This window comes from Paenibacillus sp. YIM B09110, assembly GCF_037167145.1.
Classification (GTDB): Bacteria; Bacillota; Bacilli; order Paenibacillales; family Paenibacillaceae; genus Pristimantibacillus.
The window spans coordinates 57,672-115,342 of the sequence record NZ_JBANSP010000011.1 but is presented as its reverse complement, the minus strand read 5'-3'; the positions used below and the strand labels follow the sequence as shown (position 1 = coordinate 115,342).

General features: G+C 50.9%; 53 protein-coding genes and 1 other RNA gene (2 of these 54 cut by a window edge). 7 read left to right on the top strand and 47 right to left on the bottom strand.

The features are described from left to right. Positions 1-852, top strand: partial view of a S8 family peptidase gene (locus V8F51_RS17565; protein ID WP_337101628.1) — the 3' end only. It extends 1,005 nt beyond the left edge of the window; only the last 852 of its 1,857 coding nucleotides appear in the window; its start codon lies beyond the left edge, outside the window; its stop codon occupies positions 850-852. A 76-nt stretch (positions 853-928) separates the two neighbouring features. Here V8F51_RS17565 and rnpB read toward each other — a convergent pair. The 31 genes from rnpB to V8F51_RS17410 form a co-directional block, all read right to left on the bottom strand. Next, an RNA gene (gene rnpB / locus V8F51_RS17560) (RNase P RNA component class A) lies at positions 929-1,334 on the bottom strand. A gap of 99 nt (positions 1,335-1,433) precedes the next feature. Further along, positions 1,434-2,555 carry a Nif3-like dinuclear metal center hexameric protein gene (locus tag V8F51_RS17555; RefSeq protein ID WP_337101627.1) on the bottom strand — a complete coding sequence of 374 codons (1,122 nt, stop codon included), beginning with the start codon at positions 2,553-2,555 and terminating at the stop codon, positions 1,434-1,436. After that, positions 2,522-3,304 carry a tRNA (adenine(22)-N(1))-methyltransferase gene (locus V8F51_RS17550; protein ID WP_337101626.1) on the bottom strand — a complete coding sequence of 261 codons (783 nt, stop codon included), beginning with the start codon at positions 3,302-3,304 and terminating at the stop codon, positions 2,522-2,524. Before V8F51_RS17550 ends, V8F51_RS17555 begins: the two co-directional genes overlap by 34 nt. Continuing rightward, a complete protein-coding gene (locus V8F51_RS17545; protein ID WP_337101625.1) occupies positions 3,304-4,149 on the bottom strand; it encodes a hypothetical protein in 846 nt (281 codons plus the stop codon). Before V8F51_RS17545 ends, V8F51_RS17550 begins: the two co-directional genes overlap by 1 nt. 166 nt (positions 4,150-4,315) lie before the next feature. Beyond that, positions 4,316-5,446, bottom strand: coding sequence for an RNA polymerase sigma factor RpoD (rpoD, locus tag V8F51_RS17540; protein WP_337101624.1), 1,131 nt, complete (start codon positions 5,444-5,446; stop codon positions 4,316-4,318). Positions 5,447-5,471: 25 nt separating this feature from the next. Then, positions 5,472-7,322, bottom strand: a complete 1,851-nt coding sequence (dnaG, locus tag V8F51_RS17535; protein WP_337101622.1) for a DNA primase — start codon at positions 7,320-7,322, stop codon at positions 5,472-5,474. Between the two features lie 42 nt (positions 7,323-7,364). After that, on the bottom strand, positions 7,365-7,838 hold the full coding sequence (locus tag V8F51_RS17530) for a YaiI/YqxD family protein (protein WP_337101621.1): 474 nt from the start codon (positions 7,836-7,838) through the stop codon (positions 7,365-7,367). Between the two features lie 97 nt (positions 7,839-7,935). Then, entirely contained in the window at positions 7,936-8,751 is an 816-nt protein-coding gene (locus V8F51_RS17525) for a pyruvate, water dikinase regulatory protein (protein WP_337101620.1), read from the bottom strand. A gap of 66 nt (positions 8,752-8,817) precedes the next feature. Continuing rightward, complete coding sequence (gene glyS, locus V8F51_RS17520; protein ID WP_337101619.1) at positions 8,818-10,899, bottom strand: glycine--tRNA ligase subunit beta; 2,082 nt, start codon at positions 10,897-10,899, stop codon at positions 8,818-8,820. After that, entirely contained in the window at positions 10,892-11,779 is an 888-nt protein-coding gene (gene glyQ, locus V8F51_RS17515) for a glycine--tRNA ligase subunit alpha (RefSeq protein WP_337101618.1), read from the bottom strand. The genes glyS and glyQ overlap by 8 nt, the downstream gene beginning before the upstream one ends. A gap of 362 nt (positions 11,780-12,141) precedes the next feature. Further along, a complete protein-coding gene (locus V8F51_RS17510; protein WP_337101616.1) occupies positions 12,142-13,704 on the bottom strand; it encodes an MDR family MFS transporter in 1,563 nt (520 codons plus the stop codon). Between the two features lie 118 nt (positions 13,705-13,822). After that, positions 13,823-14,575 carry a DNA repair protein RecO gene (gene recO, locus V8F51_RS17505; RefSeq protein WP_337101615.1) on the bottom strand — a complete coding sequence of 251 codons (753 nt, stop codon included), beginning with the start codon at positions 14,573-14,575 and terminating at the stop codon, positions 13,823-13,825. Between the two features lie 96 nt (positions 14,576-14,671). After that, positions 14,672-14,833, bottom strand: coding sequence for a YqzL family protein (locus V8F51_RS17500; protein WP_337101614.1), 162 nt, complete (start codon positions 14,831-14,833; stop codon positions 14,672-14,674). A gap of 99 nt (positions 14,834-14,932) precedes the next feature. Further along, on the bottom strand, positions 14,933-15,862 hold the full coding sequence (era, locus tag V8F51_RS17495) for a GTPase Era (RefSeq protein ID WP_337101613.1): 930 nt from the start codon (positions 15,860-15,862) through the stop codon (positions 14,933-14,935). Between the two features lie 8 nt (positions 15,863-15,870). Next, positions 15,871-16,305, bottom strand: a complete 435-nt coding sequence (gene cdd / locus V8F51_RS17490) for a cytidine deaminase (protein ID WP_337101611.1) — start codon at positions 16,303-16,305, stop codon at positions 15,871-15,873. Positions 16,306-16,453: 148 nt separating this feature from the next. Beyond that, the gene (locus tag V8F51_RS17485) at positions 16,454-16,819 is read right to left on the bottom strand and encodes a diacylglycerol kinase family protein (RefSeq protein WP_337101610.1); all 366 of its coding nucleotides are present in this window, start codon (positions 16,817-16,819) and stop codon (positions 16,454-16,456) included. Then, positions 16,819-17,316, bottom strand: coding sequence for an rRNA maturation RNase YbeY (ybeY, locus tag V8F51_RS17480; RefSeq protein ID WP_337101608.1), 498 nt, complete (start codon positions 17,314-17,316; stop codon positions 16,819-16,821). Before ybeY ends, V8F51_RS17485 begins: the two co-directional genes overlap by 1 nt. Next, positions 17,313-19,562: an HD family phosphohydrolase gene (locus V8F51_RS17475; RefSeq protein WP_337101606.1), complete on the bottom strand. Its 2,250-nt coding sequence runs from the start codon at positions 19,560-19,562 to the stop codon at positions 17,313-17,315. Before V8F51_RS17475 ends, ybeY begins: the two co-directional genes overlap by 4 nt. A gap of 15 nt (positions 19,563-19,577) precedes the next feature. Then, positions 19,578-20,543: a PhoH family protein gene (locus tag V8F51_RS17470; protein ID WP_442956452.1), complete on the bottom strand. Its 966-nt coding sequence runs from the start codon at positions 20,541-20,543 to the stop codon at positions 19,578-19,580. Positions 20,544-20,555: 12 nt separating this feature from the next. After that, positions 20,556-21,749, bottom strand: a complete 1,194-nt coding sequence (gene yqfD / locus V8F51_RS17465; RefSeq protein ID WP_337101605.1) for a sporulation protein YqfD — start codon at positions 21,747-21,749, stop codon at positions 20,556-20,558. A 73-nt stretch (positions 21,750-21,822) separates the two neighbouring features. Further along, complete coding sequence (gene yqfC / locus V8F51_RS17460) at positions 21,823-22,101, bottom strand: sporulation protein YqfC (protein WP_337101604.1); 279 nt, start codon at positions 22,099-22,101, stop codon at positions 21,823-21,825. Positions 22,102-22,297: 196 nt separating this feature from the next. Beyond that, complete coding sequence (locus tag V8F51_RS17455; protein ID WP_337101603.1) at positions 22,298-22,747, bottom strand: hypothetical protein; 450 nt, start codon at positions 22,745-22,747, stop codon at positions 22,298-22,300. Positions 22,748-22,750: 3 nt separating this feature from the next. After that, positions 22,751-23,746 (bottom strand): flotillin-like protein FloA, encoded by a 996-nt coding sequence (gene floA, locus V8F51_RS17450; protein WP_337101601.1) that lies wholly within the window; start codon positions 23,744-23,746, stop codon positions 22,751-22,753. 41 nt (positions 23,747-23,787) lie between these two features. Continuing rightward, complete coding sequence (locus V8F51_RS17445; protein ID WP_337101599.1) at positions 23,788-25,167, bottom strand: NfeD family protein; 1,380 nt, start codon at positions 25,165-25,167, stop codon at positions 23,788-23,790. A gap of 127 nt (positions 25,168-25,294) precedes the next feature. Then, positions 25,295-25,738, bottom strand: a complete 444-nt coding sequence (locus V8F51_RS17440; protein ID WP_307201876.1) for a GatB/YqeY domain-containing protein — start codon at positions 25,736-25,738, stop codon at positions 25,295-25,297. 15 nt (positions 25,739-25,753) lie between these two features. Continuing rightward, positions 25,754-25,927, bottom strand: a complete 174-nt coding sequence (gene rpsU, locus V8F51_RS17435; RefSeq protein WP_005547957.1) for a 30S ribosomal protein S21 — start codon at positions 25,925-25,927, stop codon at positions 25,754-25,756. 86 nt (positions 25,928-26,013) lie between these two features. Next, positions 26,014-26,367 (bottom strand): histidine triad nucleotide-binding protein, encoded by a 354-nt coding sequence (locus V8F51_RS17430; protein ID WP_337101598.1) that lies wholly within the window; start codon positions 26,365-26,367, stop codon positions 26,014-26,016. A gap of 106 nt (positions 26,368-26,473) precedes the next feature. Continuing rightward, complete coding sequence (locus V8F51_RS17425; protein ID WP_337101596.1) at positions 26,474-27,070, bottom strand: hypothetical protein; 597 nt, start codon at positions 27,068-27,070, stop codon at positions 26,474-26,476. A 37-nt stretch (positions 27,071-27,107) separates the two neighbouring features. Next, positions 27,108-31,019 (bottom strand): helicase-exonuclease AddAB subunit AddA, encoded by a 3,912-nt coding sequence (addA, locus tag V8F51_RS17420; RefSeq protein ID WP_337101594.1) that lies wholly within the window; start codon positions 31,017-31,019, stop codon positions 27,108-27,110. Between the two features lie 8 nt (positions 31,020-31,027). Then, complete coding sequence (gene addB / locus V8F51_RS17415; protein WP_337101592.1) at positions 31,028-34,537, bottom strand: helicase-exonuclease AddAB subunit AddB; 3,510 nt, start codon at positions 34,535-34,537, stop codon at positions 31,028-31,030. A gap of 50 nt (positions 34,538-34,587) precedes the next feature. Further along, on the bottom strand, positions 34,588-35,967 hold the full coding sequence (locus tag V8F51_RS17410) for a class I SAM-dependent rRNA methyltransferase (RefSeq protein WP_337101590.1): 1,380 nt from the start codon (positions 35,965-35,967) through the stop codon (positions 34,588-34,590). Positions 35,968-36,096: 129 nt separating this feature from the next. On the opposite strand from V8F51_RS17410, the gene V8F51_RS17405 reads away from it, so the two are divergent. Continuing rightward, on the top strand, positions 36,097-37,074 hold the full coding sequence (locus V8F51_RS17405; RefSeq protein WP_337101588.1) for a Na/Pi cotransporter family protein: 978 nt from the start codon (positions 36,097-36,099) through the stop codon (positions 37,072-37,074). A gap of 20 nt (positions 37,075-37,094) precedes the next feature. On the opposite strand, the gene V8F51_RS17400 is transcribed toward V8F51_RS17405, so the two are convergent. The 5 genes from V8F51_RS17400 to prmA all read right to left on the bottom strand — a co-directional run bounded on the left by V8F51_RS17400 (position 37,095) and on the right by prmA (position 41,646). Continuing rightward, positions 37,095-37,526, bottom strand: a complete 432-nt coding sequence (locus tag V8F51_RS17400) for an NUDIX hydrolase (protein ID WP_337101587.1) — start codon at positions 37,524-37,526, stop codon at positions 37,095-37,097. A gap of 193 nt (positions 37,527-37,719) precedes the next feature. Continuing rightward, positions 37,720-39,111: a tRNA (N(6)-L-threonylcarbamoyladenosine(37)-C(2))-methylthiotransferase MtaB gene (gene mtaB / locus V8F51_RS17395; protein ID WP_337101585.1), complete on the bottom strand. Its 1,392-nt coding sequence runs from the start codon at positions 39,109-39,111 to the stop codon at positions 37,720-37,722. 5 nt (positions 39,112-39,116) lie between these two features. After that, on the bottom strand, positions 39,117-39,905 hold the full coding sequence (locus tag V8F51_RS17390; RefSeq protein ID WP_337101584.1) for a 16S rRNA (uracil(1498)-N(3))-methyltransferase: 789 nt from the start codon (positions 39,903-39,905) through the stop codon (positions 39,117-39,119). Between the two features lie 35 nt (positions 39,906-39,940). Further along, complete coding sequence (locus V8F51_RS17385; RefSeq protein ID WP_337101583.1) at positions 39,941-40,636, bottom strand: site-2 protease family protein; 696 nt, start codon at positions 40,634-40,636, stop codon at positions 39,941-39,943. Between the two features lie 14 nt (positions 40,637-40,650). Continuing rightward, positions 40,651-41,646 (bottom strand): 50S ribosomal protein L11 methyltransferase, encoded by a 996-nt coding sequence (prmA, locus tag V8F51_RS17380; RefSeq protein WP_337101581.1) that lies wholly within the window; start codon positions 41,644-41,646, stop codon positions 40,651-40,653. 173 nt (positions 41,647-41,819) lie between these two features. Here prmA and V8F51_RS17375 point away from each other — a divergent pair, with 173 nt between their 5' ends. From V8F51_RS17375 to V8F51_RS17355, 5 genes are all read left to right on the top strand, one after another. After that, complete coding sequence (locus tag V8F51_RS17375; RefSeq protein ID WP_337101580.1) at positions 41,820-42,413, top strand: TetR/AcrR family transcriptional regulator; 594 nt, start codon at positions 41,820-41,822, stop codon at positions 42,411-42,413. Between the two features lie 309 nt (positions 42,414-42,722). Then, positions 42,723-43,850, top strand: a complete 1,128-nt coding sequence (gene ssuD / locus V8F51_RS17370; protein ID WP_337101579.1) for an FMNH2-dependent alkanesulfonate monooxygenase — start codon at positions 42,723-42,725, stop codon at positions 43,848-43,850. Between the two features lie 16 nt (positions 43,851-43,866). Continuing rightward, entirely contained in the window at positions 43,867-44,643 is a 777-nt protein-coding gene (locus tag V8F51_RS17365; RefSeq protein WP_337101578.1) for an ABC transporter permease subunit, read from the top strand. Positions 44,644-44,673: 30 nt separating this feature from the next. Beyond that, positions 44,674-45,789: a taurine ABC transporter substrate-binding protein gene (locus tag V8F51_RS17360; RefSeq protein ID WP_337101577.1), complete on the top strand. Its 1,116-nt coding sequence runs from the start codon at positions 44,674-44,676 to the stop codon at positions 45,787-45,789. 14 nt (positions 45,790-45,803) lie between these two features. Continuing rightward, positions 45,804-46,643: an ABC transporter ATP-binding protein gene (locus tag V8F51_RS17355; protein WP_337101575.1), complete on the top strand. Its 840-nt coding sequence runs from the start codon at positions 45,804-45,806 to the stop codon at positions 46,641-46,643. Between the two features lie 77 nt (positions 46,644-46,720). Here V8F51_RS17355 and V8F51_RS17350 read toward each other — a convergent pair whose 3' ends face one another. The 11 genes from V8F51_RS17350 to spoIIP form a co-directional block, all read right to left on the bottom strand. Beyond that, complete coding sequence (locus tag V8F51_RS17350; RefSeq protein ID WP_337101573.1) at positions 46,721-46,927, bottom strand: hypothetical protein; 207 nt, start codon at positions 46,925-46,927, stop codon at positions 46,721-46,723. A 1-nt stretch (position 46,928) separates the two neighbouring features. Continuing rightward, positions 46,929-47,090 (bottom strand): YfhD family protein, encoded by a 162-nt coding sequence (locus tag V8F51_RS17345; RefSeq protein WP_337101572.1) that lies wholly within the window; start codon positions 47,088-47,090, stop codon positions 46,929-46,931. A 387-nt stretch (positions 47,091-47,477) separates the two neighbouring features. Next, positions 47,478-48,605: a molecular chaperone DnaJ gene (gene dnaJ, locus V8F51_RS17340; protein WP_337101571.1), complete on the bottom strand. Its 1,128-nt coding sequence runs from the start codon at positions 48,603-48,605 to the stop codon at positions 47,478-47,480. A 128-nt stretch (positions 48,606-48,733) separates the two neighbouring features. Beyond that, positions 48,734-50,575: a molecular chaperone DnaK gene (gene dnaK / locus V8F51_RS17335; protein ID WP_337101570.1), complete on the bottom strand. Its 1,842-nt coding sequence runs from the start codon at positions 50,573-50,575 to the stop codon at positions 48,734-48,736. A gap of 173 nt (positions 50,576-50,748) precedes the next feature. Further along, the gene (gene grpE / locus V8F51_RS17330) at positions 50,749-51,303 is read right to left on the bottom strand and encodes a nucleotide exchange factor GrpE (RefSeq protein ID WP_337101568.1); all 555 of its coding nucleotides are present in this window, start codon (positions 51,301-51,303) and stop codon (positions 50,749-50,751) included. 22 nt (positions 51,304-51,325) lie between these two features. Further along, the gene (gene hrcA, locus V8F51_RS17325) at positions 51,326-52,351 is read right to left on the bottom strand and encodes a heat-inducible transcriptional repressor HrcA (RefSeq protein WP_337101567.1); all 1,026 of its coding nucleotides are present in this window, start codon (positions 52,349-52,351) and stop codon (positions 51,326-51,328) included. Between the two features lie 149 nt (positions 52,352-52,500). Beyond that, positions 52,501-52,968 carry an N-acetyltransferase gene (locus V8F51_RS17320; protein WP_337101566.1) on the bottom strand — a complete coding sequence of 156 codons (468 nt, stop codon included), beginning with the start codon at positions 52,966-52,968 and terminating at the stop codon, positions 52,501-52,503. Positions 52,969-53,066: 98 nt separating this feature from the next. Next, complete coding sequence (gene hemW, locus V8F51_RS17315; protein ID WP_337101565.1) at positions 53,067-54,242, bottom strand: radical SAM family heme chaperone HemW; 1,176 nt, start codon at positions 54,240-54,242, stop codon at positions 53,067-53,069. 199 nt (positions 54,243-54,441) lie between these two features. Beyond that, positions 54,442-56,259 (bottom strand): translation elongation factor 4, encoded by a 1,818-nt coding sequence (lepA, locus tag V8F51_RS17310; RefSeq protein ID WP_337101564.1) that lies wholly within the window; start codon positions 56,257-56,259, stop codon positions 54,442-54,444. 81 nt (positions 56,260-56,340) lie between these two features. Beyond that, entirely contained in the window at positions 56,341-56,796 is a 456-nt protein-coding gene (locus V8F51_RS17305) for a hypothetical protein (protein WP_337101563.1), read from the bottom strand. A 33-nt stretch (positions 56,797-56,829) separates the two neighbouring features. Beyond that, a protein-coding gene (gene spoIIP, locus V8F51_RS17300; RefSeq protein WP_337101562.1) for a stage II sporulation protein P crosses the window boundary here: on the bottom strand, positions 56,830-57,671 show its 3' portion. Its footprint extends 424 nt past the window's final position; only the last 842 of its 1,266 coding nucleotides appear in the window; its start codon lies off the right edge, out of view; the stop codon is at positions 56,830-56,832.

Sequence of the window (57,671 nt, the reverse complement as noted above, 5' to 3'; positions counted from 1 at the left end):
GGTGATGAACAAGTCATTGTCGCGGTGCTCGATACAGGCGTCCAGAGCAACCATCCTGACTTAAAAGGTAAGCTTCTGGACGGCATCAATCTTGTCGATGAAGATAAAGATCCCGATGACGATGTGGGTCATGGCACGCATGTAGCCGGAATCATCGGAGCTTCAGTTAATAATGGCGAAGGCGTCGCAGGCGTATCTTGGTACAATAAAATCATGCCTGTGAAGGTGCTGGACAGCAGCGGCGCAGGCTCAACCTATACGGTAGCCCAAGGCATTATATGGGCAGTCGATCACGGCGCAAAAGTCATTAATATGAGTCTCGGCAACTATGCCGAAGCCGATTTCCTTCACGATGCGATCAAATACGCTTACGAGCATGATGTCGTCATGATTGCCGCGAGCGGCAATGACAATACCGATCGTCCTGGATACCCTGCAGCTTATCCAGAGGTGTTCGCGGTCGCTGCCACTGACAGCAATAAAGAGAAAGCTTCCTTCTCCAACTATGGTGATTACATTGACGTGGCAGCACCTGGCGACAGCATCGCCAGTACGTATCCGGGAAGTCAATACGCAGCATTATCGGGCACGTCAATGGCATCGCCGCATGTCGCTGCGCTTGCAGGCTTGATTCGGTCGGTTAATCCGGAGCTTACCAATAAAGAAGTTATGGAGCTTATGCGCAGTTCGTCCATTGATCTCGGCACGAAGGGCAAAGATGATTACTTCGGCTACGGTGAGATTGATGTGAACAAAGCGCTGCAGGCAGCCTCCAGCTACGGAAATGCGCTCCAGACGTTTCCAGACCAAGTGAAACGCCGCTTGGACAATATTGTTCGCAGATATAGATAAAACAAATAGAAGGTTGAGCAGAGGATGCTGTGCATCCTCACTCAACCTTCTTCGTTTGTCATTAATAATTTGTCGTGCGGAAAGTTTGCCGTAAGCCGGGTTCTGTACTTCTAGTGGTGCGAACGGGAACGACCCTCCCACGAGGAAGCGACAATCATCTATCTAGGCCGCACATTGCTATACGGCTCCAGCAACCAACCCGGACGCGCCTCAGGCTAAGGCTGCAACCTTGCGGCTGCTGCGTCCTCTCGGTCTTGCTCCAGATGGGGTTTACCAGGACTGCAGTCACCTGCACTCCTCGTGGTCTCTTACACCACGGTTCCACCCTTGCCTGTGCCGGCCTAAGCCAGCCATCGGCGGTCCATTTCTGTGGCACTATCCTTCAGCTCGCGCTGACTGGACGTTATCCAGCATCCTGCCCTGCGGAGCCCGGACTTTCCTCTCGCGGCAACAAGGCCGCCAGCGATTGTCTGTCAAACTTTCCGTAGCACGATCTAGTATACTAGGTATTCGGTTAAAGCTCAACCCTCTAACTCATACCAATTGAAATTGGAACACCAAGCGGCATTGCAAGCAAGGCTCTATATGAACGTGAATGGTTCTGTATTTAACGCAGACGCAATTACTTTCGTTTCGCTTTTAGTCGCCTGCAGCTGACCATTCAGCCAATCGGCAACCTGCTGCTTCATAACCTTCTCGATGTTATGTCCGGGGTCAATAATGGCGATTCCCGCTGCCAGTGCATCATGCGCGGTATGATAATCAATATCCCCCGTTACGAGCACGTCAGCACCAGCAAATATCGCGTGACGGACATATCTTGCTCCCGAGCCGCCGAGCACGGCCGCTTTGCGAATACTGCGGTCCAACTGGCCGACGACTCGCAGCGCAGGCACATCGAATGCCTGCTTCAAACGTTCGGCAAGCTCGCTTAGGCTAACTTCCTGCTCCAGCTTACCCACTCTGCCAAGTCCGAAGGCACGACCCTTCAAATCGACAGCGTACAAGTCGTAGGCTACCTCCTCATAAGGATGTGCCTTCAACATCGCTTGTACCGCCTTGCGGTGAACGCTGTGCGGAACGATGACTTCAATTCGCACTTCGTTAGCGTGTTCCAGCTTGCCTTGCTCGCCAAGGAAAGGATGAGTACCCGGTCCGGGCAGGAACGTACCGGTGCCTTTGATATTGAAGCTGCATTGGCTGTAGTTGCCTATCTCGCCCGCTCCTGCGCGCCATAGCGCCGCAAGCACTTGCTCATGATGGCTCTCCGGCACGAATACGACAAGCTTGTAAAGCTTATCCGTATGAACCTCTTCCAGGCACTGACGTCCGGAAGCAGAGATACCAATCTGATCAGCCAACCAATCGTTGATGCCGCCATCGGCAACATCGAGATTCGTATGCGAAATATACACCGCAATATCGTTCTTGATCAGCTTCTCGTAAAGCTTGCCTGCCGGCGTTGAAGTATCGAGCTTCGCCAGCGGACGATAAATAATCGCATGATGAGCGATAATAAGTCCAGCACCTGCCGCAATCGCTTCATCCACGACCTCATCGGTTACATCAAGCGCGATTAACACTTTATCAATAGCTTTATTAAGCGTCCCGAGCTGCAGTCCGATCTTGTCATTTTCTACCGCGTAATGCTTGGGAGCTAGTTTCTCCATCAATTGGATGACGGTATGTCCGTTGGCAAACATTGCAATACCTCCTGCGTAACATTCATTTCCGCACGGAACTGATGAAGCTTCCGCTCCGATTCTGCTAATTCCGACTTAGCAAGCTGCTGGCAAATGCGCTCCTGCTTTTCCAACTCCATACGCCATTTCCGGTGAAGTACAGGGGTAGGCTTCCGCAGCAGGTGAGGTCCCATTTGGAACAGCACCGCAACGCCTTTCTCCTCATTCAACTCGACGTTTAGGAAACCGTTGTTATACAGCTTATTATTCAATTCCGCTGCATCAACGTTAAGAACAGCTCGCATAACTTCATAAATTTTACCGTCTTCTTCTATTATGCTCTCATCAGCCAAATACCAGCTATGTTGATAAAGCCATCTTCTTACGATGTCTTCACCGACATTCGGTTGCAGAATAAGCTCACGCACACCGCTTAGCTGCCCTGCCTGTAATCCAGCTTCCAATATTTCGCTCATCAGACTGCCGCCCATGCCCGCAATCGTCACCGTATCGGCTTCGCCAGGCTTCAGAACGGATAAACCGTCGCCTTGCCTAACAGATAACCTCGAACTCAGTCCAGCATCGGCTACCTGCTTGCGAGCGGCCTCGTAAGGACCTTCGTTAAGCTCTCCGGCAATACCCGAAGGACATTTTTTCGATTGAAGCAAGTAGACGGGCAGCATCGCATGATCGGAGCCAATGTCGGCTATTCGCGAGCCTTCAGTCACATAATCGGCAATCGTTTGCAGTCTTTTTGATAATTTCAACATTATACAACCCACACCATCCATTTTTTTCGCATTAAAAACAACAAACCGCCGCCAATGCCAATTTTGACGATCAATTGCAGTTGAATCCAAGCGATTTCGTCTGAAAACAACATGGCGTACAGCTCAGGCATAAACCATACTAACGCACAGGTGACGAATAGTACAGCCGATACCGGCTTCTGCCAACGATGAATGAACCAGCTGCCCCATGCGAACAAGCACGCAATCGGCAGCCAATATAACTGAATTTCGTACCACTTGGAAGCTCCCATGTAATGCGACAGCAGCCATGCGTATACAAGTATCGAAGTGATCCAGCCGCATAAGTGCAGCACAGGAATACGAGCCAATATGCCATAGGCTATCCATAACAGCGCACAGAAACCAAGCAGAGCCACTTTGGTCCACCACTCCGTTATATCATGCAATCCGTACATAAACAGCCCACCGCCCAATAGAAGCAGCATCGCTATTCCGGTTAACGCTAAGCCGGCAGCCTCATTATGCTTTCCAAGACGTTGACCAAGCCACAGTAAAACGACTACCGCCAGTACGATAACACCTATTTGCAATAGCGGATGAAAAACGCTAAAATAAAACACAACGAAGGAAATTAAGGTAAAAGTTCCAAATGTAAGAAACCATTGCATGCCTGTAGCCCGCTGTACCGCCGCAACCGCTTTTCGTGCGGTGCTCGATCCGCCGGCTGCTCGGGAGGATGGACTGACCGTTTCTTGATCCGCATACAGATTGAGTAAAAAATCGCAATAATGATCGGGCAACAGCTTGCTCCTTCGCCAATGCTCGATTTCTCTTACAATGGTTTGTCGGCGATCCGAATTCATATTGGTTCTTATCCTTTCCGTCTTACCGTTTTGACGTTTCAATGTATGTATCGGATTCAGGCCTATGCTTTATTAGAGTTAATGATTATACGGATCGAGCCGAACTAGAAAAAAAAGACCTCGCTGCAGGCGCAGAAAGGTCATTGCAGTACCAAACAAACAAACGTTATTCGAGGAAATCCTTTAAGCGTTTGCTGCGGCTTGGATGACGCAGCTTGCGGAGCGCTTTGGCTTCAATCTGACGAATACGTTCGCGCGTTACGCCAAACACCTTGCCGACTTCCTCAAGCGTACGCGTACGACCGTCATCAAGACCGAAACGCAGACGCAGTACGTTTTCTTCACGCTCAGTAAGCGTATCAAGTACATCTTCAAGCTGTTCCTTCAGAAGCTCATACGCGGCTGCATCAGCAGGCGCAAGCGCTTCTTGGTCCTCGATGAAATCCCCGAGATGCGAATCGTCCTCTTCCCCGATCGGCGTTTCCAAAGATACCGGCTCTTGAGCGATCTTCATAATCTCGCGTACTTTCTCCGTGCTAAGCTCCATCTCTGCAGCAATTTCCTCTGGCGTCGGTTCACGCCCCAGCTCTTGAAGCAATTGACGAGATACACGAATAAGTTTATTTATCGTCTCAACCATATGCACGGGAATCCGAATCGTACGCGCTTGGTCCGCAATGGCGCGCGTAATCGCTTGACGAATCCACCAAGTTGCATACGTACTGAATTTGAAGCCCTTCGCATGGTCGAACTTCTCAACGGCTTTAATCAGACCCATATTGCCTTCTTGAATCAAGTCAAGGAACAGCATGCCCCTGCCGACATAACGCTTCGCAATACTAACGACGAGACGCAAGTTCGCTTCAGCCAATCTGCGCTTCGCTTCTTCGTCTCCGTTCTCGATACGTTTGGCGAGTTCAACCTCGTCATCTGCCAGGAGCAACGGAACACGTCCGATTTCCTTCAGATACATACGTACCGGATCGTTGATCTTGATGCCTGGCGGCAACGCCAGATCATCGTCAAAATTGAAGTCGTCCTGTTCGCGCTCTTGTTCTTCCCCAGCACCGCGTAGCGGATGATCCTCGTCATTTTCGTTAAGCACCTCAATACCTAAATCATCAAGCTGCTCGAAAAATTCATCAATCTGTTCTGGATCCTGATCGAAAGGCGACAATTTCTCCATAATCTCTTTGTAGGTTAATGAAGATCTTTTTTTGCCGTGCTCGATCAGCTGTTCCTTTACGTGATCTAGTTTTTGTTCCGTATCTAGTTCAGTATGTTGATCATTCGCCATATTCCGACTCCCTCCTCCCTAGAAACTACTCCTCAGTGCGATCCTTAAGCTGTCTGTCTAGGGTTATAATCTCAAGTCCTAATTGCGCTGCCAGCAAAGCGTTGCCTGACCGCTCGGCGCGCAGCATTTCTTCTTTCTTGCGTTCAATTTCCTTAAATTGCGGTACCCTAACAATATCTCGGATATAAGCGTTCATCGTTGTCTCATCAAACGGAAAATCGCTGTCGATCATGAGAATCGATGCCGCTGTACGCTCTAATTGATCATCCTGTAGCGTAGCTACAAAGCGGCTGGCATCCGATTCATGACCTTGAGCATAATAAGCGTATAAGTAAGCAGCGAGTGCCGCATGATCCTCCATGTTAAATGCGTCACCGATTCGGTTATGGACGGCTTCAGCAACCTCTTTGTCTCGCATCATAACGTACAACAGCCTTCGTTCGGCATGCGTGTAGGCAGGCAATACAGCCGGAGGTCCGGACGTACGGCGCTTTTCATTTCTACCATTATTCCACGAATTGTCGTTATTATCCCCTTGCGGTTTCTTTTTTTGCAGCTCCTGCACCTTGCGGTGGCAATCCTGCTTCAGAGACTCGAGCGAAATATCGAACTCGCGGGACAATTCCTTCAAATACACTTCGCGTTCAATGGGTGAGCTAAGCTCCGCTACGATATCCATTGCTTCCAGCAGATAATTTTTTTTGCCTTCTTCTTTTAGCAGTATATGGTTTTTCCTTGAATATATAAGCTTAAATTTTGTAACGGATACCGCTTGATCGACGATTTCGCGCAGAAATGCGTCCGGCCCGTATTCACCTATATATTCGTCGGGGTCTTTCCCCTTCGGGAGAATTGCCACTGTCACCTTCAAACCTGCCGCTTCCAGCAGCGGGATCGATTTGAACGCAGCCGCTTGTCCAGCATCGTCGCCGTCATAACAGACGATCGCCTCTTCCGCTTGTCTGCGAAGGATGGCGCAATGTTCCTTGGTAAGTGCGGTTCCCATCGTCGCGATGCCGTTCTTGACGCCAGCGCTCCATGACTTGATGACATCCATATAACCTTCAAAAATAACAGCCTGCTTGCTCTTGCGAATTGCTGTCCGTGCATGATGCAAGTTATATACGATTCTGCTCTTCGTAAAAAGCATTGTCTCCGGGGAATTTAAGTATTTCGGCTGTCCATCGCCTATAATGCGCCCCGCAAACGCGGTCGTTTTGCCGTCTTTATCCCATATCGGAAACATGATGCGATTACGAAAACGATCCACATAGCCGCTTCCATCCGTTTTTGCCGATAACAATCCGCCCTTCTCCATCAAGGCCAGGTCAAATCCGCGCTTCTCTAAGAAGTCTGCTAATCGATCCCATTCGTCCGTCGCGAAGCCAATCATGAAGTGATCAATCAGCTTATCGCTTAGTCCCCGCTCGCGCAAATAACGCTTTGCTTCTACACCCTGCTTCGAATTGTTCAGCATGTAATGATATAGCTTAGCTGTAAGCTCATGCGCTTCGATTAGCTTGGCGCGCTCGGCGTTCTCCGGGTTATTGCTCCCGCCATCATCTGAGCTCCAGCTGTCAGGTACTGCAATGCCGGCATCCTCCGCTAGTGCCCGAGCAGCTTCGGGGAATGAATATCCCTCCAGCTCCTCAAGAAAACGAATGACATTGCCGCCTTTCCCGCAACCGTAGCAATAGAAGATTTGGCGTTCGGGCGTAACGGTGAACGAGGGGGTCTTCTCGGAATGGAACGGACATAAGCCCTTCATATATTTTCCGTGCTTCGTGAGATGAACGTATTTTCCGACCGTCTCCACGATGTCATTGTGCTTCAAAATCTCGCTAATGACCTCATCGGGTATTTTTGCGAATGTCATCGTTCATCACCTTCATCCTAAGTAACACGTAAATAATATTCGCTATGCGTCATGTTTCTCCTGCTCAATTCGTAAAACTTTTGTCAACTTTTGTTGAAATCGCTCACGATCGGCATCGTTCATCGCTTTCGGCCCCTTCGTCTTGCCCCCGCTTCGCCTCCGTTTGGCAAGCTCATGACGGCGTTCCATCAAGTAATCAATGTTGTCATTCGTATACTGTTCGCCGCGAGGCGACAATACGATCGCGCCTCTGCCGATGGCTATGCAAGCGAGACCGAAGTCCTGAGTAATGACGATGTCGCCGTTCGTAATATGGTTAACGATATACAAGTCCACCGATTGGTCGCTGCGGTCCACTTGCACGACTTCAATACCCGGCTGCGCTTCCAGCCGATGATCATAGGATGCGACCATCAGGACGCGCACGGGAAAAGATTTGGTCGCTTCCGCGATTTCTTGCTTAACCGGGCAAGCGTCCGCATCGACAACAACTGCCCTAGGCTTGTCCTTTATCATGAATCACCGCTCGTTCTCGATTTTCACATTTATACTGTACTATTATATACGGCAAATAACGAAAAAATCCTGCATACTGCTGCTATGAACAACGAGACTAAGTCAGTCTGACCTGCTCCATAATGAGACTAGCTGTTTCCTCAACGGCCCGATGGGAGACATCAATGATCACACAGCCCAGCTGATTCATAATATCTTCAGCGTATGCCATTTCCTTCTCGATCCGATCCGTTGTGGCATACGGTGCCGTATTTGGCAGTCCCAGCGCTTTAAGGCGCTCCTTGCGGATTATGTTCAAATAAGGCACGCCGATCGTCAAGCCGATAATTTTATGCTTTGGAATCGTATATAGCTCCGCCGGCGGCTTAATTTCGGGAACGAGCGGGACGTTGGCGACTTTAAATTTTTGATGAGCCAGATACATGGACAAAGGCGTTTTCGAAGTTCTAGATACGCCAACCAGTACAATATCTGCTTTGCGTACGCCGGAGGTATCGCGCGCATCGTCATACTTCACCGCGAACTCAACCGCTTCTACTTTACGGAAATAATCCTCGTCCAGCGCATGGTTAAGTCCCGGCTCTTGGCGTGACTTTCTTCCTGTCCGTTCTTCCAGCGTCTCGATAAAGGAGCCGAGCAAATCGATCGCAACAACTCCCGCTTCATCAGCCAGTTTCTTTACGCTATCGCGTAATTGGGGAATGACCAGCGTATACAGCACAATGGCCCCGCATTGCTTCGCTTGTCCGATGACACGCAACAACGCAAGCTCGTCGGTAATAAACGGCGCTCGGCGAATATCAGCGTTAATCGGATGAAATTGAGCAATAGCTGCGCGAACGACAAGCTCACCCGTATCGCCAGCAGCGTCAGAAATGACATATACGATTACTTCTGCCGTTGAATTAGACATTCAATCATCCCCTATGCGAATATACCGGAATTCCGGCGGCAAACAGATTGATATGCTTCAGGTAAGCTACCACACTAACTTCGAGAAGTCAGCAATGGAAGATACATCCCCTGCGATAGCAGCCAATGTAGCCAATCGATTGTTCTTAACCGCTTCCTCAGGCGACATAACCATAACATTGTCGAAGTATGCGTCAATTGCTGGTTTCAGTGAAGACAGCAGTTGAACCGCTTGCGCTATATTGCCTTCCTTAACGGCAGCATCAAAGCCAGCGTGCAGCTCTTTCCATTTAACGTAAAGCTCGGACTCTGCCGATTCAGCGAATAGCGCAGCCGACACTTCGAATACGGTTGCTTTGGAAGCCAAATTGCATACACGGTTGAAAGCTTCTACAGTCAGCTTGAATTCAGAACGTTCTTCGCCGGCAGCCAGCGATTGAATAACCGTTGCGCGTTCAATCGTTAAACTTAGATCGTCAAGGCCCGATGCCATAACCGCATCAACGACGTCGTAGCGAACCCCTTGCTCGGACAAGACGTTTTTGATCCGTAGCGCGAAGAAGTCTGATAAGTCTTTACGGATGTCTGCACTGCTGCGTTTCAAACCGCGAGCTTCGTGCACGGACAAAGCCGCTTCATACAACTCGCTAAGCTTCAGCTTCAAGCCATGCGACAATATAATTTGGACGATACCCGCCGCTTGTCTGCGCAGCGCATACGGATCCTGCGAGCCGGTTGGGATAATGCCAATCGAGAAGCAGCCAACGATCGTATCGATCTTATCTGCCAAGCTTACGATTGCTCCTGTGAGCGACGATGGAGCTCGGTCGCCGGCAAAACGCGGTTGGTAGTGCTCATTAATGGCTTTCGCTACTGCTTCGCGTTCGCCAAGCTTGCGAGCATAATCCTCGCCCATGATACCTTGAAGCTCAGGGAACTCATAGACCATTTGCGTAACAAGGTCGAATTTGCAAATATCCGCTGCGCGGCTGACGTCGGACACCGTTTGGCTGTCCGTTTGGAGCTTGCTGCTCAGCAAGTCGGCCGTTGCACGAATTCTTCTTACTTTATCCGCAACAGAGCCGAGCTCCTCGTGATATACGATATTTTCAAGTTTTGAGAGCGCCTGAACAATCTCAAGCTTATGATCCTCTGCATAGAAGAACTTCGCATCGGATAGACGAGCTCTAAGAACCTTCTCATTACCTTTTGCAACAAGCTCAATCGATCTGCGGTCGCCGTTGCGCACAGTTACGAAGTTAGGTTGAAGCTGGCCTTCCTTGTTGAATACGGGGAAGTAGCGCTGATGCTCACGCATCGAAGTAATAAGCACTTCCTGAGGTATGTTAAGGAATGCCGGATCGAATGTGCCGAACAATACGTTAGGAATTTCAACGAGGAACAGCACTTCCTCCAGCAAGTCTTCCTTAATGGCGATTTCCCAGCCTTTTTCCGCTGCAAGCTCTTCGATCTGTGCAACGATCAGCTTCTCTCTCTCGGCCACATCAACGATAACTTGCTGCTCGCGAAGCTTCTCCGCGTATTGACCAGCTTCCTCGATAACGGCCTCGCCGCCAAGAAAACGATGTCCGCGGGAAATGTTGCCCGTTGCCACGCCTGTAATTTCGAATGGAATGACTTCTGATCCGAACAATGCGACTAACCAGCGAATTGGACGAACGAAACGAAGCTCATGGGCGCCCCAACGCATGTTTTTCGGGAATGACATCGAAGTAATTAGCGCTGGCAAACCTTCAGGCAGTACGCCAGCCGTATCCGATCCAATGCTGCTTTTCGTAGCATACACATACTCGACACTGGCAAGCTCTTGGAAATAAAGCTGCTCCGGCTCTACGCCTTGGCTGCGTGCGAAGCCAAGCGCCGCTTTGCTCCAGTTTCCTTGCTCATCTTGCGCGATTTTTCGCGAAGGTCCCTTCGCTTCCTCGTTCATATCCGATTGCTTCTCGGCGACATCGCGAATAAGCAGCGCTAAGCGGCGCGGAGTCGCATACGCCTCAACCTCGCCGTGCGAGATGCGCGATTCTGCGAGCCATTTGACCATTTTATCCTTCAACTGATTCATAGCACCGCGCACGAAACGCGCCGGCACTTCCTCAAGTCCGATCTCCAGCAATAAATCTTTAGCCATTGTGCTCCACTCCTTTCTTCAGCAACGGGAATCCGAGGCGTTCTCTCTCCTCCAGATAAGTCGCAGCGCATGAACGTGCCAAGTTTCTGACGCGTGTAATGTAGCCAGTTCTCTCCGTTACGCTGATTGCCCCGCGGGCATCAAGAAGATTGAACGTATGCGAGCATTTCAACACGTAATCGTATGCAGGGAATACGAGCTTCTGCTCCATCGTCTTCTTTGCTTCTTCCTCATACATATTGAACAGCGTGAACAGCATAGCCGAATCCGATGTTTCGAACGTATATTTGGAATGCTCGAATTCCGGCTGCTTGAACACGTCACCGTAAGTAACGCCTTCAACCCACTCCAAATCGAACACATTTTCTTTATCCTGAATATAGGAGGCAAGACGCTCCATGCCGTATGTAATCTCTACAGCAACTGGATTAGCATCAATGCCGCCAACTTGTTGGAAGTACGTAAATTGCGTAATTTCCATGCCATCCAGCCATACTTCCCAACCAAGTCCCCAAGCGCCAAGCGTTGGCGATTCCCAATTGTCCTCAACGAACCGAATATCGTGATCTAGCGCATCGATGCCGAGACGCTTCAAGCTCTCCAGATAAAGCTCTTGAATATTGTCCGGCGACGGCTTCAGGATCACTTGAAACTGGTGATGCTGATAGAGCCGATTCGGATTCTCGCCATAACGGCCGTCTGCTGGACGACGCGAAGGCTCTACATAGGCCACGTTCCATGGCTCTGGCCCGATCGATCGCAGGAAGGTCATCGGGTTCATCGTACCCGCACCCTTCTCGGTGTCGTAAGGTTGAACGAGAATGCAGTTCTGTTCTGCCCAAAATTGTTGAAGCGTCAATATCATACCTTGAAAATTCATCAAAACCGTCTCCTTCTTCCTCGTTTATTGTCCTTTGTCGGACTGTGGCTGGGCATCAGCAGAGGCGATGGGTAGCTGGAATCACAAAAAACTCCCGCCTCTACGCCTGTTGCCAGACGTAGGGACGAGAGTTGTATCCCGCGGTTCCACCCTACTTGGTTCGCTTATATGGGAAGCAAACCCTCTTTTCGTTCGTTCAGACTCCGGAATGCCTCTTCATCGTCATCGTTAGTCCAGGCTTTCACTATCCCCGGCTCGCTATACATGTCGATTAATACGATTACTTTTTCCTTCATAGTCCATATACATATTAAGCTATTGTATTCGGTTTGCCATGCAATGTCAACTAAATGGCTTTTAGCCTAATGACTGCGAGTATCATCGTTATGGGACGCTATGACTGCTTTGCCATGTACACGCTTCTCCAGCAGATCCTTCATGCCCGCATTGCCCATCATAAGGACGCATACGAAGGCAAGACCGGCAGGTACGATGGACCATAGGAATGTGACCGAAACCGATTCCGATAATGCAGCCACGATCTTATCCATGACCGGAGCTGGAATTTCTGCGCGCTTCTCCGGAGAAAGCAATTCGCGTGCGTTATCCGTCATAGGCGCCCCACCTCCGCTTCCTTCACTGCCTGCGAACGCATCGGCCATGCCGCTCGTAAAATGATTGCGCTGAATGATGCCGAAGATCGTGATGCCGACCGTCATGCCAAGGGAGCGAACGAACGACATCGTCGATGTTGCGCTTCCCCGCTGACGCATATCGAAGTCATGAATCGACGACATGCCAAGAACGGAGAAGGAGAAGCCGATACCAAAGCCGGTAATGAACATATAAACCGACAATAAGAAACGGGTCGTATCAGGCGTAATTGTCGATAACAGTATAATGCCAGTAATAAAGATGACCGCCGATAACGTCATGACGCTGCGGTACGAAATCTTATTGGCAAGAAAACCGCCAAGCTGCGCTGCGAATACCGAGCCTAGTGTCATCGGCAGCAGCGTTAAGCCTGCATTGACGGCCGTGCCTCCGAATACACCTTGAACGAACATCGGAATATAGAGCGCCGCCGTAATGAAGGCTGCACCGTAGAATAAGCCTGCTCCGGTACTGCTGGCAAACAGCCTTTTCTTGAACATGCTGAACGCAATAATCGGTTCCTGCGCTTTTGTTTCGACGAAGAAGAAGGCGATTAACAAAGCGGCAAAGCCTGCAAAGAGACCTATAATTTGAACAGAATCCCAAGCAAATTCCGCGCCGCCCAGCTCTAGGGCAAACATTAAGCAGACGATCGAGCCGACCAGAGTCGATGCGCCCCACCAGTCGATCACTTGCTTAGCATGCGACAACGACTCTTTGTAATAAATAATAATGAATGCCAATGCAACAAGACCGATAGGTACGTTAATGTAGAAAATCCAGCGCCAATTCACATACTCCGTCAGATAAGCGCCGGCAAGCGGACCGAACAAGCTGGACGTGCCGAATACAGCACCGAAGAGACCGCCCATTTTCCCGCGTTTCTCCGGCGGGAAAATATCGAATACGATTGCGAACGCGATCGGCATCATCGCGCCGCCGCCAATCCCTTGAATCGCGCGATAAATCGTAAGCTGTGTAATCGATTCAGCCGTTCCGCATAATACGGAACCAATCAAAAATAAAGATATGCCGAGTACGAAAAACCGTTTCCGCCCGTACATATCCGACAGCTTGCCGAAAATAGGCATACCTGCCATTTCAGTGACAAGATAAGCAGAAGTTACCCACACATATTTGTCCAGACCGCCAAGGTCGGACACGATTGTCGCCATCGCCGTCGATACGATTGTGTTATCGATCGAAGCGACTAGAATGCCGAGCAGCAAGCCCGCGACAACGAAGCCAAGTCTGCTTTGTTTTGCTGACATAGTGTCATTCCCTCCATCATTTGTATATAGCCAACCAACATCATCAAGCATACTGCATGGATCAGCTGTATGTAACCATCGACAGCAGTAGCCCTCTCTCGGTCTCTAGACGGAGTCGCTACTCAGGCGGACTAAGCTTATCAAGCTGATCGAGAAAGCCTCGCGACTTAAGCTGCAAACTCATATGTGTGTCCATTAATTTGCGCATGCAAAGCTTCAGCTCTGCCTTCGTCTCCGGTCTTACTTGGATCTGGCCAAGCCTGCGCATATCCAATCTGCGAAATAACTTCAGCAATTTATATGCCCCTTCGCTAAGCGGCATGGCAAAAGGATCTTTGCCTGTACATCTTGAACATAATACGCCGCCAGCATAAGGCGATAACCGAAACGGTCCAACGACATTGCCGCAATGCACGCATTGGTCGAACTCGGGCGCATAGCCTGCTGAGTCAAGCATCCGCATCTCATACAGATGCGACACGATCTGCAAGTCCTTGCCCTGCTCTAGCGCTGACAAGCAAGCCTTCAACTGCTCAAAATGATAGCTGCCGACCTCATCATCCTGCAGCGCGCGGTCCGTCAGCTCGACAATATAAGCTGCATAAGCCGTTTTATCTAATTGCTCACGCAAAAGATGGTGAGATTCAATGATCTCACCATGATTAAGCGTTCCGAGACCGCTCGTGCGAAAGTATACAAATTCTCCATATGTAAAAGGCTGCGCAAGCGAACCGTGCTTGCTCTTCACCTTCTTGGCGCCGCGAATAAGGACACCGGCCTTGCCATTCGTATTCGTCAGCAGCGTTACGATCTTATTGCCTTCACCGTAATCCATGCTGCGGATAACGATTCCTTCCACTCGATACAGCATATTATTTCCCCTTAAAGCGTAAATGGCTTACACCGTCCCATATCGGCGTAAGCGCATTTGTTCGCAATTGAAATGATGCTTTGTCTCAAGCTGCTGCTAGCTGGAGCTATCCTCTAATTCCATCATGGCATAATCGTCGTTTTCTCCAGCTAACGCGCCATCCTGTTCCAAGACGCCCATTTGATCCATTTCTTTGTACAGCATGAAGGATTCGACATCCCCGGTCAACGTAAAATACTTCCACGAAAAATCTCGCATTCGTATCCATCCCTTTCCGTGTCGGAAATGCTGCTCCAGACGGTATTAGGATGCGATAAAGAAACGAGGTCTATCCTTAGCAAATTACGTCAGCAAAGATCAATCATGCCTGAAGCCGAGATCTTTAAGAATTCGCTCCTGATTGCGCCAATCCTTCTTCACCTTCACCCATAACTCAAGGAATGTGCGCGAGCCCAGCAGCGCTTCAATGTCTTTGCGAGCTTGCTTGCCGACTTCCTTCAGCAGCTCCCCTCGCTTGCCGATAATAATCCCCTTTTGGGAATCACGTTCAACGAAAATGACGGCTCCGATATAGACGACGCCATTGTCCTGCACCTTCATATCTTCAATCGTTACGGCAATGGAATGCGGAATTTCTTCTCGTGTCATATGCAATATTTTCTCGCGGATAAGCTCCGAGACAACGAATTGCTCAGGATGATCCGTGATCTGATCGGCAGGATAGTATTGCGGTCCTTCCGGCATATAGCGCGACAATTGTTCGATCAACGTGCTCACGTTATTTCCTTGCAGTGCAGAGATCGGAATGATTTCAGCAAAGTCGAACAGCTCATTATATTGCGTAATCATAGGCAGAAGCTGTTCAGGAAGCACTTTATCGATCTTGTTCATTACGAGGAATACCGGCGTCTTTACCTTCTTAAGCTGCTCGATAATGAAGCGATCGCCGCCTCCAAGCCCTTCTGAAGCATCGATCAGAAATAAAGCCGCTTCCACTTCCTTCAGCGCGCTCTCCGCCGTGGCCATCATATAATTGCCTAGCTTTGATTGCGGCTTATGGATACCCGGCGTATCGAGGAATACGATCTGCGTATCATTCGTAGTATAAACCCCGTGAATTTTGTTGCGTGTCGTTTGAGGTTTGTCGGACATGATAGCGATCTTCTGACCAATCAGATGATTCATCAGGGTCGACTTGCCGACATTTGGCCGTCCGATAATAGCTACGAAGCCGGAACGGAACTTTCCTTTGCCGTCCCCGCGGTTGTTGGATGATTGTTGATTCATAATAGGCTCTAGCTTTCCCCTTTCTCTAGTGAAGCAGGCGTGAACGCCCCTGGCAATAGGGCAGAGACGGTCGACACCGTCCACTTTCCATTCATATTGCCCATAATAACCGGCATATCCGGTGAGCATAATTCTACAAGCACCTGTCGGCATACACCGCATGGCGCAATCGGTCCATCCGTGTTACCAATGACCGCTATCGCCTTGAATTGGCCTGGTCGCTTCCCGTCTGCGACAGCACGGAACAGCGCAGTACGTTCCGCACAGTTAGTAGGTCCATATGCAGCATTCTCGACATTGCAGCCATAATGAACATGGCCCTCGTCGTCTAGCAAAGCCGCTCCGACTTGGAAGTTCGAATAAGGCACATAAGCGCGTTCCATCGCTTCCTTAGCCGAGTGAAGCAACGACGTATTGGCTTCCGATAAACCTTCGTAATTCATTGTACCATACCTCCTGCAATATCATTGCGTCTATTATCCATGCGGCAATCTTATATTCTAAGAAGAAACGCCTGATGGCATCCTTTCTATAGACGCCATCGTTTCGTCGAAACGTATAGTGAAAGTATGAGCAAACTCATATACTTTCCTATACGTCAAAGCAAAGCCGCCACAACGGCGGACCTAATAAGAGCAACCCAATTACAACTGCCGCAATAGCCGCAAGAAGAACAGCGCCAGCCGCGACATCCTTCGCCGCTTTGGCGATTGGATGTATATCGGGGCTGGCTAGGTTCACTGCCTGTTCGATTGCTGTGTTAACCATTTCCGCGGAGATGACGAGCGCGATCGTTAAGATGAGGATCGCCCAGTCTCCACGCGGCAATGACACCAATAAACCAATGCCGCAAGCTAGCGCCGCGGCAATTAGATGGATTCTCATATGCAATTGCGTCCGAATGGCAAACCGAATGCCTGCATTCGCAACCGATAAGCTATGGAGGAACTTGCGCATTAGCGTGACAAGCCAGCTTGTTGAAGCACAGCTTCCTGCTTTGCCGTCATTTCTGCTTCACTTGCCTCATCCTGATGATCGTAACCGATCAAGTGCAGGAAGCCGTGAACGAATAGGAAGCCGATCTCCCGCTCAAGGGAGTGGCCATACTCTTCGCTTTGGCGCAAAGCCGTCTCGGCCGATATAATGATATCGCCAAGCATGCCGGATATCGGATCCACTTCATCCTCCGATTCCACTTCAAAAATAATGTTAAGCTCGTCCACACCGTCGTCCTGCATCGCGAATGAAAGCACATCGGTCGGACGGTCGATATTGCGGTATTCAAGATTCAGCTTATGAATTTCCTCATCGTCCGTGAAAGTGAGCGTGACCTCGCCTCCTGTGACGCCTTCCTTCTCGCCTGCAATGCGAAGCAACTGCTCCAGCCTGCCAATCCAAACTTCCGGAATATCTACCTTCTGTTGCTCATTGCTCCAATCGAGCTGCAAGCTCATGACAAACGCTCCTTTGATTTCACATCTTCGGGATACTCAATCCGCGAGTGGAAGATGCCAATAACGCTTTCCTTAAGCGATTGCGCAATCTTGTCCAATTCCTTCAGCGTCAGATCGCACTCGTTGTACTGATTATCATCAAGTCTGCTTTTAATTATTTTGTGAATCATCGCTTCAATATGCTCAACCGTCGGGTTGCGCAAGCTTCTTACTGCCGCTTCTACGCAATCCGCAATTCCGACAACTGCCGCTTCCTTCGATTGCGCTTTCGGCCCCGGATATCGGAAGTCATCCTCGGTAAATGTCGGTTCGATGCCTTGCTCCTCCGCCTGCTTATATGCTTTGTGATAAAAGTATTTAAGCGATGTCGTACCGTGATGCTGTTCGGCAATATCGCGGATCGGCTTAGGAATATTATGTCCTTTTAGCAGATCAACGCCATCTCTGGCATGCGCCACAATTATCGACTTGCTCAGCTTCGGATCGATCGTATCATGCGGATTCTCGATATTGGTCTGATTCTCGATGAAATAGTTCGGTCGCTTCGTCTTCCCTATGTCGTGGTAGAATGAGCCCACTCTGCATAATAAGCCGTCTGCGCCAATCGCTTCCGCCGCCGCCTCGGACAAGTTGCCGACCATTACGCTATGATGGTAAGTACCAGGCGTCTCGGTAAGGAGCTTGCGCAGCAGCGGATGATTCGGATTCGATAGTTCAACGAGCTTGAGTGCCGATAGAATACCGAACGTAATCTCGAAGAATGGCATCAGACCGATAACGAGCACCGCTGTAACAAGACCGCTCGCGAACGCGAACGCGACTGAATAGATGAACGGCATACGGTCGAGCTGCTCGTTAAGCAGGAGCATCGCGATAACCGACAACGAGCCGAACAAGCTGACCATAATGCCGGCCTTCAAGATCGTCGAGCGCTGACTGGCGCGATGAATCGAGAAGATTGCGGCGAACGAAACGGCGATGATGAAGAAGCCGTATTCGAAATCGAATATTTGATGTTGCGACGTATTCAGAATAATACTGCCCATAATCGCGAACAGGAAAGAACTCACGATCGCCAGGTGTATATCCAGCAGCAGCGTAATGAGCATCGTTCCCATCGCCGCCGGGGCGAGGAAGCCGACATACGAAGCCGAATCAGTCTGCGTAAGCGCCACGATCTGAATCGTAATAATGTTAATAAGGAACACAAGCCATAGCATAAGCAACTGCGAATTATTGTACTTCGGCTTTATGCCGTTAATGCTGCCGGAGTTGTGCAAGTAAGCATATAGCAGCACAGTGAACATAATCGACATCATCAATAATCCAAGCTGCGGCCAATAGTTTTTCTTATCCTGCAGCAAGGACGAATCGACGAGGAGCTGATACAGATCAGGCGTAATCGTCTGTCCGCGCTTGACGATTAGATCGCCTTCCTTAATGATGACAGGCGGCGTATTCTGCTTTGCCAGCGCCTTTGCATCATCCGTCGCCTGCTTGTCAAGAAACTTATTCGGCATAATGGCGAAGCGCGCAACCTCTTGAACAATTTCACGACTTGTCCGATTCGCCAGCGGACTCGCATTGACAAGCTCGGCTACCTGCGTACGTGCCGTCTCGGCTTCGCGAAGCTGTTCGACGGTCAGCTTGCGCACAATATCTCGAGCAACGACCCGCATTTCGGTCAGCTCTTCGGACGTCAGATTCGGCATCTTGTAGAATGCTTCTTCCGGAATCGTATATTGCTGATCCTTGGCGATCATCGACATTTCCTCTAACAGCCCGTCGTTATACGTGCCCTTGCCTTTATTCGCCTTAATGAAATTGTCAATATAAGCGGAGTAACGGCCCGGAATTTCGTTGCGATATATTTCGATCTTATTCTGCGTCGTTACCTGGTCATCCGCGTTCAGTTGCTCAATTCGAAAAAGAATTTGCTCGACAAGCACTTCATTGCGAAGCGCAACGATCGAGTAGGTTGTCTCGATTCGCTCTGCCGCGTCTTCCTCCGCTTGGCGTGTCGCTTTCTCGTCCTTAATTTGGAACGGTGCTTTAATATCTTTTTCGCTTACGGCGCCTTCATGAATATCATAAGTTTCCGGAACCAAATAGGGCGATAAGCTGAAGTAAAACAGCAGGACGAACAAACAAAGCAGTATCCATTGTACGGCCGGGCTCTGCTTCCAGCGAGCCGATCCAAGCGACTGCGAGCTGCTTTGCTGCTTATCCGCTTGCGTTTGGTTCATGCAGCACAGTCCTTTCTAGGTTCTGTTCTCAGCATCTGTATTATAGGCAACAATGATTTTCTGAACTAAAGTATGACGCACGACATCTTGTTCGGAGAAGATCATGAAGCCGATCTCTTCGATGCCTTGCAAGATTCGACGCGCTTCGATCAGACCGGAGTTTTTGCCTCTAGGCAAATCGATTTGCGTTACATCGCCTGTAATAACCATCTTCGACCCAAAGCCGAGCCTCGTTAGAAACATCTTCATCTGCTCCGGCGTCGTATTCTGGGCTTCATCCAAAATAATAAAGGAATCGTCAAGCGTACGTCCGCGCATATAGGCAAGCGGCGCTATTTCGATAGAGCCCCGCTCAAGCGCCTTCACCGTCTGATCAGGACCTAGCACATCATGCAGCGCATCGTATAGCGGACGCAAATACGGGTCGACCTTCTCCTGCAAATCGCCAGGCAGGAAACCAAGGTTCTCTCCCGCTTCAACGGCTGGACGCGTAAGCACGATGCGCTTCACGGAGCCTTCCTTAAGTGCTGCTACCGCAAGCACAACGGCGAGATATGTCTTACCGGTGCCGGCTGGGCCTATGCCAAACACAATATCGCGTTTGCGAATCAACTTGACATAATGGCGCTGACCAATGGTTTTAACCCGGATCGGCCTGCCTTTAAACGTGGTCGTAATTTCCGCTTTGAACAAATCGAGCAGCTCTTCTGCCTGCATCGATCTTGCCAAATCCAGCGCATAGGATACGTCGCGCTCCGACGGTGTATATCCGCCGCGAACGAGCTGCAGCAGCACCTGGTACAATTGTTCTAAGGAGTCAACCTCCGCAGATGGGCCGGTTATGACAATTTCTGCTTCCCGTGAAGAAATAGACGATTCAACCTGTTGCTGCACCATGCGCAAATACTTATCTTGAGGGCCGAATACGGCTAACCCTTCCGCCGCGTTACCAAGCGGGATCTTTACTGACTTCGTCTCCATTTGCAACAATTCTCAATCTCCCTGTAATTGAACTAATGGCATTTCGGTTACGATAGATTGCTCGACTTCAAAAACAACTTTCATATAAACTTTACCATTGTCTGTCTTTTCATGCAAAACCTTTTCGTCCACAATGACGGCATCCGCTCCCGCTTTATCAATGGCCGCAGCCTTCGCTTCCATCAATCCAATGCTTCGAGCGTCAGCTTCTGTTAGCTCTCTTTCCTGGATTTCCGTCTCCATGACCGTTTCCTTCAAACGCCCGATCGGAAGCGTCCAATGACGCCACGCTGTCTTCTCCTCCACGCGAATCGTTTCCGATTGCTCGTATTCATGACTGCCGAACCCGCTGACTTGCAGAGCACGCGAACCAAGCACAAGATGCCACTTCGTTTTTTTCTCTCCTGTGTATACCTTGGCCTTCTGTGTAAGCGGAGCGGCAATGTCGAATTGGTACCAGACGAGCCCTCTGACTACGCCTTCGGCGACGACGGTCTGAGAGTGCGTTTCATTGCCGATCGTTCCCGATATCAGTGTTTGTCCTTTTCTGACGAACGCATTTTTCTTCACGACAGGTCTGCCTCTCTCGGCAATAATTTGCGTAACGACCGCATCGGCAGATGCGATCAGATGACGCGGGCTCTGCAGCTCCGGCAGGTCAGGCGACGTCGATTCTACGACTTGGATGACGACCTTTGTCCCTTTCCTCTCTACGCCGATCCACGACGTCCCCGGCAGCTTCGTAACGAGACGCTTGGACAATACGTCGGCATCAGCAAGCTTGAACGACCATTGCAGCGGATAAAGCCCCTCTTGCTTGGCAACTACGCGTATCTGCTCTTCCGTGAGCTTCACGTTGCCTTTCACTTCGACACTCCAGACGAGCGATGACAATAAGAAAATAATAACGAGAAACAAAACAATACCCGTTGTGAACAGCAATCGCTTCTCCGCTTTCACAAGCCAGAACGGCAATCCTTTCCGCCGAACCACATGCGCGCGGCAGCCTGTCTCTTTTAAATACGCGCGAAGTTTGAAATAGTCGCTCACGGATACCTCAAATTGAAGCAAGCCCCCGCTCGTCCACCGTATGGAAGACAGTTCGAGTCCCCCGGTCAACGCTTTATTGACAAGCTGTTCAGGCTTGCCGCCTCTGATATGAACCGTCACGATTCCTTTCATCCACGGTGTGCTCTGCAATTTCACTGCTTTCCCCTCCTCGTTCGTCTTCCATGTCCTAAGTCACGCAAAGAGATGCATGCTTATCTGCAGCCCTCAGTCACGGAATTAATTGGATATTAGCTATTTGACCTTCGATGAACACTTCCTCTGTCCAGATCGTCCGAATAACCAGATCGCTGCCCGTTACCTCCAGTTCTCCCTTCGTGAGAGCGAGACGCAGGCGATCCGTGGAAAAATGGACGACTCCCCGATGATTCTCGATATATAGTTGGCGATCCCCGATCATAGTCAGGCGGGGAAGGTCGTAGACGACGTCCTGAGGCATATCAAGCAGATCGGCTGTTAGTTTGCGAAATCTTTTTTTCAAGCGACTCATTGTTCGTTCCATGCCCCCTCGATATGATCTATCCCTCAGCCCTCTTGTTGTAAAAGGCCAAACCCGCTTCGATTACACGATGATCTTTTAAAAATATGCTCGGCGGACTGGAAATATGAAGCCTTTAAGACACAACAAAAAGAACGGTAAGCAAGGCATTCTTGCCTCACTTAGCCGTTCTCGTATAATCATATGACTACTTGCGGAAGGAACGCTTCGCGCGCGGCGGGCCTAATATTTCCGACCATATAACCGCCCGTCTGATATCCTCCGCTCGCAATTCCTGCTTTGCATCGCCGCTTATCTGCGGTGAACGTTGCGCCATATTGGCGCGAGACGCTCTAGAGGCCTCTGACGCCCGCCTAGCCTCTTCTCGCGCCTTGCGCTCAGCCAAACGTCGCCCCTGCTCCAAATCAGCCTCACGGGCGCTCTGACGCTCTCTCTCTATCGATGCGTGCTGTGCCTCGATCTGACGCCTGCGCTCTTCCTGGAGCTCCTCGGCATGGTTAGATGCCGGCTGTCCGCCGAAGCTGGCCGTTTGCCTCGGCTTTCGCTTCTCCTTCGCCTTGCCCATAAACGTCGCTACGAAGCCTAATACAACGACTACCGCAACGATGTTATCGAGCAGGAATTGGAATAGTTGCATCTCTTAACGGCCGTCCTTGCCGTCTGCCGGCCCGTCTGTCTTGCTGATCGAACTGCGCATTTGCGTATCGGCCTCGATATTTTTTAGGTTCATGTAGTCCATAACGCCGATCTTGCCGCTGCGCAGCGCCTCCGCCATTGCCAAAGGAACCTGCGATTCGGATTCGACGACACGCGCCTCCATCTCGACGACCTTCGCTTTGTTCTCCTGCTCCTGCGCAACTGCCATTGCACGCCGCTCTTCCGCCTTCGCTTGGGCGATCTTCTTGTCGGCCTCGGCTTGCTCGGTTTGCAAATGAGCGCCGATGTTTTTGCCAACGTCCACGTCCGCGATATCGATGGATAAAATTTCGAACGCCGTACCCGCGTCAAGTCCTTTGCCAAGCACCGTTCGCGAGATCATATCCGGATTTTCCAATACGTCCTTATGGGAATTCGACGAGCCTACCGTCGTTACGATACCTTCGCCGACACGGGCGATAATCGTTTCCTCACCCGCACCGCCGACAAGTCGATCAATGTTGGCCCGAACGGTCACTCTGGCTTTAACCTTCACTTCAATACCGTCCTTAGCTACGGCTGCAACGATAGGCGTCTCAATGACGCGCGGATTAACGCTCATTTGAACCGCTTGTAGCACATCGCGGCCCGCAAGGTCAATGGCTGCCGCCCGTTCGAATATTAACGGAATATTGGCACGCTGCGCTGCGATTAGGGCGTTCACGACGCGGTCTACATTGCCCCCCGCGAGGAAGTGACTCTCTAACTGATTAATATTAAGGCCTAGCCCTGCTTTCGTCGCCTTAATGAGCGGATTGACGATCCGGCTCGGAACAACGCGCCGCAGACGCATAGCGACGAGCGTAATAATGCCGATTCGCACGCCCGAAGCGAGTGCGGATATCCACAGCATAATCGGGAAGAAGCTTAGAAAAACAGATAACAAGACGATAACGACAACTGCAATAATCAAGAACGATACAACAGGATCAAGTGTCATGTATTCAACCTCCAATTCGAATTTGAGCAGTTAGAGACAGCTTACTCTATCCATTCTTTAACAACAACCCATGTGCCCTCTGCTTTTACAACTTTAACTTTGCGGTCAGCAGGAATGAATTCTCCAGCTGTAACGACATCAACGCGACTATCGCCGATCACGATCGTACCTGACGGCCGCAGCGGTGTTACTGTAATGCCCTCAAGCCCCAGCAAAGAGTCCTTCGCGTCAGCCGATACATAACCGTCTTCCGTTGTCAGCTTGTCGCGCAAAATAAACTTATTCCAAATGCCTTTGGTCTTATACCTCTTCACCACAAAAGCAATAACGAGGACAGCCGCCACAAGTGCGACGACGATGGAGATGAAAGCGGTCATTGGATCGGAAGCCGCAATAACTACGCCTGTAATTAGAGCTGCCGTTCCTAACAGGCCAAGAATACCGAAGCTCGGCACGAAAATTTCGATAACGAGCAGCGCGATGCCGACTATGAACAGCACGACGGATTCGATCCCGGCGAAGCCTGCTACATAATGGCCGAAGAAGTAAAGTCCGAAGCCTAGCAAGCCGACTATCCCCGGTACCCCGAAACCAGGCATGAGCAACTCGATAACGATGCCCGCAATGCCAAGCAGAAGCAGAATAGTCATCACAATCGGATTAACTAACCATCTTGCGACATTTTCAGCTAAAGAAGGGTTCACTTCTACAAGTGTTCTTCCATCCAGTTGCAACCACTCAACAACGTCATTCACTGAGCTTGCCGTGTAATCGGAATAACCAACCACTGCCGCTTCGCTTGCCGACAACGTAAGGATATTTCCTTTGAGCTTGTCTCTGCCGATCTTGTCTGTCAGCTTCAACTCGACATTCGGATCGACCATTGCCGCCGCAATATCGCCATCCCGTCCATTCAGCTCGGCCGATTCCATCATTTCCTTCACCCAGAACGATACCGTCTTCGGATTGTCGATCAGCTCGCCTGAACCGTTCACGACTGCCGCTGCGCCAATCGTGCTGCCTGGCTGCATCACGATATGCTCCGCATTCAGCGCGATATAGGTCCCGGCCGATACCGCTTTCCCTTCTACGAAAGCGGTTGTCGGAATATCGCTTGACCGAATCATATGCCCGATCTGCTCCGCATTAACGACTTTACCGCCTAAAGTGTTAACTACGAGGATGATATGCTCGGCATTTGCTTCCTCTGCTTCCTTGTAAGCCCTTTCTAGAAAAGACTGAAGTCCTGACTCCACAGTCTGCTTGACCGGTACGATGTAGACAGCAGGACCGATAGGAGACGTCGTATCCGCTTGCGCTGTTTCCGTCAACAACGGCAACATGCCGGCTATCAGTACAGTCAGCAGCAGCGTTAATATTGAAACGCGGACCGCCTTGTTGCGCCACTTCGAATTGTACAAGATAAGGCTACCCCCTTTTCATTGTCGTATTCCCTACTACGAAATTGTGACGAAATTGTTTCAAACAAAAACATACCCATAGCAAAAAACACCCCGGTTAAGGGGTGTTTGCAGTCCGAACATATCGTTATTGCAGAAATTGCTGTACAAACTGATTTACTAGTTTACCGTCAGCACGTCCTTTTGTTTTTGGCAAAAGAGCGCCCATAACTTTCCCCATGTCGGCTTTGGAAGAAGCACCGAGTTCCTGGATGGTCTGCGTTACAATCGCTTTAATCTCTTCTTCAGTCAGCTGCTCGGGAAGGTATTGACTAATAATTTCAATTTCCGCTGCAAGATCCGTAACGAGATCGTCACGGCCGGCCTTCTTAAATTCTTGGAGGGAATCTTTACGTTGTTTGATCTCACGACTTAATATATCAAGCACTTCGGTATCTTCCAAAGGGCGCTTAAGATCGATCTCCAAGTTTTTCATTGCCGCACGCATCATACGAATTGTGGACAACTTAAACTTGTCCTTATCCTTCATCGCTTGCTTCATATCGTCGTTCAATCTTTCGCTCAGGTTCATTGTGGAAGGATCCTCCTAAAACTTTCTCTTACGCGCAGCCTCGGACTTCTTCTTGCGCTTCACGCTTGGCTTTTCATAATGCTTGCGTTTCTTCACCTCAGCTAAAACACCATCTTTAGCGATGGAACGTTTAAAGCGGCGAAGCGCAGCATCAATAGTTTCGTTTTTACGAACTTTAGTTTCAGACACCAGTTTTCCCTCCCTCCGAAACAGACCGTCCAGAGCTTATAACACGGTTTATCAAATTTCATTATATGTCAAACCAAAAGCGAAAGTCAACTTTGGTTATCTGCCAATAATGGGCCAACATTCTTGCCGCCTAACAGATGGACATGAAGATGAAAAAAGGTCTGACCGCCGTCTGCGTTTACGTTGTTAATTAACCGATAGCCAGACTCCGCTATTCCTAGCTCCTTCGCAATGAAGCGGGCAGCCTTGAATACTTCCGCAATCACGGCATCGTCTTCTCCGGTAACGTCATTCATCGTCGCAATATGCTTCTTCGGAATGATTATTATATGTACGGGCGCTGCAGGTGCGATATCGCGGAATGCAAGAACTGAGTCGCTTTCATACACTTTCGTCGACGGAATTGTTCCTTCAACGATTTTGCAAAAAAGACAATCCATTTGAATTCACCCCTTTGCGACCGTATTTACTCTACTATCATAACGAAAAATAGAGTCTTCGTCCAATCCAACGTGAAAACGGTGCAAAGAAGGTGTCGATTTTGATTTATTGCTGCTTGATTACTTGCTCCATTTTCTTTGCGATATCCAGCCATTCAAGACCGCTTGCAAGCCGAATCGACGCAGTCCGATTCTCGCCGATCGAGTAATTGAAGCCGCCAAGCGCTTGCTCCATCTCCTCGAAATCAGCCTTCAGCGCGATAAGCTGCTCTTGATCATTATCGCTTAACTTTCCTTCCTGATGAGCAATTCCCGTCAGCTTGGCAGCCGCTGCGTTGACATAGGCTTCCGCTTCCTCTGCGCCGCTTGCGGCATCAGACTCAGACAGTCGTCCCGCTTCTGTCATCAGCTCGCTGACCGAATAGCCAAGCGCAGCTGACCGGCCGATCTGATAGGCAAGTTCGTAACGGTCGGCTTGCGTGGTGCTCTGTGCTAGCCAATCAATCACTTTCATCATTTCTTGCGCGTATAACCGTGATTCCGTCAGCTTCTCAACAACTGTCTGTCCAAACTCGTAATTGTTCTGCTGCTTGTTCTGCAAATATTGTGAATATAAAAACACGTTGCCGATCAAGCTGAATACGAGCAGGACAAGCGTAATGGGCAATGCGATTGGACGTTTGCCCGCGTTCTGCTTCTCCATTGCTTCAGCACTCCTTTTCACTGTTAACCTCGAACCTCTAACCCCTAATCCTAACGGATGTGCCGCCATCGAAGAAAAATACATAGCTTTCGTCAATACGTCTTCCCAATACCGCCTCAATCGCTTCAGCATACAGCTCAAGCTGGAAGCGGTGACGCTCCGCAGCAAGATCCCAGTCCTGCATGTAGATGCGGTCAGTCTTGTAATCAAGCAGGACAACACCGTCTTCATCTTCGAATAAGCAGTCGATAACGCCTTGGATCAATATCGGCTCAGCCGCAAGCGTTTCTCCAGATCCCGGATAGACGCGATTCGCCGGGAACATGCAGCTGAACGGAACCTCTCGTCTAACCCACTGCGCGCGGCGAAGCCTTTCACCAAGCTTGCTCTTAAAGAATGCCGCTACAGCATCCAAATCAATTGCTTCCGCATGCTTTACTGATAATAAGCGCTTTTCAATCATCGCATCGAGCGTGTCTTGTAGCTGCTGCCGATCTGCTTGCGCTGTGAGCGACACATGCTGCATAAGCAGATGGTTCGCCGAACCTTTCTCTGCTGCGGTTAAGGCGATTTCCTCCATGAAGGCGGGCCTGCGAAGCCTGAACGTATAGCTGCCGCTGGCGTTCTCAGAACCCTGACTAACCTGCGATGATGGTTGGCTGTCTGATCCCGATTGCGGGTGTCCTTCTTCCCATGTATGATGGTCGGCGGCCGCTTCTTCAGGCATTTCTGCATACAGACGTTTCATCTCAGTCACCGACGTCTTTGCAGCGATTCTTGAAGCTTCTTGGTGCGGATACACCCACTCCAAGCGGCTGCGAAGCTGCTCATCGACTGCCGCGTCCTCAAGCAGGGCGAGCGAGGCTACAGCTTGCAGCCGTTCTTCCTTCTCCGCATCCAGCTCATGTTGTTCGGCAGCAGCTGCCGCTTCCATGACGAGCATCGACGCTGGAACGATACCGCTCCTCCATTCCAGTACGGGAGCGTGGCGGTCATCCTCAGCATCCGATAACGATAACTGCATCTGGCTTGCTGCAAGCGGACCTAACCAATCCATGAACGAACGAGCCGAAGCGATTCGGAAATCGGATAACTGTCCTTGCGCATCTACAGAGGTCAGCCAGCGCTTAAGCTTGGCTTCGGCGTCTGATACGGTGCCGACAAGAAACATTTTCTCCTTCGGACGCGTTAAGGCGACGTACAGAATACGCATTTCTTCCGCCAGCATCTCCATGCGCATCGTACGTCTAATGGACAGATACGATAATGACGGGTAGCTGATGCGCAGCTCTGTATCGACGACACGAGGGCCGAAGCCAAGCTGCTTATGCATGAGGAAAGAGCTGCGAATATCTTGCTGATTGAACATCTTCCCAAGCCCCGCAACGAATACGATCGGGAATTCAAGCCCTTTACTCTTATGAATGGACATAATTCTAACGACGTCTTCCTGTTCGCCGAGCGCTCTTGCCGTACCTAAGTCGCCGCCGCTGTCCCTCATTCGTTCGATGAAACGGAGGAAACGGAACAGACCACGGAATGAAGTCGCCTCATATTGGCGCGCGCGGTCATGGAGCGCTCGCAGGTTTGCTTGGCGCTGAACGCCTCCCGGCAAGCCGCCGACAAAATCAAAGTAGCCGGTCTCCCGATAAATATCCCATAACAAATCCGCCAGCGAACCTTGTCTCGCTTCATTGCGCCACCTATCAAGACGAATAAGGAAGCCATTCAGCTTGCGTCTCGTTTCTTCATCCAGACGGCCGTCAACAGCCGCCCGAAGAACCGCGTCGTAATAAGTGGAGCCAGGAGATGGGATGCGGATGTTCGCTAGCTCCTCCGCCTGAAGCGAGAAGAGCGGCGATCGAAGCGCGGCGGCCAGCGGAATATCCTGATACGGATTGTCGATGACCCGCAGCATGGAGAGCATCGTCTCCACCTCCGTTGCATCGAAGTAACCGCTGCTAAGCTCCGCATAAGCGGGAATGCCTGCCGCTTGCAGCTCCTCGATGATGATCGGAGCCCACTGCTGTGTCGCCCGCAGCAGGATAACGATGTCGCGCCATTGCATCGGCCTGTTCACGCGGTTTTTGCCGTCGTAGACGTCGAAGCCGTTATCCGGCATAGACCGAATCTGTTCGGCAATCCATCTCGCTTCGAGCTGAGCCGTCTTAAGCTCTTGCGTGTTATCTACCGCAACCGCCCCGCCGGCCGCTTCATCATCAGCTTCATCCTCTGCTGCCGATGAGTAGCCGCTTTCTCCGGATTCCTCCTCGCTCTCCTCTTGGTCTCCGCCCTTGCCTTTGTCCAACACGGCGAATTGAATTTGGAAAGCATTCGAGTATTGCAGCGGAGGCGGCGGATAAGATGCTCCGCATACGAGCTCAGCCCGCCGGTCATAATCCATCTCGGCCACGTTCTCTCGCATTATGGAACGGAACACGTCATTAACACCGTCCACGACTTCAGATCGGCTGCGGAAGTTCCGAGCCAGATCGATGCGCAGCCCTTGCTCCGCATTCGCTATACCGGCAGCCTCCAGCTCCTTCCTTGTGGCATACGATTTGTATTTCCGCAAGAACAAGGTAGGATCGGCAAGACGGAATCGATAGATGCTCTGCTTCACGTCGCCAACCATGAACCGATTGCCGCTCCCCGCTCGTTCAATGAGCGAAACGATCGCTTCCTGCACCATGTTCGTATCTTGATACTCATCAAGCAATATTTCGTCGAATTGCTGCTGGAACTCTAGCGCGGCTATTGAAGGCTTCAGCTCGCTCGGCGTCGAGCTCGGATCACGAAGTATTCGCAGGCAATAATGCTCCAAATCGCCGAAGTCCAGCAGTCCTTTCGCTCTCTTGGCCGCTTCATAACCTTCGCCAAATGCAATAACCAGCTCTGCCAACGTCGCCATTAGCGGCGCCAGCTCCTGCAGCTCCTCAAGAAACTGTTCGGCGTCCCGTCCGAATAATTCGGCTGCCAGCCCGGCTATAAGCTTCTTCGCTTGATCGCGAAGCGCCTTCGCCTGTTCCTGGAGATCCTTATCATATTCGTCGCCTCGCATCGCCTTCAGCTTGCCGAACTGTGCCGTCTGGAACGGCTCAGACCAGTTCTCCCAGCTCTGCGCCTTCACGCTGGCAATCAATTGCTCTACGAGGTGAATATCTTCTTCGAAGGTAGCCGCATATGGCGAAGGGCCGCCTGGCTGACGCGTTAAATCCATTCCCTGCAGCAGCAGCGAAGCCGCCCCTTCCAACGTTAGCAGCACATGGCCTGACAAGCTCTTCACCCATTCGCTCTCACCGAGCTCAGCGGTATCGTTAAGCTCAAATGCCGCGGCAGTCTGACTCAGCCAATAGGAAGGCCAAGGATGGCTTTGCGCAAAATCATACAGCTGCTGCACAAGGCGGTAGAGCGGCTCATCTCCGCGCTCGCCGCCGAATTTGTCGGCAAGCTTCAAGAAAGCTCCGTTATCGCCGGGCGACTCGTATTTGCGCTCGAACAGCTGATCTAGAACGTCGAGACGCATGAGCTCGCTTTCCGTTTCATTCGCAATTCGAAAGCCCGGATCAAGACCGATTAATGGATAATAGCGGCGGATGACATCAAGGCAGAAAGAGTGCAATGTCGTAATCGATGCGCGATTCATGAGCGCAAGCTGCTTGCGCAAATGCTCCGAATCCGGCTTACGCTCCAACTCCTTCTCAAGCGCAATGCGGATACGATCCTTCATCTCTGCCGCCGCGGCCTTCGTGAAGGTAGCCACGAGCAATCGGTCTACGTCGTTGTTCGCCGATATTTTGCGAATAATCCGCTCAACGAGGACGGCAGTCTTGCCCGAGCCGGCAGCAGCGGCGACAAGCACGTTAGAGCCGCTCGTCACGATCGCATCCCACTGATCGTCTGTCCACGTGCTGTTCTCAGGTTTTGGTTGTTGTACGGTTGCTGTCATCGGTGCCGTCACTCCTTCTCGAGCTGCTGCCAAATTTCATCCTTGCCTGGCTTGTTCAGCTTTCTGTATTCATTGCCTTCGAACAGCGTATCAAATTGGCATACCGCTTTATAATCGCAATATTGGCAAGGGGACTTCGCCCCCATCCGATAGGGCTCGATCGATACTTTGCCTCCCTGAATCGACTCTCCGATACGGGCAATCTCACCGCGGACGGATCGGCGCAGCTTGTCCCATTGATCGTTCGTTACGACCGACGAGCTGCTGTAGAAGCTGCCGTCACGCTTGAGCGCTACAGGAAGAAGCTCCGAGTAACCGGTTTCCAGCTCGTCATCCATCAGTCTGACCGTCTCCGCATGCGCGGTGACAAGACCTCGCATTTTGAACCGCTTGAGCAGTTGCCCGCTTGCTTCAGCTTTACCAAGTCCGTTAGGCAGTGTAAGCACCGGATTATGCACATGAAAATAAAGTACGCCCGCCGGAGAAGCTTCCTGTCCAAGCCATACCGAGGAATGGGTAACGAGCACGTCAAGATACGTCAGCATTTGCAGCGACAAGCCGTGAATGACTTCCTCCAGCTTCAAGTGTGTTGCGCTGGATTTGTAGTCAAGAACGCGCAGCAGCAAGCCGTCATCGGTCTGAACAGCATCGACACGGTCAATCCTTCCAATGATCTCGATCTCGCCGCCGGCAGGCAGCGGAATGATAAGCGAAGGCAGAGTGCCGTCTGGTCCAAAATCAATTTCCGTGCCTACAGGCTGGAACTGCGCTCTTCTTGCATGCTCACCCAGCATGGCAGCCGCTTGTCCTACGATTTCCTTCAGCTTCCGCGCTATATACTGGAAGCGTCCGCTGCTAAGCAAAATCTGCGATTGTAGCTTCGGAATCAGCTCATCGACAGTCTGATCTGCCGCTGCCTTAATTTCCGCAGGCGGCATCGCTCCCCATTTGCCGCCGAGTCCGCTAGCCATACGGCTAAGCGCGGCATGGAACAGCTGCCCCACATCCGGTGCCGCGAGTCTGTACATCCGTCTCTCGCGCAGCTTCAAGCCGTGAATGGCGAAGTGCTGGAACGGACAAGCAACGAAACGTTCCATTCGCGAAACGCTTACCTTTAGCCGTTCACCATACAACTCTCTTGCGGTTTCCTGACGAATATAGAACTCCTGATTAATATAGCCGAGCGACGAGACAAGCCCTTCAAGCTTATGCTGCCATTCCGGCCGAACGGCGAACCAGTTGTAGATGTCCCACCAAAACGGAGCAATGCGGCCTTCCTGCCGGTAATCGCGAAGCGCAGCAATCAAATAAGATAAGGCCCGCTGCGGGTGAGCAATGAATCGACGCTGCTCCTCGTCGGACAAAGCAGCTGACGGCTGCGCCGCTGAAGCTTCAATAGGTATGCCGGGAAACAGCTGCCTCATATGCCGCACGATCTCCGAAGGGAGCAAGCTCTTGCCCTCCTCGTCCGCCTGCGCCCAGCTAAGCCACAGGTGCCGGCTTGGCGTCGTTAAAGCGTTATAAATCATGAAGCGCTCGTCCAATAAGCGGCGTCTGACGCCAGGCGCCATCGGGGTGCCATCCTCGGTAAGCTGTTCACGCTCCGCCTCGGTCAAAATACCGTCTTCCTTCACACGCATCGGCACAACGCCATCGTTAGCGCCTAACACGTAACAAACCCCTACGTGTCCGGATCGTGTCCGATCCATGCTGCCTATCAGCACCTGATCGAGCGCAGGCGGAACAGAAGCCAGCTTCAAGCTGTCCAATCCCGCTTCCACCATGCCAGCGAACAGCTCCGGCGTAACCTGCTGCCCTCCGGCAAGCTCGACAAGCTGATCGAGCAGCAGCATGACGCCGTCCCAAAGCTGACGGTGGCTTCTAGCCCGCTGGACGCTTCCGGCTTCCGTATCTTGCCTGCTCCAACGTTCCAATTTATCAGCGGCATCGATATGGTCAAGCAATCGGTACAGCGCCTCGCACATCGCTTGCACGTTATCCGCTTTGGCTAACGCCTCGCCGAAACGGCGCAGCGGAGGCACTACCGCTTCCCTAGCTGCGAAAACAATATCGAATTCGCGCTGCTGCTTGTCGCTAATCTTGGTCTCCATATCGGAATCATCATCCAGCGACTGCTGTACTAGAGGCTGCCAACGCTTCCGGTCAAGCCACTTCCACCCGTCAATGCCGGCTGCGAGCGCATAATTTTCCAATAAGTCGAACCATTCTCTCGGAAGGCTGTCTTCAATAGGGAACAGCATTTCCGTCTTAATGCACCGAAATACGGCATCGTAACGCCAGCCGAACAGCACCGTTTCCAAGGCAGAGCGAATGAACTCAACGAGCGGATGATGAAGCGCCTTCTGCTTCTGATCGACGAAGAAGGGAATCCCGTAATCGGCAAATATAAGTCCAATATAATCCGAATAATCTTCCGCATTACGAACCATAACAGCCATATCGCGCCATCTCAGCTGCTCTGTTCTTGCTCTTCTAACCATGTCTCTTGCTACTGCTTCTACCTCTGCCCGCCTGTTAACGGCCGCATGCAAAGACAAGCCGCTATGCTCATGCTCGGCTTGCAGTATCGTCTTATCAGGCAGTAACATCGGTACGCGATCGCCGTAATGCTTCTCGATATGAGCCAGCATCGGGCTGCCGCTGAATCGGCCCAGCTTCGTATCTCCGAGCAGCACAGGAGGCAGCACATCTACATCGTTAGCAACCGCGAGTTCCATCAGCTTGTTATAAGTTTCTGCCGTCGGATGGAACAGTTCGAGTTCATGAGGCTGCTCTCCGTGAGCATAGGGACGATCCAAAGTTAGCGATATCGTTATGGTTGCACCGGATGCGAGCAACGCTCCCAGCGCTTCATATTCCGTTGGCGTGAAGCCGTAGAAGCCGTCAATCCATATCTCTGCGCCGCGCATCGACGGCGCTTCGGCGAACCCTTGACGCAAATAATACAAATAATCCTCTGCGTCGATATATTTGCCGACAAGCTCTTGCTCCATCTGCCCATACACCAGCTGGAGATCATGCAGCTTGCGCTTGAGCAGTTCAGAGTGCTCGCTTGAAGGCTCACTCATATTGCGCTTTAATTGCTCGGAGTCGACGCCGTAACGTTTCCACTCCGTCAGCAGCTCGGCAAGCCGATCAATAAAGCCTGGCTGCTCGGCGCCGCTCTGAAACAGCTTAAGCTGCGAGCCAAACTTATGAACGATCTTGTAGAGCAGCATATGCTTGCCCGTATCATTAATCGGCACAAGAGACGTCCCGCCTGTCTCCTGCATTACGCGGAACGCAAGTCGGCGAAAGCTCAGCGCTTGCGCCCTGATCGTACCGTTCAAGTCGCTATCCTGGAGGAGTGCGTATTCGGTTTGGAATGTAGCCTGTTCCGGCACAAGCATAATAAGCGGTCCGCCGTCAGGCTTCTCCTTAAGCCTGTCGCGAATTTCATTAAGGCAGCAGGTCGTCTTGCCTGCTCCCGATCGACCGATGACATAGCGCAGCGACATAACCCATTCTCCCCTTCTCCCACACCTTGTTTACTTTCGTACTTTCTAACTTACTTGCTTCTAACCTCGAATACGGCGAACTTCAAGTAATGTCCTTCGCTTACGCCGAGTAGCTGCGGATGATCCTTGCCGGCAGCGCGCCACTCGATTAATCGCAGCAGCTTGCCAGCATCGGCAGCGGCATCTTGAATCGTCTCCAAGAACAACTCCGGCTTCATATGATAAGAGCAGCTAGCCGCTACAAGATAGCCGCCTTCGTTAACGAGCTTCATCCCTTGCAGGTTAATATCCTTATAACCGCGAATTGCCCCAGGCACCGCGCTCTTCGTCTTCGCGAAGGCCGGCGGATCAAGTATGACGACATCCCATGATCGTCCTGCGCTCGCTAGCGGCTTCGACGTGTCAACGCCTCCGCTGCCGCGTTGCTTGCGTTCATCCAGCCCCTTCACCTGCGAGCGCAAATAATCGAACGCATCCGCAACGACGAACTCGACCCGATCGGTGAAACCGTTGCGCTCTGCATTACGGCGCGCAGTATCGATCGCATGCTCCGAAATATCCAAGCAAGTGACCTTCTTCGCTCCGTACTTGCATGCATGAAGCGTGAAGCTGCCCGTGTGGGCAAAACATTCCAGTACCGTGGCGCCGTCCCAATAGGGAAATGTCACAACTTTCCCGTTCGCATTAACCGGAACAAGACTGTCTTGTCCACCATCAGAATCCTCGTCCTTCAAGGACGGATCAGACTGCAAATGAATGCCGCTGCGGGCACCCCAGCCTTTCATAAGGGGTGCAATGGAAGCGCGATTCTCCCGTTGATCGAAGAAATACCCCGTCTTCTGACCCTCGACAATATCCACCTCGACTTTGAGTCCGTTTTCTACAATTTCCACGATAGCTGGGCAATCACCGTACAAGACGCCTGTCCGCTCCTCAAGCCCCTCTAGCACGCGTACTCCGACATCGCTGCGCTCATAAATGCCTTTGGGCTGGAATACGGCAACCAATTGTTCTACAATGGCTTCTCTGCGTGCGTCCATGCCAAGCGTAAGCACTTGAATGACGAGTACGCCTCCAAACCGATCGACAACGAGTCCCGGCAGATAATCAGCTTCGCCATATACGAGTCTGCAATCGGAATCGTTCACGAACCGGGCGCGATGCTCCTTGCATTGCTCGAATCGGCTGCGGAAGTATGAGCCGTCCATATCCTCCATCGGCGAATAAGATACAATCCTAACGGTAATCTGCGATTTGGGATTCCAATAGCCCGTCGCCAAATACCGCCCTTGATGGTTCACGACATCGACCAGATCCCCTGCTTTCGCCTCACCCTCCAAGCGATCGATTTCACTTGCGTATATCCACGGATGACCTTGCTCCAGCCTCTTTTTTCGCGATTTCAATAGAAAAAGTTTTGCATTACCCATTATTCTTAACGCCCTCTCTGCTCATAGCTTGTCATGCTTGTCTTGCTTCCAGCATATGTATAGTTGCAGCCGTTAACGGCTTGTTGACACCATTGACGTCATTCCTATATTCGTAAAAGGAGATTCGCAATGCTTCAATCCATCCTTATCCCCATGTTGCTTGGCTTCTCCATATTTATGTGCGGGATGAAGCTTATGGAGCTTGCCCTTCATCAACTTGCGGGACCTTATTTGACAATGATGCTGCGACGTTCGACCGCGACGCCCGTCCACGGACTCGCCATTGGCACGGCAACGACCGCTTTTCTCCAAAGCAGCACGGCTGTAACCGTCATTTCGATCGGTCTCGTCAACGCAGGCCTGCTCACCTTTCCAAGAACGCTTGGCATCATATTAGGAACGAACATCGGCACCTGTCTGACAACGGAACTTATCGGATTAAATTTGAACAAACTCGCTATTCCGATTATGATCGTATCCATCGGCGTTTGGCTGCTAACTGCTCTGACCGGTGAGGTCAAGCTGCTCCCATGGCTTCGACATTTGGCTCCAAAACTCAATCCGATCCGTTCTGCGTCAGTTGTTCTATGCGGCTTCGGACTACTCTTGACTGGCATGGCGATGATGCAATCCATTGGACCTGCCGTGCAGCAAAGCGATATGTTCAATTGGTTTATTGGAAAAGCGGACGACAGCCTGTGGTGGGGAATTGCAGCGGGTGCGCTTTTGACTGCTGCCGTTCACAGCAGCGCGGCCGTGATTGGCTTAGTAATGGGCTTCACTGCGATTGGCGCAATGCCGCTGGAGATCGGAATCGCCGTTGTGCTCGGCGCCAATATCGGCACCTGCTTCACCGCCATGCTTGCGTCGATTGGCGGCTCGAAGGCAGGTCAGTATGTAGCGCTGTCCCATGTCCTGCTGAATGCCGGGGGCGCATTGCTGTTCTTGCCTTTCCTTCCAGAGCTCTCTAACCTGTCAGAGTGGCTGTCTGAATCACCTGCGGGACAGATCGCGCGCGCCCAAACCGTGTTCAACATTCTAAGCTCCCTGCTGGCGCTTCCTTTCTGCTACTTGCCCGCCTTGCGCGGACTCGATCCGCAGAAGTAAGCACCCCCGGAAAGAAACCGTTATTCAGTCGACAACCCAAGAAGTTGGAATGCGCCAGCGACAATCCGATGATTGTTGTCGTAGCCGGATTGCTTCTGGCGTCTCCACGCTTCCTTCGGCTCGAACCAATCGACGCCGCGAATTTCTTCGACCTGCGCCTGCAGCGAGCCTCCAACAGCCTCGACCAAATAGTAATGAACTTCTTTGTCCACCACTCCAAGCTTCTCATGCTCGTACTGATATTTGATTTGATCGATCGGAGCAATAATGACGCCTTCCATTCCCGTCTCCTCAACAATCTCGCGAAGCGCCGTCTGCTCAACCGTCTCGCCCGTCTCCATCTTGCCTTTGGGCAGCGATACTTTGCCGTATCGATCCTGAATAAGCTGAATTTGAAGCTTTCCTTCCGCAGTTCGACGATAGACGACGCCTCCAGCAGATATTTCCTTCATCTCCGCTTCCCCCTTGCTACGTTTAATGATTAGTATATCCAGCATGAATCACTTGCCTGCTGCCAGCAATTGCTCATCATCAAGATCGATTGCAGACAAGCCATAGTTGGTTATAATTGCAGCAAAGGATTCCTTCCTCTTTTCCAGTAGCAATGAAAAGAAAAGGAATCCCATATAAAGCCGTTATCCGAAACTAAGCACGAATGGCTTCAGGACGCTCCAGCACGAAGCTATGAACGTCAGACTCGCGCATAATCGCCCGTTCGTCGTCAAGCACTCTTACGAGTGTTGCGCGGCATTCGTTAACGCCCGCTTCCGTAACCTTAACGCGGCAAAGCTTGCCGACAAGCGATTCCGAGCCTTCGAACACGACTTGAATGTAATTGTCCGTGTAGCCCATGATGAGCCCGGTACCAGGCGCGCCTTTGTAATCCCGTTCAGGAATCACGTCCAGCACTTCGCCCACGAACGTTTTCGCATATTGAAGCTGCATACGCTCGGACAGATCAATCAGCTTATGCACGCGCTCATTCTTAACTTCTTCATCCACTTGATCTTCCATACGCGCGGCAGGTGTTCCCGTCCGCTTGGAATAAGGGAATACGTGCATTTCCGCAAAGCCAAGCTCCTCCATGAAACGGTAGCCGCTCTCGAACATTTCCTCGGTCTCTCCAGGGAATCCGACAATAACGTCCGTCGTAATCGCAACACCCGGCATCGCTTCATGCAGACGCTTAATTTTCGCTGCGAATTGCTCCGTCGTATATTTGCGGCGCATCCGCTTAAGCACCGAATCCTCGCCCGCTTGCAGCGGAATATGAAGATGGCGGCACATTTTGCTCGAACGATTAAGGACGTCGATCATGGCATCGTCGATCTGGCTGGCTTCAATCGAGCTGATCCGAATCCGCTCCAGGCCTTCTACCTTGTCCAAATCCCACAGTAAGCTCGTAAGATTATAGTTCTCCATATCGTCGCCATAGCCGCCGGTGTGAATGCCCGTTAGGACGATTTCCTTGTAGCCGGAAGCAACTAGTTGCTTCGCTTGCTCGATAACGCTATGCGAATCGCGGCTGCGCGACAAGCCTCGCGACCATGGAATGATACAGAACGTACAGAAGTTATTGCAGCCTTCTTGAATCTTCAAGAACGCGCGCGTGCGGTCCGAGAAGTCCGGCACGTCAAGCTCTTCGAAGTCACGCGTTTTCATAATGTTGCGTACGGCGTTGACAGGCTTGCGGTCGTCTTGAATCTGATCGACGAACGACATGATTTTGTCGCGGTCCTGTGTGCCGATTACTAGATCGACGCCTTCAATCGCCATAATCTCAGCAGGCGATGTCTGCGCGTAGCAGCCCGTTACCGCGATAACGGCATCCGGGTTGCGTCGTACCGCACGGCGAATGATTTGGCGGCTTTTTTTATCGCCCGTGTTCGTAACCGTACATGTGTTAATAAGATAGACGTCAGCCGTCGATTCGAAATCGACCTGCTCGTAGCCTTCGTTTTTGAATAACTGCCAAATCGCTTCCGTATCGTAGAAGTTAACTTTGCAGCCTAAGGTGTAAAATGCGACCGTTGGCATAGTGGTCACGCTCCTCCCATTTCTCCGGATTCATATAGTAAGCAGGTTAATCCGACGATTCCCGCTGTTTCCGTTCTAAGTATTCGTTTGCCGAGCCCGACAAGCACTGCTCCTGTCGTTTCCGCCTCAGCAGCCTCGCGCTCGGTAAAGCCGCCCTCAGGACCGACAATAATCATGATGTTGGCAGGCGAAGCTTGTTTCCCGGATCGTTCGCTGCGCAATATCCACTCTTGAACCGCGGTTCGGATGCCTTTGCCATGCGCTGCATCCCCTTCTCGCTCATAGCAGAACAGAACAAGATCATAGTTCTTGATCCCTTGCATCAGCTCACGCCAGCTCTGAACTTGTTCAATGACCGGCACACGGTTGCGATGGGATTGCTCCGCCGCTTCCTTGGCGATCTTGCTCCAGCGTTCGAGCCGCTTCGCTTCCTTCTTGCCGTCATATTGCACGATCATACGCTCGGATTGGAATGGCGCGAATGCGTATGCGCCGATCTCCGTCCCCTTCTGAATGACGAGCTCCATCTTATCGCCCTTCGGCAAGCTTTGAGCAATCGTGACCGACCAGAGAGGTTCGCTGTCCATGGACAACTGCTCTACAATGTCGGCTTCGACGAGCGTAGCCGACGCATCCGTCACTTCCGCTATCGCCGTACGGGCCGCGCCATCGCTTACGATGAACTTATCGCCCGGCTTCATGCGCATAACGCGCGCCGCATGATGGGCATCCTCGCCCGTCAAACGCACCTGCGTCTCGGTAAATTGATCTGCTGCTACAAAGTATCGCTGCATCGTTAGTCCCTAACCATCCTTCATCATAGCATGTTTCACTTCGTAAAATCCATGATAAACCGTTGCCAGTCAAGCGGTGTAAATATACTCTCGCACCAATTAATAAGCATAAAAAATATCTCCGAGGACAAATTCAAAATCGGATCAAGCGTTACCGCTCTAAGCGGCGGAATAAACACGATCAGCAGAAAAATAAACATGCCCCACTGCACGTTCTGCTCCATCTTGAAACGGATGCGAAGCGGCAATAGATCAGCTAATATGCGGTATCCGTCCAGCGGCGGCAGCGGAATTAAATTAAAGACGAATAACAACAAGTTAATGGTGATCAGATAATAAAAGAAATGAACTAGCGCACTATAAACGCCAATTGATCCAGCATGCAGAAGTCCGGTCTCGTTCAATACATATAGGAGGACAACACCAAGCGCGCCGACAAGCAAGTTGCTCAGCGGCCCTACGGCCGATACCACAATGCCCATCAATCTCGGATGCTTGAATCGGCTTGCCCTTACAGGTACAGGCTTCGCCCAGCCGAAACCTGCGATCAGCAGCAGGATCGTTCCTAACACATCCAAGTGAACGCGCGGGTTAAGCGTAACCCTGCCCGCTAGGTAGGCTGTGTCGTCGCCGAACTTATAGGCGCTATAGGCATGAGCGAATTCATGCACAGTGAACGCGATGATGAGGACGAGCGCGATGAACGGCAGGTCCTCCAGCGGATACCACAAAAAGTTTTCCAGGCTTATTCACTCCTTTGCGGTTTTCTCGCAACGAAAGCAATCCAATCTTCATCGCGTCTTTTCTCGACGATCTCAAAGCCGGAACGGATCAAGCCGTCCTCAACGTCGGTCTCCTTGTTTTTCCAAATGCCCGACGCAATATATGTACCGCCTGGCTTAAGCGCTTTATACACATCGTCAATGAACAGAAGTATAATCTCCGCGAGAATGTTCGCGACAACCAAATCGACAGGAACGGTAACGCGCAGACCGTGCTCGACGCCTGCCGAATCCGCTTGATCTTCGCGCAGAACGCCCAGCAAGTCGCTAAGACGAACTTCCACCTGCTCAGACAGATCGTTCAACCGCACATTTTCCGTGGCGCTTGATACGGCTATCGGATCAAGATCCAGCGCCAGTACGCTCTTCACGCCAAGTCGGCATGCGCCAATTGCAAGAATGCCAGAACCTGTGCCGACATCGATCATCTCTTCCCCGCCGCGAACGACAGACTCGAGTGTTTGCAAGCATAAAGCAGTAGTCGGGTGAGTTCCCGTTCCGAAAGCCATTCCAGGGTCAAGCTCAATGATCCGCTCGTCTGGACCAGCCTCATAATCTTCCCAAGTCGGCTTGATCGTGAGCTTATCCGATATGCGCAGCGGCTTAAAGTATTGCTTCCATGCCGTTGCCCAGTCATCATCGTCCACATCCGCAGACGTATACTCCACATTACCCGGATCTATATCAAATTCTCTAAGCTGCTCAACGCGCGGCTTAATCGCTGCAATCAGTTCTTCAACATTCGTTCCTTCAGCAAAATACCCTTTAATAACGGCTAAACCTTCGGGAATATCGTTAAGCGGCAGCTCATACCATTGTCCAAGCGATGTGTCGCGCGGCTTGTTCAAAGTGCCTGATTCTTCAATGGATACGCCGCCAGCGCCCATTTCATGCAAAAAATTCGAGATCATTTCCGTCGCTTCTTCTGTTGTCGCGATCGTTAGTTCATGCCATTTCATAGATAACGTCCTCCAATACAATAAAAACCTAACATCTATTGTACACCACGAGCGGCTTTTGCACAAAAGTGTTATAGCGAACTTTAGCGATAATTATGCTACAATGCTTACTAAATGCTGGAAGCAATCTTGCTGATTGCTTTTTTGATAACGTTCAGGAGGGCTGCAGCACCATGTCACCTAGAAATATCGAGAAAGATCAAAGGCTTCGCGACGAGAGGCAAAGCCAGATTCTTGAAGCAGCGATGCACGTTATTGCGCGGCGCGGCTTGCCTGCAACGAAGATCGCGGACATTGCCTCACAAGCTGGAATTAGCGTTGGAAATGTATATAAATATTTCCTCTCAAAGGATGAAATCTTTAAAGCTTTGGTTGAAAACGGACAGCGCGAATATCGGGTTTTCGTCGAGGAGGCGTTGCAATTAAACGCATCACCTTACGATAAGCTGTATTGGTATACCGAGAACTGGCTCGTCTACCGCAACGGCTGGGCGATTACCGCTATCCTTCAATACGCTCGCACATCGGAAGCCGTGCCTCATGAAGTAACGCTGGCGGTCAGCGAACGTTTCATTGACAACTTGCGGCCAATGGCTGCGATTATCGCAGAAGGTCAAACGGCTGGCACTTTCAAGGACGGAGACAGCTTCGAGCTTGCGCTTATCTATGTGTCGATGATGGAAGGCCTTATTTTGCACAGTATTCCCGGTATTCAAGAAATCGCCACGCTTACCCCGGATAAAATGATTGCATTGCTGCTCAAATAACAACTTTTCAAGGTGAAACGGCTGATGCCGTACCTTGGTGGCGAAGCGCGTTTCATTCCGGAGAAATATAAGCTCAGTATAAGCAGCAAATTTTATACTTTCTTATATTTGAAAAAAAGATTGACTCATTTTGGAAAATGCTGCTATCATATGTACATAGTGAATAATTATTCATCGCAAGTCTACCAGACCGCTGGAGACGCATAAGGACAACTTCGCAAAGAAGAGTCTTTATGCTTTTTTTATTTTCATTATACCAACTTATCCGATGAGATTAATTAGTCAACTAAAAGGAAGAGGATGAGCGATATGAAGCTATTTTGGTTTATACCGACATACGGTGACGGCCGATATATTGGTTCAGATTTCGGAGCAAGGTCAACAACGCCTGCCTACTACCGCCAGATTGCCGCTGCAGCCGACGATCTTGGTTATGATGGGGTACTGCTCCCTACCGGGCGTTCTTGCGAAGATCCATGGGTGACCGCCGCTTCGTTAATTCCCGTAACGAAAAATCTCAAATTTCTCGTCGCTGTCCGTCCGGGACTCATGTCTCCTACGTTAGCTGCTCGCATGGCCTCCAGCTTCGACCGCAATTCCGAGGGACGTCTGCTCGTTAATGTCGTTGCCGGAGGTGATCCCGATGAGCTTGAAGCAGACGGATTGTTTCTAGACCATGACGAACGTTATGAGCTTACCGACGAGTTCATGGATGTGTGGCGCAGAGTGCTTAGCAACGAGTCTGTCACCTTCGACGGAAACCATCTTAGAGTGAAAAATGCTATCAATATGCTCCCTTCTCTCCAGCGTCCTTACCCGCCTGTCTACTTCGGGGGCTCATCGCCCGCTGCAATGGATGTCGCTTCCCGTCATGCGGATTACTACTTAACTTGGGGAGAGCCCCCTGATCAGGTGAAGGAAAAGATCGATCGAATGAGAGACATAGCCGCTCGGGCGGGGAAGGAAATCAAGTTCGGCATTCGGCTGCACGTCATCGTCAGGGAGACTGAAGCCGAGGCTTGGGCGGAAGCAAACCGCCTCATCAGCCGCCTGGATGAAGGTACGATTGCCAAAGCCCAGCAAATCTATGCGCGCATGGACTCCCATGGCCAGCGCAGAATGACCGAGCTTCATAGCGGCAGCCAAAGCAATCTCGAAATATCGCCCAACTTGTGGGCCGGTATCGGACTAGTAAGAGGCGGAGCCGGTACAGCTCTAGTCGGTGATCCCGACTTGGTTGCTGCGCGAATGAAGGAATACGCCGCACTCGGTATCGAGACTTTCATTATGTCCGGCTATCCGCACTTAGAGGAAGCCTATCGGGTTGCCGAGCTTCTCTTTCCGAAACTGCGTTCACAGCAAGCTGATAACCAAACGGCGGCGGCACGCGGCGGCGAGATGATCGCTTACCACTACGATCCAAAGCACAGCCGCTAAACGTTAGGAGACTGCCATGACAAATGCTAATTATCGTCACTTATTGTATTCCGCACTGTCAGTAGCTTTCGTAATTATCGCGTGGACAGCTGTAACGGCACTCAATTGGGTCAACCCGTTATTCATCCCATCACCGCAAAAAGTATGGCTGGCATTCGCTCAAATCTGGCAATCAGGATATAAAGGCCATTCCCTTGGACTGCACGTCGCCGACAGTCTATTCCGCTTAGGGAGCGCCTTCGCGCTCGCGATTATAACCGCGATTCCGCTTGGTCTTATTAGCGGAGCTTCGGCGACAATCAGAGCTCTTCTCGATCCTTTCATTGAGTTCTACAGACCGCTGCCACCGCTCGCCTACTACACCATGCTTGTTCTGTGGCTCGGAATCGGCGATTCATCCAAGATCGCCCTGCTGTACCTCGCAGCCTTCGCTCCGCTCTACATCGCTGTCGTTGCCGGTGTCAGAAAGGTGTCGATTGACCGCATTCGCGTCGCCAAGACGCTCGGCGCGACCCGGAGCAAGCTGTATCTGCATGTGCTGTTGCCTTCCTCGCTGCCTGAGATTTTTACAGGCATAAGGACAGCGATCGGCGTCAGCTACACGACCCTTGTTGCAGCCGAGATGGTAGCCGCGATGTCCGGCATCGGCTGGATGGTGCTGGACGCGAGCAAGTTTCTTAGGAGCGATATTATTTTTGCAGGCATTATTCTAATGGGATTAATCGCCATAGTGATCGATTCAGCGATCCGTCTGCTCGAGAGGAAGCTTGTTCCTTGGAGCGGCAAAGAGTAAATAAACCATATTCATAAGGAGTGGAGTTTAATGAAAACAGTAAAAACCAAAACAATATCTATTGCATTTATCATGTTAATTGCGCTTGTCGGCATCTTATCGGGATGCAGCTCGAACAACGGCAAGAATACAGAGAGTCCGACCAATAAGCCGGAGACAAAGGCTGTAGAAACCGTTAAACCAAATGAAACCACTGAAGAGCCTGCGCAAGCTGAGCAGCTGCCTAAGGAGGTCCGCATAGGATTCCAAGTCATTCCGAATGCGGAGCTGCTCACCAAAGCGCTGGGCTTAGCTGAGAAAAAGTTTCCCAATGTCAAAGTAACCTGGGTTCAATTCGATTCCGGTCGGGACGTGAATACCGCATTCGCGGCAGGCGGCATTGATCTCGGTCTTGCCGGTTCTGTTCCCGTAGCTATTGGTCTTGCCAGCGATCTGCCGTATCAAGTGTACTTCCTGCACGATATTATCGGTGATAACGAAGCGCTTGCAGTGCGCAACAGCTCCAATATTAACAGCGTCAAAGATTTAAGCGGCAAGAAAATTGCCGTCCCGTTTGGTTCGACCACTCATTTCAGCTTACTGTCTGCATTAAAGAAAGAAGGCGTCGATCCGTCGACCGTTTCGATTCTCGACCTTCAGCCTCCCGATATCGTTGCGGCATGGCAGCGTAAAGATATCGATGGAGCGTTTGTCTGGCAGCCTTCACTCGCCAAGCTCATTGCTGAGGACGGCAAAATACTTATCTCTGCCAAGCAGTTATCGGAGCAAGGCATCATTACGGCCGATGTCGGTATCGTGAGCCGCAGCTTCGCGGAGCAATATCCGCAGTTCGTGAAAGATTACGTCTCGCTGCTCGATGAGTCTGTCTTGTTATACCGTTCGAAGCCTGAAGAAGCAGCCAAGGCGGTAGCGCCGCTGCTCAGCCAATCCGAAGCCGACACGCTGCCGCAGCTGCATGAACTTGTCTGGCTAACATCGGCAGAACAGCAGGATGCCAAGTATTTAGGTACAGACAATAGCATTAGCGGATTTGCTCAAGTGCTGCAACAGACTGGTCAATTTCTCGTTGAGCAGCAGACCATTCCGACAGCCCCGGAAGCAGACGTGTATCAGAAAGGAATTTGGAACGAAGGAATTAAGCGATAAGGAGAGGAAAAGCGATGACTGAAGCTGCTCACCCATTCATACAGCCAGCAGAAGACATTGCGGCTGCGGAAGCCGTTAAGCTGGAGGATATCAGCCTGATCTATCCGAGCAAAACAGCTCAATCAGAGGTTCTGCGCCGTATCGATCTTACGATTGAAGAGGGAGAATTCGTATGCGTGCTCGGTCCTTCAGGCTGCGGCAAAACTTCGCTGCTTAAGGTTATCGCCGGCTATGAGCAGCCTTCCGCTGGTACGGTAAGCGTGTTTGAGCGGCCTCACGGTAAGCCGCATCCCGAGGTCGGCGTCGTGTTCCAACACGCTAACCTGTTTCCCTGGTTGACGGTACAGCGAAATACGGAATTCGGACTAAAGATGTCCGGTCTGCCAAAAGCGAAGCGCAAGCAAGTAGCAGAGGATGTCCTCGAACAGGTTGGGCTTTCGAACTATGCCTCGTTGCTTCCCTATCAACTGTCAGGCGGCATGAAGCAGCGAGTCGCCATTGCAAGAGCGCTAGCCCCCCAGCCGCGCATTCTGCTGCTGGATGAACCTTTCGCTTCGCTCGATGCGCTCACGAGAGAAGCGCTCCAGCAATTGCTGCGCAAGCTATGGCTGCAGACGGGCAAAACCATTTTGTTCATCACCCATGACGTGGATGAAGCACTGCTGCTTGGCACTCGCATCATTACGATGCAGGGCTCACCGGGCCGCATCCATTCGGATATCGCCAATCCCCTTAACAGCCGCATAGAACCGTTCGCAAGCGGACGCAAGCATCCTCGCTTCGCTGAACTTCGCGAAAGTCTTGTCAGGTCGCTGCGAACGCAGCAGCATGATCCAGCTTCTACCCAACAATAAGCATCATCCCAATAAACAGAAAAGGAGCTATCTCAAGGAATAACCTTAAGAGATAGCTCCCTTTTCTTGTCTATCTGTTACATGATCGACGTGTCTGCTTGACCGCCGATCTGTTCGATAAGACGCAGCGCTTTGTCTGCAATGGCCGCATCAACGGTAGCGGTCAGCAAGCCCTGCTCATACAGTCCGCCGACATCGACTACCCGAAGCGCTTGCAGCTTGTGCAGCGCCTCCTGCGCGGCGCTCTCGCCGCTGAAGGTCGCTTTGATCTCGACCTGGTTCATATTATTGCTCCTGAGCGCGTTGATCCGCTTCAACTGCGCGCTGGGCAGCTTGGCGATCCGCCTCGTCCGCCAGTTCTTCGGAAAACTCCACGTCCTCGTTTTTCCCAATCGGCAATTGAGCAAAATTCACTTTCTCCAACTCATTCTTTTGATTCTCTGTCATCTGTATCGTCTCCTTTAGTTTACTTCTTCGCGTATGCGTATAACTGCATTACCTGATTAGAGTGCTCCTTTAATCTTTTTTCTATTCGTCTAAAGGAGTAATATAGGCAGATCCATCACATTAGCTGTAAATTAGCGGTCATCCAGTAATATCCCCGTTGAGGACACTATAGACCTTAACTAAGACATAAATGGTATTTGATCAGCGTTAAGGACTACAGAAACCTTATGGCTTGAATTATTTCTAATAAGCTCATTCCACGGCCTCTCATACTCCCAATAGCGTCCACTGTGTCCGTAACAACAAGAAATATACAGATAAAGTCTTCCAAGAGCCAGCTGGGTCCGTACTAATGATTCACATCCTACAAAAAAAAGACGTTCCGGGTTATTCACCGCGGAACGCCTTCTTCATGCGCTCGAATATCGATTCATGATGTTCTTGATCGCCGGCTGACTCGGAGCCCGGGCCGCCCAATTGGCGAAGCAAATCCTTCTGCTCTTCGGTCAGACTCGTTGGAGTAACGACCGTTACCTTCACATGCTGATCGCCTTGGCCGTAGCCGCGAAGCTTTGGTACGCCTTTTCCTTTTAAGCGGAAGTACGTCCCTGTCTGCGTTCCCGCAGGCACCTTCAGCTTAATCTTCTCTGTAAGCGTCGGGATCTCGATCTCGTCGCCAAGCGCTGCTTGAGCGAACGTAAGCGGAACTTCGCAATAGATGTCGTCGCCGTCGCGTTCGAAGAACTCATGCGCTTTGACACGAATAACGATGTACAAATCGCCTGCCGGACCTCCGCGCAAGCCGCCTTCGCCTTCGCCAGAAAGTCTGATTTGCGCGCCTTCGTCCACGCCCGCCGGGATACGAACGTTGATTTTGCGTTGACGCTTCACTTTGCCAGCGCCGTGGCAAGTGCCGCATTTGTCTTTGATAACGCGTCCCGTGCCGCTGCAATTCGTGCAAGCACGACGGTTGACCATACGCCCGAACGGCGTATTCTGAACAACCTCTTGCTGTCCGCTGCCTTTACAGATCGTACACGTTTCAGGCTTCGTGCCAACCTTCGCGCCAGAACCATGACAAGTGTCGCAAGTCTCTGTGCGAGGAATCGTAATTTCCGTTTCCTTGCCGAATACCGCTTCCTTGAACTCGACGGTCATTGTATACTGCAAGTCATTGCCGCGCTGCGGTGCGTTCGGATCGCGCCTGCCGCCTCCGCCGCCGCCGAAGAACATATCGAAAATGTCTCCGAAGCCGCCGCCGAAGTCGCCGCCTCCGCCCCCCATGCCTTGATTCGGATCAACATGACCATAACGGTCGTAAGTAGAACGTTTGCCATCGTCGCTTAGGACGTCATAAGCTTCCTTAACTTCCTTGAATTTCGACTCCGCGTCCGCTTCCTTATTGACGTCGGGATGAAACTTGCGGGCAAGCTGACGGTATGATTTCTTAATATCGTCTGCGGAGGCATCTTTGCCAACGCCCAACACTTCATAATAATCGCGTTTATCTGCCATCTGTTCTCACCTCCGCTATATGCTATGATTTCATCTGCAAAAAGGCCCATCATTAATAGCATTCGCACGAAAGGAGGTCAAAGACAGGCTACGCCCGCCCTTGACCTCACGCTCCTGCTAAACGCCTATTACTTCTGGTCGTCTACAACTTCGTAATCGGCATCGACAACGTTATCTTTGCCTTTCGAAGCTCCAGCGCCTGCTTCAGGCTCGCCGCCTTCAGCGCCTTGTGCAGCTTGTGCTTGCTCATAGAGCTTCACGGAAAGCTGTTGAACGATTTCAGTCAACTCGGCAGCCGCAGCATTGATTTGTTCGATATCGTCAGTAGCAAGCGCAGCAGTCAATTTTTCTTTCGCTGCATTTGCTTTCTCGATTTCGGAAGCATCAACTTTGTCGCCAAGGTCTTTGATCGTTTTGTCGACGGAGTAGATGAGCTGGTCAGCGCTGTTCTTCGCTTCAACAAGCTCACGACGCTTGCGGTCTTCCTCGGCGTTAAGCTCAGCGTCCTTCATCATTTGCTCGATCTCGGCGTCGCTCAAACCGCTCGACGAAGTGATCGTAATTTTTTGGCTCTTGCCTGTTCCTTTGTCCAGAGCGGATACGTTAACGATACCGTTCGCGTCAATATCGAAAGTAACTTCGATTTGCGGTACGCCGCGCGGAGCAAGAGGAATATCGTTAAGCGTGAAGCGACCAAGCGTCTTGTTGCCGTTCGCCATGGAGCGCTCGCCTTGCAATACGTGTATTTCTACGCCTGGCTGATTGTCAGCATAGGTCGAGTAAACTTGCGATTTGCTTGTTGGGATCGTCGTGTTGCGTTCGATCATTTTCGTGAACACGCCGCCAGCTGTCTCGATACCAAGCGAAAGCGGAGTAACGTCGAGCAATACAACGTCTTTCACGTCGCCTGTCAATACGCCTGCTTGAACGGCAGCACCGAGGGCTACAACCTCATCCGGGTTAACGCCTTTGTGCGGGTCTTTGCCGATTAGCTTCTTAACCGCATCTTGAACGGCAGGAATACGCGTCGAGCCGCCTACAAGTACAACTTTGTCGATGTCGCTCGGGGACATGCCAGCATCGCTTAGCGCTTGACGAGTTGGTCCAAGCGTACGCTCTACGAGCGCTGCGGACAGCTCTTCGAATTTCGCGCGGGTCAGGCTCATCTCCAAATGCTGAGGAACGCCGTCAACCATTGTAATGAACGGAAGCGAGATCGAAGAAGTCAGGACGCCGGACAATTCTTTTTTCGCTTTCTCAGCCGCGTCTTTTAGACGTTGAACGGCAGCTTTGTCTTTGGACAGGTCGATGCCTTGCTCTTTCTTGAATTCAGCAACAAGGTGATCGATGACCACTTGGTCGAAGTCGTCGCCGCCGAGCTTGTTGTCGCCGCTAGTCGCTTTAACTTCGAAGAAGCCGTCGCCCAGCTCAAGAATCGATACGTCGAATGTACCGCCGCCAAGGTCGTATACAAGAATCGTTTGATCTTCTGTTTTCTCAAGGCCGTATGCAAGCGCAGCCGCTGTCGGCTCGTTGACGATACGAAGCACTTCAAGACCTGCGATTTTGCCTGCATCCTTCGTCGCTTGACGCTGACTGTCATTGAAGTATGCTGGAACCGTAATAACGGCTTGCGTTACGGTTTGACCGAGGTAAGCTTCTGCATCGGACTTCAGCTTTTGCAAAATAATAGCGGAAATTTCTTGCGGCGTAAAATCTTTGCCGTCTACTTGCTCTTTATGGTTCGTGCCGATATGGCGTTTGATCGAGCTGATCGTGCGATCCGGATTTGTGATTGCTTGGCGTTTTGCCGTTTCACCGACAATACGTTCGCCGTCTTTCTTGAAGCCTACTACGGAAGGCGTAGTGCGGTTGCCTTCTGGATTCGGAATTACGACGGCTTCGCCGCCTTCCATAACTGCTACGCAAGAGTTCGTCGTACCAAGGTCGATACCGATTACTTTACTCATCGTTTTATTTCCTCCTAAAAAGTTTTGTGTAACGAAGTGGAGCAAAACTTGCTTCGTAAGCTTTCGCTTAAAGTTTTGTGTAACGAAGTGGAGCAAAACTTGCTTCGTAAGCTTTCGCTTAAAGTTTTGTGTAACGAAGTGGAGCAAAACTTGCTTCGTAAGTTAAAAAATAATTAGCCGCTTACTTTAACCATCGCTGGACGCAATACTTTATCTTTCAGCATGTAGCCCTTTTGCACTTCCTCGACAATAATGCCTTCTTCATGCTCATCGGACTCAACCTGCATAATGGCCTGATGGAATTCCGGATTAAAAGGCTCGCCGACGACATTCATCGCCTTCAGCCCTTCGCCCGTAAGTGTCTGCTCTAATTGTCGGAAGATCATCTCCACGCCTTTGGCGAGCGATTCAAAATCGCCGTTTGCGGAAGCTGCTGCCATAGCGCGATCGAAGTTATCAACCACTGGAAGCAATTGCGTAATCAGCTTCATGGAAGCGTATTGCGCAAGCTCTTCCTTCTCCTTCGTCGTACGGCGGCGGAAATTATCAAAGTCCGCTTGCGCGCGTAAGTATCGTTGTTGTGCTTCTTCAGCTTGCTTCTCGAGCCCAGCATAACGGGAATCTGTTGATACGTCCTCTGCGAAGGTCTCCTCGGCAGCTTGCTGCTGCTCTTCGGATATTTGCTCTTCTACTGCTTCTGCTGCTTCGTTATGTTGTTCGTTAGTCACCTTGTCACCTCCTTAAAAGTCGTTACTTATACCAGCGGCTCATTAAGAGCGCCATATCCTTGGATATTAGATCAAGCAAACTGATTACTTTGCCGTATTCCATCCGGGTAGGACCTAAAATACCGATCGTTCCAAGCGACTGACCGTCGACGGCATAGGTTGCCGTAATCAAGCTGCAGTCACTTATCGCCTTGTGGTCATTTTCTGTTCCAATACGTACTTGTATACCTGATGGCAAAGCGGAAAACATTTTCATTATTGCCGGTGTCTCATCAAGCAAATCCAATATCGTTTTCACTTTATCGACATCCTTGAACTCCGGCTGTGTCAGCATGTTCGTCGTGCCGCTTAAGAAAATACGATGCTCATCGTCGCTTTGCAGCGCATGGTCAAGTACTTGAAGCACCTGCTCGAAATGATCGACATGACGCTCCAGCTCCTGGCCAACCTCGGAATAGAGCTTCGACTTTAAGCGGATCAACGGGACGCCTGTCAGCTTCTCGTTCAAAATGTTGACGACCTTCTGCATGTCGTCCATCTTAAAACCTTGCGGCAGCGAAATCGTCCGATTCTCGACATGGCCCGTATTCGTAACAATGATGGCTACAGCCGACGTATCGTCAAGCGGTACTAAGCCGAAATGCTTCAAGGAATTAGAGAACAGCTCCGGTCCGAGCAAGATCGACGTATAGTTCGTCAGATTGGACAGAATGCCGGCAGCATGCTGGATCACTTCCTCCATCTGGCTCATCTTATCCGTAACGAATGAGCGAACCATACCTAGGTCATGCTCATTAACCTCGCCTAGCTTCACCAAATGGTCGACATAATAACGGTATCCCTTTGTAGAAGGCACGCGTCCGGCAGACGTATGCGGTTGTTCAAGAAAGCCAAGCTCCTCCAAATCGGCCATTTCGTTGCGAATGGTGGCCGGACTGAAAGCTACGTCGCCTCGCTTCGAGATGCTGCGTGAACCAACCGGTTCAGCCGAGCGAATATAATCATCCACGATTGCATGCAATATCATCCGTTGTCGATCCGTCAGCATTCGAATTCCCCCTACGTATTTGTTGATCACCGTCATCGTTAGCACTCAATCGATTCGAGTGCTAATCATTAATACAAAAATACCAAACCAGCTTAACGATTGTCAAGTCGGTTCGGTATTTTTTGTTCGTTATTACGCTGGAAGATGCTTTAGACCGTTCTGAGCACGGCGATTTCATCGCATGCATGCTGCTTCGGGCAGTTGACGCAGTCCTTCCACACCTTCTCCGGAAAAATCTCTTTCTCCACGATCGTGAAGCCGTTGCGCTTGAAGAAGTTGTCCGCATACGTGAGCGCCATCACTTTAGTAACGTTCAGCGCCTTAGCCTGCTCGATCAAGCTCTCGACAAGTTTGTTGCCGATGCCAAGCCCTCTGTAGCCATCCGTCATGCCGAGCGAGCGAATTTCCACCAAGTCGTCGCCAAGCCTGCTTAAGGAGCCGCAGCCAACGACAACTCCGTCAACCTCGGCAACGACGAAAGTATCTATTATATGTTGCAGAGCTTCTCGTGTACGAGGCAGCATAATGCCTTTCTCGGCATAACCTTTAATTAATTGAAACAACGTCTCGATATCATCGGACGTCGCTTTTCTGCATAGAACCTCTAATGCCTGCATCGCTGCCTTCGCCTCCGCTCACCACTGATGATAAAAACAATATGAATAAATATACAACATAATGTATTTTTACACAATAGTAAAAATAGTGCCGTTCATTAGCCCTCGAGGAAAGCGCCGAACACTTCATTTCCGAGCAAAACACCTTGTGCAGTAAGCTTATACACGGTATCACCCGATAATTCCAGCTTCTCGAGCAAGCCGTCTCTCAGAAGCTTGTCTATCGTTGGACCAAACTTCTGCTCCAACGATAGGCCTCCCCCAAACTGCTTGGAGAAATTCGAAGAACGTACGCCTGAGAGCAGCCGCAAGCCTACCATCATGAAATCCTCCATTGCTTCTTGCTCGCTCACCTCGAAAGAGTCCAAACGCGGCAGCTTCCCGGAGGCCGCATCAATGTAAGGCGTAATCCCTTTCAAATTCACATGACGCTGACGATTGGCGTAGCCATGCGCACCTGCACCGAGGCCGTAGTATGGCTCATTGCGCCAATACGTAGAGTTGTGACGGCTCTCGTATCCCGGTTTTGCAAAGTTGCTGATCTCATAATGCTCGTATCCGCCGGCCTTCAGCAAATCCATCAATCGAATGAACATATTAAATTCTTCATCTTCAGTTGGCAAAGGCAGCTCATTGCGCTCATAAAGCTTGTGGAATAGCGTATTCTCCTCGACCTTCAAGCTGTATATCGAATAATGCTTCAAATCGAGCGCAAGCGCACTCTCTACACTGCTGGTCAAATGCTCGATCGTCTGACCCGGCAAGCCAAACATAAGGTCGATCGACATATTGGTGAAGCCTACCTTGCGTGCATTCTCCAAGCTCCGGTATACATCGTCTACACTATGAATACGGCCGATTCGCTCCAGCAAGCCGTTATCGAACGACTGAACACCAAAGCTGATTCGATTGACTCCGCCGTCTCGCATCGCCTGAAGCTTCTCGATATCCGTTGTTCCGGGATTCGCTTCCATCGTGAATTCAACGTTCGGAGCCAGCGGAAAATGAGACTTAACCGCATCAAGAAACACTTTCATCTGCGGCGGTGTCAGTACGGTCGGCGTACCCCCGCCTACGAAGACGGTATCGATCTCCACGGGCGGCAGCAGCTCGGTCGTCCGCTTCATCTCCTGCTCAAGCGCAATCAAATATTGATCGACGGGCTGACCCTTCAATACGTAAGAAGTAAAGTCGCAATAATGACATTTGTTCGTACAAAAGGGAATGTGAATATATAACGCCCTCGGCGATTGCATGACATTGGTAACACTCATCGTTAGTCCTCCTTCCGTCGTGCGCCAAGCGTAAACGGCTGTCGCCGTCCTTGGCGGCACAAGCTTTCGTTTCGCGGTGAAATATAGGCATGAGGATAAGAGTGAAACTTATACTTTCCTATATTTTAAAAAAATAATATCTCAATAAAAAGAAGGAGAGCCGCGCTCTCCCTCGCTTCGCTACTTTAGTCGCTTAAGCCTAATTCTCGTCGATCTTAAGAACAGCCATGAATGCTTCCTGCGGCACCTCTACGCTGCCGACCTGCTTCATCCGCTTCTTGCCTTCCTTCTGCTTCTCAAGCAGCTTACGCTTACGGCTGATGTCGCCGCCGTAACACTTGGCAAGAACGTTCTTACGCATAGCCTTTACCGTCTCGCGGGCAATGACCTTCGTTCCGATCGATGCCTGAATCGGCACCTCGAACATTTGACGCGGGATAAGCTCTTTCATTTTCTCGCAAATGAGACGTCCGCGATTGTATGCGCGATCGCGATGAACGATAACGGACAAGGCGTCGACCTGTTCGCTGTTCAGCATGATGTCCATCTTCACGAGATTCGAGCGGCGATAGCCGGATAGCTCGTAGTCGAACGAAGCGTAACCCTTCGTATTCGATTTCAATTGATCGAAGAAATCGTATACGATCTCCGATAATGGAATATGGTACGTGATCGTAACGCGGTTCGTATCGAGGTATTCCATGTTAACGAACTCGCCGCGCTTATTCTGACATAGCTCCATGATTGGTCCGACATAGTCGTTCGGCACGATGATGCCAGCCTTAACGAATGGCTCTTCTACATAATCAAGCTTGCCAGCTTCAGGATAATTCGACGGGTTGTCGATATCCATAGTTTCACCGTTCGTCAACGTTACTTTGTAAATAACGCTTGGCGCTGTTGTAATAAGCGGTATATTGAACTCGCGCTCAATACGCTCCTGAATGATCTCCATATGCAGCAGTCCCAAGAATCCGCAACGGAAGCCGAAGCCAAGCGCCGTCGAAGATTCCGGTTCGTATCTGAGCGATGCATCGTTCAGCTCAAGCTTCTCAAGCGCTTCGCGCAGATCATTGTAATCTTGCGTCTCGATCGGATACAAGCCGCAGAACACCATTGGATTAATGCGGCGGTAACCAGGCAGCGGGGCTGGCGCTGGGCGCTTCGCTTCCGTTACCGTATCGCCGACGCGCGTATCCTTCACGTTCTTGATCCCTGCTACAACGAATCCTACGTCGCCTACGGCCAGCTCGTCGACAATCGACATCCGCGGCTTGAATGCGCCGACCTCAATGACTTCGAATTCCGCTCCCGTTGCCATGAAGCGAATTTTTTTGCCGGCTTTGATACTGCCGTCCATGACACGCACGTATACGATTACGCCTTTGTAGGGATCGTAATGCGAGTCGAATATAAGCGCCTTAAGAGGCTGATCCGGATCTCCGGTCGGTGCCGGGACTTTGGCTACGACCTGCTCCAATATCTCCTTAATGCCGATGCCCGCTTTCGCCGATGCAAGAACGGCCTCGCTTGCATCAAGGCCGATAACATCCTCAATTTCCTGCTTCACACGTTCAGGCTCGGCGCTAGGCAAATCGATCTTATTAATGACAGGCAAGATCTCTAGACTGTTGTCTAGTGCCAAGTAAACGTTAGCAAGCGTCTGAGCCTCGATACCCTGCGCCGCGTCAACAACGAGCAGTGCTCCTTCACAGGCCGCCATGCTTCGAGATACCTCGTATGTAAAGTCGACGTGTCCCGGTGTATCGATCAAGTTTAGAATGTACTCTTCGCCGTCGTCGGCGCGGTACGACAATCTAACCGCTTGAAGTTTAATGGTAATGCCGCGTTCCCGCTCCAGATCCATTTGATCAAGAACCTGCGATTGCATCTCGCGGGAGGAAAGTGCGCCGGTATACTCCAGTATCCGGTCGGCCAAAGTTGATTTGCCATGGTCTATATGCGCAATAATAGAAAAATTTCTAATTTTCTTTTGTCGGTCACGAACGTCTGTCATGCCTAACCCCCACAATTTCCAATAATTCTACTCATTCTTTCTAGTATATCAGCTTAAGGGGCATGTGGGCAATGTTCATTCTCACTTCGTCAATCCGTCGAAGATCGAGACAACGAAACGGATGCCTCCGCTCGATACAGACTGCAGCATTCCTGAAGCCGATTCCGCCAGCTTGTCAACGGCGGGCTCGTTCTCTTGAAGCGGAATACCAGGCAGCCGCTCGTTCTCAACGACAGATGGCCTTTCACCCGCTCCGGCATCTGTTTCTCCGCCTTTGGTGAGCAGACGTTTCGTCTCCTCAAGCTCCCGCTCCAACTGCTCAATCTTACGCACGTAGACCAAGTTCTCATCCAGTTGCTGTGTGTTTTCCTGAGTTCCGGCATTTTCGTATTCGTCATAGTAGCCGCTGCCCGATTCCGTTTTCTCGAAGGAACCGTTAATGCGCTCAATGCCGGATGAAGACATCTCGATTCCGTATAAGACAATAAACACAATCGCGCCTCCCAGCAGTGTCCACTTAAGCGCACCCTTCTTCATCGCTCATTCTTCCCTTCCACTCGTTCATAATGGCTAGCTTGCATTGCCCTTTGTATTAGGAGCTGTTACCTTCGCATCTTCCCAGTAGATCTCGCCAATGACTTCCGCAAGCGCATCTGCCGTGCGGTAAGATTCCTCAAGCGTATTATCTACACCGCCGATCTCGATTAGCACGCTGTCCGAGGCGAGCGATTGGTTATATTCCCCATTGCCCGTAGCCGCTGTCTTGCCCCAAATGCCGCGCGAAATGCCAGGATACTTTTTCTCCAGCGCTTCATGGATTTGCGTAGCGAACTCTTCGTTTTCTTTCCAGTTCGGATTTTTGTGACCGATTATAAAATACACCTGAGCATAACTTTTGCCCTTAATATCAATCGTCGTATATTTACGCTTCTGCGAATCGCGATGCAGATCGAAAAAAAACTTAAGCTTCTTGCTGCTCGCAATCGCTTCTTTCACTGTCTTCATCGAATATTTGTAGGATAGCTCCCAACGATAATCCTTAATCGCGGTCGGGTAGTCGGTCTTGCTGTGCAGCGCGCCGACGCCTTCTTCCTCCAATTTATCCGCGAGTCTCTTGCCGACCAAAGTGATATTAGTCGTCGTGGAGTTCGGATCCTTCATCTTCTCCGTCAATTCAGGGAACCATGATTCACGATTATGCGAGTGATAGATGAAGACAACGTTTTCGCCGCCTGTCGTTGGCTCTGACGGCTCGTCTCCAGGACCTTGCGAAGGAGCATCGGTTGCAGGCGTTGTTGGTAGAGGTCCAGGATCGGTTGCGCCTTCAGAGCCTTCGGAGCCCTCAGAGCCTTCAGAACCAATACTTGTGCCCGTGTTAGGCTCGGATAAGATTGGCGTATTGTCTTCCGGTC

What these genes read in the sequence shown, in the direction of transcription:
- V8F51_RS17555 (WP_337101627.1), bottom strand. Translation starts at nt 2,555, where the DNA reads ATGTTTGCCAACGGACATACCGTCATCCAATTGATGGAGAAACTAGCT.
- V8F51_RS17550 (WP_337101626.1), bottom strand. Translation starts at nt 3,304, where the DNA reads ATGTTGAAATTATCAAAAAGACTGCAAACGATTGCCGATTATGTGACT.
- V8F51_RS17545 (WP_337101625.1), bottom strand. Translation starts at nt 4,149, where the DNA reads ATGAATTCGGATCGCCGACAAACCATTGTAAGAGAAATCGAGCATTGG.
- rpoD (WP_337101624.1), bottom strand. Translation starts at nt 5,446, where the DNA reads ATGGCGAATGATCAACATACTGAACTAGATACGGAACAAAAACTAGAT.
- dnaG (WP_337101622.1), bottom strand. Translation starts at nt 7,322, where the DNA reads ATGACATTCGCAAAAATACCCGATGAGGTCATTAGCGAGATTTTGAAG.
- V8F51_RS17530 (WP_337101621.1), bottom strand. Translation starts at nt 7,838, where the DNA reads ATGATAAAGGACAAGCCTAGGGCAGTTGTTGTCGATGCGGACGCTTGC.
- V8F51_RS17525 (WP_337101620.1), bottom strand. Translation starts at nt 8,751, where the DNA reads ATGTCTAATTCAACGGCAGAAGTAATCGTATATGTCATTTCTGACGCT.
- glyS (WP_337101619.1), bottom strand. Translation starts at nt 10,899, where the DNA reads ATGGCTAAAGATTTATTGCTGGAGATCGGACTTGAGGAAGTGCCGGCG.
- glyQ (WP_337101618.1), bottom strand. Translation starts at nt 11,779, where the DNA reads ATGAATTTTCAAGGTATGATATTGACGCTTCAACAATTTTGGGCAGAA.
- V8F51_RS17510 (WP_337101616.1), bottom strand. Translation starts at nt 13,704, where the DNA reads ATGTCAGCAAAACAAAGCAGACTTGGCTTCGTTGTCGCGGGCTTGCTG.
- recO (WP_337101615.1), bottom strand. Translation starts at nt 14,575, where the DNA reads ATGCTGTATCGAGTGGAAGGAATCGTTATCCGCAGCATGGATTACGGT.
- V8F51_RS17500 (WP_337101614.1), bottom strand. Translation starts at nt 14,833, where the DNA reads ATGCGAGATTTTTCGTGGAAGTATTTTACGTTGACCGGGGATGTCGAA.
- era (WP_337101613.1), bottom strand. Translation starts at nt 15,862, where the DNA reads ATGAATCAACAATCATCCAACAACCGCGGGGACGGCAAAGGAAAGTTC.
- cdd (WP_337101611.1), bottom strand. Translation starts at nt 16,305, where the DNA reads ATGAATTACGAAGGTTTATCGGAAGCCAATACGTCGTTGCTTCACTCG.
- V8F51_RS17485 (WP_337101610.1), bottom strand. Translation starts at nt 16,819, where the DNA reads ATGCGCAAGTTCCTCCATAGCTTATCGGTTGCGAATGCAGGCATTCGG.
- ybeY (WP_337101608.1), bottom strand. Translation starts at nt 17,316, where the DNA reads ATGAGCTTGCAGCTCGATTGGAGCAATGAGCAACAGAAGGTAGATATT.
- V8F51_RS17475 (WP_337101606.1), bottom strand. Translation starts at nt 19,562, where the DNA reads ATGAACCAAACGCAAGCGGATAAGCAGCAAAGCAGCTCGCAGTCGCTT.
- V8F51_RS17470 (WP_442956452.1), bottom strand. Translation starts at nt 20,543, where the DNA reads ATGGAGACGAAGTCAGTAAAGATCCCGCTTGGTAACGCGGCGGAAGGG.
- yqfC (WP_337101604.1), bottom strand. Translation starts at nt 22,101, where the DNA reads ATGAGTCGCTTGAAAAAAAGATTTCGCAAACTAACAGCCGATCTGCTT.
- V8F51_RS17455 (WP_337101603.1), bottom strand. Translation starts at nt 22,747, where the DNA reads ATGCAACTATTCCAATTCCTGCTCGATAACATCGTTGCGGTAGTCGTT.
- floA (WP_337101601.1), bottom strand. Translation starts at nt 23,746, where the DNA reads ATGACACTTGATCCTGTTGTATCGTTCTTGATTATTGCAGTTGTCGTT.
- V8F51_RS17440 (WP_307201876.1), bottom strand. Translation starts at nt 25,738, where the DNA reads ATGAACCTGAGCGAAAGATTGAACGACGATATGAAGCAAGCGATGAAG.
- V8F51_RS17430 (WP_337101598.1), bottom strand. Translation starts at nt 26,367, where the DNA reads ATGGATTGTCTTTTTTGCAAAATCGTTGAAGGAACAATTCCGTCGACG.
- V8F51_RS17425 (WP_337101596.1), bottom strand. Translation starts at nt 27,070, where the DNA reads ATGGAGAAGCAGAACGCGGGCAAACGTCCAATCGCATTGCCCATTACG.
- addA (WP_337101594.1), bottom strand. Translation starts at nt 31,019, where the DNA reads ATGACAGCAACCGTACAACAACCAAAACCTGAGAACAGCACGTGGACA.
- addB (WP_337101592.1), bottom strand. Translation starts at nt 34,537, where the DNA reads ATGTCGCTGCGCTATGTCATCGGTCGATCGGGAGCAGGCAAGACGACC.
- V8F51_RS17410 (WP_337101590.1), bottom strand. Translation starts at nt 35,967, where the DNA reads ATGGGTAATGCAAAACTTTTTCTATTGAAATCGCGAAAAAAGAGGCTG.
- V8F51_RS17405 (WP_337101588.1), top strand. Translation starts at nt 36,097, where the DNA reads ATGCTTCAATCCATCCTTATCCCCATGTTGCTTGGCTTCTCCATATTT.
- V8F51_RS17400 (WP_337101587.1), bottom strand. Translation starts at nt 37,526, where the DNA reads ATGAAGGAAATATCTGCTGGAGGCGTCGTCTATCGTCGAACTGCGGAA.
- mtaB (WP_337101585.1), bottom strand. Translation starts at nt 39,111, where the DNA reads ATGCCAACGGTCGCATTTTACACCTTAGGCTGCAAAGTTAACTTCTAC.
- V8F51_RS17390 (WP_337101584.1), bottom strand. Translation starts at nt 39,905, where the DNA reads ATGCAGCGATACTTTGTAGCAGCAGATCAATTTACCGAGACGCAGGTG.
- prmA (WP_337101581.1), bottom strand. Translation starts at nt 41,646, where the DNA reads ATGAAATGGCATGAACTAACGATCGCGACAACAGAAGAAGCGACGGAA.
- V8F51_RS17375 (WP_337101580.1), top strand. Translation starts at nt 41,820, where the DNA reads ATGTCACCTAGAAATATCGAGAAAGATCAAAGGCTTCGCGACGAGAGG.
- ssuD (WP_337101579.1), top strand. Translation starts at nt 42,723, where the DNA reads ATGAAGCTATTTTGGTTTATACCGACATACGGTGACGGCCGATATATT.
- V8F51_RS17365 (WP_337101578.1), top strand. Translation starts at nt 43,867, where the DNA reads ATGACAAATGCTAATTATCGTCACTTATTGTATTCCGCACTGTCAGTA.
- V8F51_RS17360 (WP_337101577.1), top strand. Translation starts at nt 44,674, where the DNA reads ATGAAAACAGTAAAAACCAAAACAATATCTATTGCATTTATCATGTTA.
- V8F51_RS17355 (WP_337101575.1), top strand. Translation starts at nt 45,804, where the DNA reads ATGACTGAAGCTGCTCACCCATTCATACAGCCAGCAGAAGACATTGCG.
- V8F51_RS17350 (WP_337101573.1), bottom strand. Translation starts at nt 46,927, where the DNA reads ATGAACCAGGTCGAGATCAAAGCGACCTTCAGCGGCGAGAGCGCCGCG.
- V8F51_RS17345 (WP_337101572.1), bottom strand. Translation starts at nt 47,090, where the DNA reads ATGACAGAGAATCAAAAGAATGAGTTGGAGAAAGTGAATTTTGCTCAA.
- dnaJ (WP_337101571.1), bottom strand. Translation starts at nt 48,605, where the DNA reads ATGGCAGATAAACGCGATTATTATGAAGTGTTGGGCGTTGGCAAAGAT.
- dnaK (WP_337101570.1), bottom strand. Translation starts at nt 50,575, where the DNA reads ATGAGTAAAGTAATCGGTATCGACCTTGGTACGACGAACTCTTGCGTA.
- hrcA (WP_337101567.1), bottom strand. Translation starts at nt 52,351, where the DNA reads ATGCTGACGGATCGACAACGGATGATATTGCATGCAATCGTGGATGAT.
- V8F51_RS17320 (WP_337101566.1), bottom strand. Translation starts at nt 52,968, where the DNA reads ATGCAGGCATTAGAGGTTCTATGCAGAAAAGCGACGTCCGATGATATC.
- hemW (WP_337101565.1), bottom strand. Translation starts at nt 54,242, where the DNA reads ATGAGTGTTACCAATGTCATGCAATCGCCGAGGGCGTTATATATTCAC.
- lepA (WP_337101564.1), bottom strand. Translation starts at nt 56,259, where the DNA reads ATGACAGACGTTCGTGACCGACAAAAGAAAATTAGAAATTTTTCTATT.
- V8F51_RS17305 (WP_337101563.1), bottom strand. Translation starts at nt 56,796, where the DNA reads ATGAAGAAGGGTGCGCTTAAGTGGACACTGCTGGGAGGCGCGATTGTG.